This is a genomic window from Singulisphaera rosea, assembly GCF_054877945.1.
Map to the genome: position 1 here is coordinate 230,687 of NZ_JBTYIP020000011.1, position 57,671 is coordinate 288,357.

General features: G+C 64.3%; 40 protein-coding genes and 2 pseudogenes (2 of these 42 running past the window's edge). 20 read left to right on the plus strand and 22 right to left on the minus strand.

What is annotated here, in order from left to right; translation table 11 throughout:
• On the minus strand, window positions 1–525 hold the 5' portion of the coding sequence (locus ACYOEI_RS20020; RefSeq protein ID WP_462851331.1) for a hypothetical protein. Its footprint begins 6 nt before the window's first position; only the first 525 of its 531 coding nucleotides appear in the window; the start codon lies at window positions 523–525; its stop codon lies beyond the left edge, outside the window.
• A gap of 1,260 nt (window positions 526–1,785) precedes the next feature.
• Window positions 1,786–2,310 (minus strand): annotated as a pseudogene (locus ACYOEI_RS20025) (transposase); the annotation flags it as partial.
• Window positions 2,311–2,433: 123 nt separating this feature from the next.
• Between ACYOEI_RS20025 and ACYOEI_RS20030 the strand changes: the two are divergent.
• Window positions 2,434–3,588, plus strand: a complete 1,155-nt coding sequence (locus tag ACYOEI_RS20030; RefSeq protein ID WP_462851332.1) for an ISAs1 family transposase — start codon at window positions 2,434–2,436, stop codon at window positions 3,586–3,588.
• A gap of 9 nt (window positions 3,589–3,597) precedes the next feature.
• On the opposite strand, the pseudogene ACYOEI_RS20035 reads toward ACYOEI_RS20030, so the two are convergent.
• Window positions 3,598–4,269 (minus strand): annotated as a pseudogene (locus ACYOEI_RS20035) (ISH3 family transposase); the annotation flags it as partial.
• Window positions 4,270–4,417: 148 nt separating this feature from the next.
• Between ACYOEI_RS20035 and ACYOEI_RS20040 the strand changes: the two are divergent.
• The 3 genes from ACYOEI_RS20040 to ACYOEI_RS20050 all read left to right on the plus strand — a co-directional run bounded on the left by ACYOEI_RS20040 (window position 4,418) and on the right by ACYOEI_RS20050 (window position 7,453).
• Window positions 4,418–5,242 carry a TIGR02452 family protein gene (locus tag ACYOEI_RS20040; protein WP_462851333.1) on the plus strand — a complete coding sequence of 275 codons (825 nt, stop codon included), beginning with the start codon at window positions 4,418–4,420 and terminating at the stop codon, window positions 5,240–5,242.
• Window positions 5,243–5,618: 376 nt separating this feature from the next.
• Entirely contained in the window at window positions 5,619–6,242 is a 624-nt protein-coding gene (locus tag ACYOEI_RS20045) for a hypothetical protein (RefSeq protein ID WP_462851334.1), read from the plus strand.
• Window positions 6,243–6,541: 299 nt separating this feature from the next.
• Window positions 6,542–7,453 (plus strand): histone deacetylase family protein, encoded by a 912-nt coding sequence (locus ACYOEI_RS20050; RefSeq protein ID WP_462851335.1) that lies wholly within the window; start codon window positions 6,542–6,544, stop codon window positions 7,451–7,453.
• A gap of 37 nt (window positions 7,454–7,490) precedes the next feature.
• On the opposite strand, the gene ACYOEI_RS20055 is transcribed toward ACYOEI_RS20050, so the two are convergent.
• The 4 genes from ACYOEI_RS20055 to ACYOEI_RS20070 form a co-directional block, all read right to left on the minus strand.
• Window positions 7,491–8,432, minus strand: coding sequence for an aldo/keto reductase (locus ACYOEI_RS20055; RefSeq protein ID WP_462851336.1), 942 nt, complete (start codon window positions 8,430–8,432; stop codon window positions 7,491–7,493).
• 318 nt (window positions 8,433–8,750) lie between these two features.
• Window positions 8,751–9,332, minus strand: a complete 582-nt coding sequence (locus ACYOEI_RS20060; protein WP_462851337.1) for a thioredoxin family protein — start codon at window positions 9,330–9,332, stop codon at window positions 8,751–8,753.
• 403 nt (window positions 9,333–9,735) lie between these two features.
• Complete coding sequence (locus ACYOEI_RS20065; RefSeq protein WP_462851338.1) at window positions 9,736–10,479, minus strand: PEP-CTERM sorting domain-containing protein; 744 nt, start codon at window positions 10,477–10,479, stop codon at window positions 9,736–9,738.
• 894 nt (window positions 10,480–11,373) lie between these two features.
• Entirely contained in the window at window positions 11,374–13,851 is a 2,478-nt protein-coding gene (locus tag ACYOEI_RS20070; RefSeq protein ID WP_462851339.1) for an alpha-L-arabinofuranosidase C-terminal domain-containing protein, read from the minus strand.
• A gap of 514 nt (window positions 13,852–14,365) precedes the next feature.
• Between ACYOEI_RS20070 and ACYOEI_RS20075 the strand changes: the two genes are divergently transcribed.
• The 6 genes from ACYOEI_RS20075 (at window position 14,366) to ACYOEI_RS20100 (ending at window position 21,993) form a co-directional block, all read left to right on the plus strand.
• Window positions 14,366–14,851: a MarR family winged helix-turn-helix transcriptional regulator gene (locus tag ACYOEI_RS20075; protein WP_462851340.1), complete on the plus strand. Its 486-nt coding sequence runs from the start codon at window positions 14,366–14,368 to the stop codon at window positions 14,849–14,851.
• A 207-nt stretch (window positions 14,852–15,058) separates the two neighbouring features.
• Window positions 15,059–15,757, plus strand: a complete 699-nt coding sequence (locus ACYOEI_RS20080) for a pirin family protein (RefSeq protein WP_462851341.1) — start codon at window positions 15,059–15,061, stop codon at window positions 15,755–15,757.
• 374 nt (window positions 15,758–16,131) lie between these two features.
• Window positions 16,132–16,761: an NAD(P)H:quinone oxidoreductase gene (gene wrbA / locus ACYOEI_RS20085; RefSeq protein ID WP_462851342.1), complete on the plus strand. Its 630-nt coding sequence runs from the start codon at window positions 16,132–16,134 to the stop codon at window positions 16,759–16,761.
• A gap of 424 nt (window positions 16,762–17,185) precedes the next feature.
• The gene (locus tag ACYOEI_RS20090) at window positions 17,186–19,471 is read left to right on the plus strand and encodes an ATP-binding protein (protein WP_462851343.1); all 2,286 of its coding nucleotides are present in this window, start codon (window positions 17,186–17,188) and stop codon (window positions 19,469–19,471) included.
• A 2-nt stretch (window positions 19,472–19,473) separates the two neighbouring features.
• The gene (locus ACYOEI_RS20095) at window positions 19,474–19,926 is read left to right on the plus strand and encodes a response regulator (protein WP_462851344.1); all 453 of its coding nucleotides are present in this window, start codon (window positions 19,474–19,476) and stop codon (window positions 19,924–19,926) included.
• A gap of 30 nt (window positions 19,927–19,956) precedes the next feature.
• Entirely contained in the window at window positions 19,957–21,993 is a 2,037-nt protein-coding gene (locus ACYOEI_RS20100; RefSeq protein ID WP_462851345.1) for a hybrid sensor histidine kinase/response regulator, read from the plus strand.
• Window positions 21,994–22,038: 45 nt separating this feature from the next.
• Here ACYOEI_RS20100 and ACYOEI_RS20105 read toward each other — a convergent pair whose 3' ends face one another.
• Window positions 22,039–23,478 carry a hypothetical protein gene (locus ACYOEI_RS20105; protein WP_462851346.1) on the minus strand — a complete coding sequence of 480 codons (1,440 nt, stop codon included), beginning with the start codon at window positions 23,476–23,478 and terminating at the stop codon, window positions 22,039–22,041.
• Between the two features lie 444 nt (window positions 23,479–23,922).
• Here ACYOEI_RS20105 and ACYOEI_RS20110 point away from each other — a divergent pair, with 444 nt between their 5' ends.
• Together ACYOEI_RS20110 and ACYOEI_RS20115 are read left to right on the plus strand one after the other, a co-directional pair.
• Window positions 23,923–24,138 carry a hypothetical protein gene (locus ACYOEI_RS20110; RefSeq protein WP_462851347.1) on the plus strand — a complete coding sequence of 72 codons (216 nt, stop codon included), beginning with the start codon at window positions 23,923–23,925 and terminating at the stop codon, window positions 24,136–24,138.
• Window positions 24,139–24,396: 258 nt separating this feature from the next.
• Window positions 24,397–24,705: a hypothetical protein gene (locus tag ACYOEI_RS20115; RefSeq protein WP_462851348.1), complete on the plus strand. Its 309-nt coding sequence runs from the start codon at window positions 24,397–24,399 to the stop codon at window positions 24,703–24,705.
• Between the two features lie 394 nt (window positions 24,706–25,099).
• Here ACYOEI_RS20115 and ACYOEI_RS20120 read toward each other — a convergent pair whose 3' ends face one another.
• The 5 genes from ACYOEI_RS20120 to ACYOEI_RS20140 form a co-directional block, all read right to left on the minus strand.
• Complete coding sequence (locus ACYOEI_RS20120) at window positions 25,100–25,699, minus strand: DUF3137 domain-containing protein (RefSeq protein WP_462851349.1); 600 nt, start codon at window positions 25,697–25,699, stop codon at window positions 25,100–25,102.
• Window positions 25,700–25,815: 116 nt separating this feature from the next.
• On the minus strand, window positions 25,816–26,649 hold the full coding sequence (locus ACYOEI_RS20125; RefSeq protein ID WP_462851350.1) for an ankyrin repeat domain-containing protein: 834 nt from the start codon (window positions 26,647–26,649) through the stop codon (window positions 25,816–25,818).
• A 252-nt stretch (window positions 26,650–26,901) separates the two neighbouring features.
• The gene (locus tag ACYOEI_RS20130; RefSeq protein WP_462851351.1) at window positions 26,902–31,155 is read right to left on the minus strand and encodes a DUF7133 domain-containing protein; all 4,254 of its coding nucleotides are present in this window, start codon (window positions 31,153–31,155) and stop codon (window positions 26,902–26,904) included.
• A gap of 306 nt (window positions 31,156–31,461) precedes the next feature.
• A complete protein-coding gene (locus tag ACYOEI_RS20135; protein ID WP_462851352.1) occupies window positions 31,462–33,426 on the minus strand; it encodes a S9 family peptidase in 1,965 nt (654 codons plus the stop codon).
• 82 nt (window positions 33,427–33,508) lie between these two features.
• A complete protein-coding gene (locus tag ACYOEI_RS20140; protein WP_462851353.1) occupies window positions 33,509–34,882 on the minus strand; it encodes a reverse transcriptase family protein in 1,374 nt (457 codons plus the stop codon).
• A gap of 581 nt (window positions 34,883–35,463) precedes the next feature.
• On the opposite strand from ACYOEI_RS20140, the gene ACYOEI_RS20145 reads away from it, so the two are divergent.
• Window positions 35,464–36,576 (plus strand): HEAT repeat domain-containing protein, encoded by a 1,113-nt coding sequence (locus ACYOEI_RS20145; RefSeq protein ID WP_462851354.1) that lies wholly within the window; start codon window positions 35,464–35,466, stop codon window positions 36,574–36,576.
• A gap of 351 nt (window positions 36,577–36,927) precedes the next feature.
• Here the strand turns inward: ACYOEI_RS20145 and ACYOEI_RS20150 are convergent, their stop codons facing one another.
• Window positions 36,928–37,203, minus strand: coding sequence for a type II toxin-antitoxin system RelE family toxin (locus ACYOEI_RS20150; RefSeq protein WP_462851355.1), 276 nt, complete (start codon window positions 37,201–37,203; stop codon window positions 36,928–36,930).
• Window positions 37,200–37,445: a hypothetical protein gene (locus ACYOEI_RS20155; RefSeq protein ID WP_462851356.1), complete on the minus strand. Its 246-nt coding sequence runs from the start codon at window positions 37,443–37,445 to the stop codon at window positions 37,200–37,202. Before ACYOEI_RS20155 ends, ACYOEI_RS20150 begins: the two co-directional genes overlap by 4 nt.
• Before the next feature lie 864 nt (window positions 37,446–38,309).
• On the opposite strand from ACYOEI_RS20155, the gene ACYOEI_RS20160 reads away from it, so the two are divergent.
• The 5 genes from ACYOEI_RS20160 (at window position 38,310) to ACYOEI_RS20180 (ending at window position 46,199) form a co-directional block, all read left to right on the plus strand.
• Window positions 38,310–38,927 carry an RNA polymerase sigma factor gene (locus ACYOEI_RS20160; RefSeq protein ID WP_462851357.1) on the plus strand — a complete coding sequence of 206 codons (618 nt, stop codon included), beginning with the start codon at window positions 38,310–38,312 and terminating at the stop codon, window positions 38,925–38,927.
• Between the two features lie 50 nt (window positions 38,928–38,977).
• On the plus strand, window positions 38,978–42,715 hold the full coding sequence (locus ACYOEI_RS20165; RefSeq protein WP_462851358.1) for a protein kinase domain-containing protein: 3,738 nt from the start codon (window positions 38,978–38,980) through the stop codon (window positions 42,713–42,715).
• A gap of 212 nt (window positions 42,716–42,927) precedes the next feature.
• On the plus strand, window positions 42,928–43,941 hold the full coding sequence (locus ACYOEI_RS20170; RefSeq protein ID WP_462851359.1) for an aldo/keto reductase: 1,014 nt from the start codon (window positions 42,928–42,930) through the stop codon (window positions 43,939–43,941).
• Window positions 43,942–44,124: 183 nt separating this feature from the next.
• A complete protein-coding gene (ahr, locus tag ACYOEI_RS20175) occupies window positions 44,125–45,135 on the plus strand; it encodes an NADPH-dependent aldehyde reductase Ahr (RefSeq protein WP_462851361.1) in 1,011 nt (336 codons plus the stop codon).
• Between the two features lie 347 nt (window positions 45,136–45,482).
• Window positions 45,483–46,199 (plus strand): methyltransferase family protein, encoded by a 717-nt coding sequence (locus tag ACYOEI_RS20180; protein ID WP_462851362.1) that lies wholly within the window; start codon window positions 45,483–45,485, stop codon window positions 46,197–46,199.
• A gap of 61 nt (window positions 46,200–46,260) precedes the next feature.
• Here ACYOEI_RS20180 and ACYOEI_RS20185 read toward each other — a convergent pair whose 3' ends face one another.
• From ACYOEI_RS20185 to ACYOEI_RS20205, 5 genes are all read right to left on the minus strand, one after another.
• The gene (locus tag ACYOEI_RS20185; protein WP_462851363.1) at window positions 46,261–46,566 is read right to left on the minus strand and encodes a hypothetical protein; all 306 of its coding nucleotides are present in this window, start codon (window positions 46,564–46,566) and stop codon (window positions 46,261–46,263) included.
• 711 nt (window positions 46,567–47,277) lie between these two features.
• Window positions 47,278–49,134, minus strand: a complete 1,857-nt coding sequence (locus ACYOEI_RS20190) for a S9 family peptidase (protein WP_462851364.1) — start codon at window positions 49,132–49,134, stop codon at window positions 47,278–47,280.
• Window positions 49,135–49,445: 311 nt separating this feature from the next.
• On the minus strand, window positions 49,446–50,054 hold the full coding sequence (locus ACYOEI_RS20195) for a hypothetical protein (protein ID WP_462851365.1): 609 nt from the start codon (window positions 50,052–50,054) through the stop codon (window positions 49,446–49,448).
• A gap of 3 nt (window positions 50,055–50,057) precedes the next feature.
• Entirely contained in the window at window positions 50,058–50,609 is a 552-nt protein-coding gene (locus ACYOEI_RS20200) for an anti-sigma factor family protein (RefSeq protein ID WP_462851367.1), read from the minus strand.
• 3 nt (window positions 50,610–50,612) lie between these two features.
• Window positions 50,613–51,116, minus strand: coding sequence for an RNA polymerase sigma factor (locus ACYOEI_RS20205; protein ID WP_462851374.1), 504 nt, complete (start codon window positions 51,114–51,116; stop codon window positions 50,613–50,615).
• 532 nt (window positions 51,117–51,648) lie between these two features.
• On the opposite strand from ACYOEI_RS20205, the gene ACYOEI_RS20210 reads away from it, so the two are divergent.
• Entirely contained in the window at window positions 51,649–52,188 is a 540-nt protein-coding gene (locus tag ACYOEI_RS20210) for a transposase (protein WP_462851368.1), read from the plus strand.
• 34 nt (window positions 52,189–52,222) lie between these two features.
• Here the strand turns inward: ACYOEI_RS20210 and ACYOEI_RS20215 are convergent, their stop codons facing one another.
• Together ACYOEI_RS20215 and ACYOEI_RS20220 are read right to left on the minus strand one after the other, a co-directional pair.
• A complete protein-coding gene (locus tag ACYOEI_RS20215; RefSeq protein ID WP_462851369.1) occupies window positions 52,223–53,683 on the minus strand; it encodes a DUF1501 domain-containing protein in 1,461 nt (486 codons plus the stop codon).
• A 75-nt stretch (window positions 53,684–53,758) separates the two neighbouring features.
• The gene (locus ACYOEI_RS20220) at window positions 53,759–56,914 is read right to left on the minus strand and encodes a DUF1553 domain-containing protein (RefSeq protein WP_462851370.1); all 3,156 of its coding nucleotides are present in this window, start codon (window positions 56,912–56,914) and stop codon (window positions 53,759–53,761) included.
• Window positions 56,915–57,538: 624 nt separating this feature from the next.
• Here ACYOEI_RS20220 and ACYOEI_RS20225 point away from each other — a divergent pair.
• A protein-coding gene (locus ACYOEI_RS20225) for a PAS domain S-box protein (protein WP_462851371.1) crosses the window boundary here: on the plus strand, window positions 57,539–57,671 show its start. The gene runs 4,808 nt beyond the window's last position; 133 of the gene's 4,941 nt are visible here — the first part of the coding sequence; the start codon lies at window positions 57,539–57,541; its stop codon lies off the right edge, out of view.

Here is a 57,671-nt window from a genome sequence, read left to right on the forward strand (position 1 = left end):
TACCAGCCTGACATCCCGAGCCGAGCCGTCCCCCGATGACATCCTCGCATCCGACACCTGCCCCAAGCCAGTGGCCCTCGCGTCTTCGGCCGCAGCAACGCGGATCGCGAAACTTCTGATTTGACACGTCTCTTTACCTTCCGGCCACGTCAGGCACCGGAGCGATTGAGAGTCGGCCGAAAAAATGGGGGAGGACGCGACGCAACGCTCATAGAGGGTACGGCATTCCCCCGCGATGGCCGTGAACTCGCCCGTCTGGGTGTCGATCGCAACCGGGACGACTTTCAATCGCCAGTAGGACTGCGGGTCGCTGGGGTGGTTCTCCAGGTAGGTGAGGAGGAGTCGGCCGCTCGCGTCGGCCCCGATCACGGGGAAGCGTTCCCTGCCTAGGCCGTCGTCAGGCACGACAGGGCAGGTCAGGCGACCCGCAGCGATGACCTCTGTGGAATCCTGATCGAGCTCGAGCCACCAGATCTGCTCCCGTTCAAGCCGAGTGACTCCCTCAGCGGTCGACCTCGGGCACATGGAGACAAGGATTCGGCCCTTCAGGCGAATGTCGGTCGGCCAAGAGATATCGCCCCGGAGCATGCCATCGGCGCCGGCGACTTCACTTCGCCATCGAACGGTCGATGGTTGCAATTCACTCCGGCGGCCCGGTCGGCCTTCAAATTCCAGCCGCGAGAGCCGAGACCGGGAGTCGACGTAGAGGATGCGAGCCGAGTGGTCCGGGAACCAGCATGGTCGGCCAAGAACGACACCTTCGAGCGGCATCCGATCGAGGAGGTTGCCTTCGGGCATTGAGACTCGAACCAGGGCCGGATCGTCGGGCCCTAACGCGGGGAAGCCAGACAGGACACCAACCATCTGACTCCGACCGCGTTCGTCCTGCCAAGGAGATGCGCAGGCGTGATACAACTCCCTCACCACTCTTGAGGCCGACAGATCGATTTGTCCTGACTCCGGGTCGTAGACGACAGCCTTCGGCGACGAATGGAAAATTGTCTCCGGCCCGACGACGAACGGGGGCGTCCTCGGTGTTCGCACAGCGGGGGGCGGCGGATTGACTCGGTGCAGGACCACGGCGAGGGCGGTCGCCATCAACGCCGACTTCGCCAGAACCCCGCAAGCTCCACGCATGATCGAGACTATCCGGGTGCGAGGATAAGGGCTCCACCCCAAGCCAGGTGCCACCTGATCTCTCGCCCTCTGTGCATCGCGCATGACGTCGGACCTCGACTACATAGACGGAACTTCTCGACTGCGAGGGGGAGCTCTTTTACTTTTGTCAGACATCGCACGGTTGTCAAGGGGTTGTGGTCGAATACCGGCACCCATTACTGTTTCGGGGGGGGCCGATGTCATTCCAACTTTTTCGAGAGAGGTGAAATCTGGGCCCAGGAAGAAGGGGCGGCGTCGAGATGGGGCGGGGCCACAGCGAAAGTTGATCAATACGTATACATCAATAGAGAGATAAACTTATGGATTTGTAGCCTTGCGGCGATTCGCCTTAGAATCTGGTCAGGCCCGATTCGGCCTGCGATGGAGGGCTGTCACTTGCTCAAGATCTCACATCTCCTCGATACCGCCGGGACCGGACCTCGACCAGGCCCGTGAGCAAGTCGAGGCGACCATCGAGTCGCTGAAGGCTGTGCTGGACGGCCAGGAGGGAGACGTGGGGTCTGTTAGGCAGGTGATAGGAAGGCTCGAAAGGATTGTCGCCGAGATCGCTGCGGCTGCCCGACCTTTAGCCGGCATCAGTACTTCGGATGCTATGGCATTAGGATTCTATAGTGTAACTAGTGGCGGTGGTTGCCTTTCGATCGACACCTCTCTGACAAGCCCAAACATCTCGACCACCACATCCTGGAGCCACAGGAGCATCACCTCCAGCCTCAACCGCGACGGATTCAACCTCATCCCACCTCGACGCGGGCTCGACAATACCGCGTGGTGCAGCCACACCCACAAGTTGACCAGCAGGAAAGCGATCGCCACGTAGAGGAACCGCACCTCGAACCGTCGCGACGTCGTCCGGATCCGGGCCCGGTTCATCAGGCGATAGCTCGTCTCGATCCCGAAGCGCGTCCGATAGGTGTCCTTCACCCAGTCGAATCCCTTCGGCTTGAATCCCCAGAACGCATACGCCAACGCCTCGCGGCCCCTCTCGCCGCGCTCGCCGCGACGGTTCCGGCACTTGACGCAGATCTCCACCGTCGCCTTCCGCTTCCTGGCGTCGGTCATCGTGTACTCGGACCACCCGCTCCGCTTCCAGTACTTGAACACCCGCGAGCCGCTCGGCCCCAGGGGATGGTCCCACGGCCAGCGCGTACTTATACGCAGGTTTGGCGATCTGTAGGGCTTGCGCCCTCCCTCGGTCCTTGGATATCTTATCCCGGTGCGGTTCCCGCTACAGCTCCTCCCGGGATTTGAACCATGGCCGACCCCGTTCGCGTCTCCCTCGATGAGGTCATCGCACGCTTCGATCAACTCGACGACCCTCGCTCTACCATCAACTTGCGGCATCCCCTCTCCTCGGTCATCGTCATCGCCGTCTTGGCCATCCTCGCGGGCGCCGGAGGCCCTACGGCCATCGCCGGATGGGCCGCCCTCAAGGAGCCTTTCCTCTCGGGTCTTCTCTGTCTCCCCAATGGAATCCCGCGCAAGGACGTCTTCCGCCGCGTCCTGATGACCCTGGAGCCGGCCGCCTTCCAGGCCTGCTTCGTCGATTGGATCCGTTCCTTGCGCGACGAGGCGGTCGCCACGACCGGCGTCGAAGCCCCCGTCCTGGCGGTCGACGGCAAGACGCTACGGAGGAGTCATGATCGCTCCAAAGGGCTTGGGGCCTTGCATTCGGTCAGCATCTGGGCCAGTGAGTATGGCCTGTCGCTTGGCCAAGTCGCTTGCGACGAGAAGTCGAACGAGATCACGGCGATCCCGGAACTCCTCAGGCTGGTGGACATCAAGGGAGGGATCATCACGATCGACGCGATGGGGACCCAGAAGGCGATCGCGGCCCAGATCGTCGAGGCTCAGGCCGACTACGTCCTCGCGTTGAAGGGGAACCAGGAGACGTTGCATCAAGCGGTCATCGAGTATGTCGATGAACGACTCGAGGGCGACACGGCCAAGGCGCAGGAGCACGTGACGAAGGAGGTCGGCCACGGCCGTGAGGAGACGAGGACCTATTTGCAGCTCCCGGCCCCGAAGGAGCTCCCTGGGATCGAGTTGTGGAAGGGGCTGAAGTCGGTCGGGGTGGCGACGTCGCACGTCGTGAAGGACGGGAAGGAGTCGGTCGAGGTGCGATATTACATCAGCAGCCTGGAAGTGGATGTGAAACGGTTCGCATACGCGATCCGGAGCCATTGGAGCGTCGAAAACAGTTGCCATTGGTGCTTGGACATGACATTTCGTGAGGATGAGTCTCGGATCCGCGAGAAGAAACTGCGAGAGAACTTCGCGTGGCTGAATCGGTTCGTATTATCACTCCTCAAGCAACATCCCGGAAAACAGAGCATAGCGATGAAGCGGCGTTACTGCGGGTGGAGCGAAAAGTTCATGATGGAAGTCGTTACGCAATCAAGACGTTAGTATGCGCTGGCCCTGGGGATGGTCCGCCTTGCGGCCCCGGCCCACCATCGGCATCAAGAACGGATGACGTGAGGCCTGGAAGTAGCGGATCGCCTCGACGGAGAAGAATTCGCGGTCGAGGAGCAGGAACTTGACCTCGATCCCGGCCTTGCGCACCTGGGCGAGTCGCTCGCGGGCGACGTCGGCCAGGGCCTGGTCGCGGACGACGGCGGTGAGGGCCACCGTGTAGCGGAAACATTTGCGGACGACATAGGCGGTGGCATAGGCGTAGAAGGAGCTGGTCCCGCGCTTGGGCTTGCTGCGGTAGACTTCGGGGTCGGTCCGGGCCTCGGCCCCGTAGTAGGGGAGCAAGGTCATGTCGAGGGCGACGACCTGGGGTCGCCGTCGTAGGGACTTGGGGAGATGGCCGACCAAGGCGGCGTTGACCTGGCGCCTCAAGGCGGCGTAGGCGGGTAGGCTGGAGTAGAGGGCGGAGGCGACGGCATGTTCGTCGGGGGCGTCGCGGAGCCGTTGGCAGGTAGCGGAGAGTGAGGAGATGCGAACGGCGGCGGCGAAGAGGACGGCCAGTACGGTCGAACCTTGGACCTTGTCGGTGTCGCGGAGATGGAGATAGGGCTGGAAGGCCCCGACGGCGTAACGATAGACTTGGGTAGGGGTCAGGGAGTTGGTGGACTTGCGCATCGTACCCTCCGTGAGTGATGGGTTTAGCACAAGTCATTTTCATGGAGGAGCTTGAGTCTGTCACCCCCTGGCCCCCTTCAAGCCATCCGTATCCGAACTACTGAGTTTGGTTGATCGAGGTCACATGAGGCGATCGACACGGGCGGAAGTGGCCAGGGAAACGGTCGATATCGTCGAGCGGGGTTCCTACCGCTCCGCTTCTGGGCGAATCGTCGATATTGCGATTCCAATTCGCAACTGCCTCGAAGCGACGTCGTATTACCGACCCGAGGACCTTGAGCGGCTTCGAGGAGAGGTTTTGGACGATCCGGTCGTCGATCGTTCCACCGTCTTTGAGGTGGTCAACGAAACGACCCTTTCCGGCATCTCGCGTTTGCTCTCCCTTGGGCAAGGGCCTGTGGCTGCCCTGAATTTCGCTTCGGCGAAGAATCCCGGGGGTGGCTTTCTCAACGGGAGTCATGCACAAGAGGAGTCGCTGGCCCGAAGCTCGGCCTTGTACGCATCCCAGATGCGTTCCTGGGAGTTCTACGAGCATCATCGGGCCTCGTCGTCGCTGCTTTATTCCGATGCGATGATCCTTTCCCCGGGCTGCCCGATCTTCCGGGATGATGACGGAAAGCTGCTCGATGAGCCTCAGCTGGCAGCGTTCATCACGAGTGCGGCACCGAATGCCGGAGCGGCCGCCGATAACCGTCCGGCGGAATTGCCATCCATACCGGGCGTGTTCCGCAGGCGCTCGGAGTATGTGCTTGCCCTGGCGGCGTCTCGGGGCTACCGTCAATTAGTGCTGGGGGCTTGGGGGTGCGGCGTCTTCCGCAACGATCCCAACGTCGTGGCCGAGTCGTTCGCCTCTCACCTCTGTCACGGCCGTTGCTCGAGCCAATTCGATCGCATCGTCTTCTCGGTTCTGGACACAACACCATCCCAATCGACACTCGCGGCGTTCCGACGAGCGTTGAGTGGCGGCGAATAGCCCGATTGTAGTTGGTTACGGCATTTTGGGCCATTTCCCTGTGTAGCGTTGTTCTCCTGCTGCGGTTTCTCGGCCATGACGATCCTGCATCGACGAACAACCTGGGAGAGGGTGTGGCCCGCCCGGCGGTGATCATGTGGTGATGACCGCACCTTAATCAACACCCAGATCGGGTTTCACAATGCAAGCCATTCGAGGGCCGAGGAGAAAGCTTCTGGAATTTGCCTGCTCAGCCACAGCGACCTCGATCGTCCTGGGCTCAGCGGGTTGGCTGACGGGGATCAGGCAAGTGATGCATGGGGCACTCCTGGCCTAGGCCACCGTCGCCTTTTTCCCCTTCGTCCTGGTCGCCGCTGGACTCATGCTCGGAGTCGGAGTGACCGTGCTGGCCACAATCATGAGCGTCTGCTCGGGCGGGGATCCCGGATACTTCCCGGATATGGGGTCTGTGGTTGGGGGAGGTGCCTGGCTTGTTCCTAGGTACTACCGGTTCTGGGCACGTCGTCGTCATCCCGGCCTCTGGGGTGTTACCTTCGGCGGTCTCGCGGGGTGCTTGCTGCTCGGTGGGTTGATCATCTCACTCGTCCTACCCGGAGAGGCGACGACCGTTCGTACACTCGAGGAATCACGCAGGAGGATCGAGACCTATTACAAAAAGCAGGGGCACTATCCTGAGCCGGACGGGCAAAGGAGGCTTACCCAGGGCGCTTTCGGGGTCGGACAGGGCCTGCGGGACGAAGTCATTAGGGATGGATTTGGCCGACCGCTCCTTTATCGTGTCTCCGGCCGAGGCCGGTTGGCATCCTATTTCGTCAAGTCGCTCGGCTTTGATGGGAGGCAGGGGCGCGATGATCTCTGTATTGCGGGTCAAACACGCCTCATGAGATTGGCAGACGTGGCGGCAAACATTGCTCGGCGTGCAGTACCGAGGCGTGGGACGATCGAAGAGGCCGTCCTGAACGAGCTGAAAGGGATTCATTCGCTGGGCTGCAAGGAATGATTAGATGATTGATTGATCGCCCGTCCGTTGTCCTCCCGAGGATTGTCGCACCGAGGCGAGCGCGCCCGCCGAAGGGCCAGCCGCGGTTTTCGTCGTCGTGTGACACCGCGTCGACTCATCGGCGGATTGGAGCGTGGGACCTTGTCGGGCGGAGCAGAAAAGCTCGTAGTCGAACCCCGTCTCCCTACAATGATTGTGCGGGGAACCCGAGGTCAAGTCCATCGTAAGGGGCGTGACGACGCGAACAGACTCGGGGGTTATCGATCGAGGCCGATACGGCTGGAGTAGGGGGAGCGCTCTTGAGGGTCTTTTCGACGGACAAATACGTCTTGCCATTGCCAGACCGGCACACGTTCCCGATGGCCAAGTATGAGCGGCTCCGCCGCCGGGTTGAGGAGGAACGGTTGGTCTCGGAGGAGGACCTCGCGACTCCGCACGCGGCGAGTGACGCGGAACTGCTTCGCGTGCATGACGCGGACTATCTGCGGCGGGTCTGCGAGGGGACGCTGTCGGCCGCCGAAGTTCGGGAGATCGGGCTGCCCTGGTCGCCCCAACTGGTCGAGCGGTCGCGGAGGTCGTGCGGGGCGACGATCGATGCGTGTCGAAGGGCGTTCGACGAGGGGGTCTCGGTCAACCTCGCCGGGGGGACGCATCATGCGTTTCGGGATCATGGCGCGGGGTATTGCGTCTTCAATGACGCGGCGGTGGCCTCTCGGGCGATGCAGGCTGAGGGGAGGGTGGGGAGGGTCGTGATCGTGGATTGCGACGTCCACCAGGGGGACGGCACGGCGTCGATCTTCGCCGATGACTCGACCGTCTATACGTTCTCGATGCACGGGGCCCGGAATTATCCCCTGCGCAAGAAGAAGAGTGACCTCGACGTCGAGCTCGACGACGGCATCGGGGACCTCGAGTATCTCGAGGCCCTCAAGGGGGCGTTGCCGACCGTCCTGCGAGATGCCGAGGCCGGGCTGGCGATTTACCTCGCCGGGGCCGACCCGTTCGAGGGTGATCGGCTCGGACGCTTGCGGGTCAGCAAGGCGGCCCTCGCCGAACGGGATCGTTTCGTGCTCGACGCCTGCTTTGCGGCGGGGCTCCCCGTGGCGATCGCGATGGCCGGGGGATATGGCCGGGAGATCGACGACACCGTCGAGATCCACCTCCAGACGGTCCGCGAGGCCGTCCGCCACGCGTCGCGTCTGGGAGGGTGATGACCGCAGGATATCAACATCGGTGGGCGGTCGGTCGTCAACGTCCCCTGGCGATGAAGCCGGGCACTCCGGTCTCGACGACGGTGTTGAATCGACAGCGGGTCGTGATGCCCTCGGCGATCTCCTTCATGGCGTCTTCGGGGAGCGTGGAGATCTCGAAGTTCTCGCGGATGTGGCCGGAGCTCGTCGAGGTGGTGAGGACGGCCGTGCCGCGCTGGACGGCCCAGGAGAGGAGGACCTGCGCGGGGGTCTTCTTCACCAGGTAGGCGACGGCGTCGATCACGGGGTCGTCGAGGAGCCTCGGCTCGATGCCGTGGCCAAGAGGGGCGAAGGCCTGGAGCACGACGCCGGTCTTCTTGCAGTAGTTGACGAGGTCCCACTGCGGGAGGTAGGGGTGGGACTCGACGTGGAGGACGGCGGGCTTGATCCGAGCCTCCTCGTAGATCTCCTTGAATTCGCCGAGGCCGATGTCCGAGAGGCCGATCGCGCGACACTTGCCGGAGTCGACGAGGCTCTCCATCGCCCGCCAGGTCTCCATCAGTGTCACCTTCTTGTCGTAGACGAGCCGGCCGTGCTCGTCCCTGGGCTCGGGGTCGTCGCCGGGCTTGAAGGCGAAGGGGGTGTGGATCAGGTAGAGGTCGAGGTAGTCGAGCTGGAGCCGCTTGAGGCTCGCCTCGAACGCGGGCTTCACCCGCTCGTAGCGGTGGTTGTTGTTCCAGAGCTTCGAGACGACGAACACCTCGTCTCGCTTCACCAACTTCGAGCGGAAGACCTCGCGGAGCGTCTCGCCGACCTCGGCCTCGTTGCGGTAGCGCTCGGCGCAGTCGATGAGGCGGAACCCCACTTCCAACGCCCCCTTGATGGCCTTGCGGGTCTCGTGGGCCTCGGTGATCAGCGTTCCGATGCCGAGGGCCGGGAGGACGTTGATGCCGTCGTTGAGCGGGAACTTCGTGTAGCGGAGATAGTCGGATCGCGGCATGGTCGTGACCCCACGCTCATTGTGGACCAGATCCGTATGTCGACGCCGGGAGTGTGAAATGTTGAGGGCCTTACGGATCGACCGCAAGACAACTCATTGTCCCCTGACAGGTATTAAATCCAAAAGGTTCCCTGAATTCCAGGGTTCTGACACAAAACATTCAACGAAGCTTAATCGTATCAGGAATGCATTGGTTCGTGCGTGCCACCAATCGCGAGGCGAGAGGGAGCGGGTGCGGGTAGGGAGAGGTGCGGGGGGCCCACGGCGTCGTGGGCGTCGAGAGGCGGGAGGATCTCGCGACGAGGGCTGGGGCCGGGCTCAGCCGAAATAGCCGGGGGCGTTGCCGGGCTTCCACTTGATGTTGCAGCCGATGCTGGGCTTCTGTGCCGCGGAGACCGGGGTGCCCGTGAGCGCGGCGTCGAGGGCCGCGCGGAGGTCTCGGCCGGTGACAGGAGTTCCGTTGCCGGGACGGCTGTCGTCGAGCTGGCCGCGGTAGATCAGCGACCGTTCGCCGTCGAAGACGTAGAAGTCGGGCGTACACGCGGCCTCGTAGGCCTTGGCGACGTCCTGGGTCTCGTCGTAGAGGTACGGGAACACGTAGCCGATTTCCGCCTTCTCGCGTGCCATCAACTCAGGACCGTCGTCGGGGTGGGACGTGACGTCGTTCGAGCTGATCCCCACGAACGCGACGCCTTTCTCCGAGTATTCTCGGGCGAGCTGCGCCAGCTCATGGCGGACGTGCTTGACGTAGGGGCAGTGGTTGCAGAGGAAAATGACGCTGACGACGCGGGCGTCCTGATACAGATCGTCGAGGGTCCACGACTTGCCCTCGGTGTCGGGCAACTGGAAGTCCGGGGCCTTCGACCCGAGGGGGAGCATCGTGGAAGGGGTCAGCGCCATCGCAGGGTCTCCTAAGGAGGTCAGATCGGAGCGGCGAACCGTCGAAATTCTAGGGAGTCGACGGCCATTGTGCGAGACGCGAGCGCCGACGATCCCCGTGGCCTCCTCGGACGCTCTCCGGGATGACACACGTCGACGTTTCTCACGGACGTGCCGATGAGGTGATTCGCGACATGAGCACCAGGGCACCAACCGATAAAATATCGAATATGTGAGTGGACGAATTGTGTTTCCGCGGAGGCCCTTGCGCCTTGCTGCCTGTGTGGTTCATCTGGGAATCGACGGGGCGGGAATGGCAAATGGATCGAAGGGGAAGGCCCTGAAAAGGTCGCCTTCCTCCCCGATCCATGATTCGGTTGCTCGATATGCGAGGACGCGGGGGTCCTGTGCACTCGTGGTGCTTTTACACCGCGGCGAGAGGCTGTCGTTTCCGACGCACGCCGAACAGCGACATGCCCACCGCGCCAAGGCCGAGGAGGACCACCGAAGTCGGCTCCGGCACGGCGATCGCCGGCACCTTGTTGCTCCCTCCGCCCGTCAATCCCCGGAATCGGACCAGGAACCCGGGATCGGTGCAATCGGCGGTGCCGAGCATGGCGGCCTTGAACTGGGCCTCGGTGAACGCGTGCCCGGTGAAATCGTAGGTCAGAACGACATCTTTCGTTCCCGTCGCCGACCAGGCCACGCCCCCCGTGGGGCTACCACCACCGACCCAGCTACCTCCCAGGGCGGCGCCGAGATCCTGGTTCGAATACGGCGGCGCGGAAACGGGGCCCGTGAGCAGCGAGAAGTTGCTGTTCGTCGTCGTGTACGACCCGGAAATGTACGAGGCCTTGTCGGGAGTGCTGAACGCCAAACCCGTGATGTATCCGCCCGGCGAGCTCGACTTCGTGGTGTTGACCAGGTCGATGGTCAGTCGAGAATTTCCGTTGCCCAGAGCCGTGAGGCTCACGGTCGCCGTGAACGTGGTCTTGTACGGCTCCGTATTCGGGTTCGACAGGTCGCTGGTCAGCGTGAACGCGGCTTTCGCCGCCGGGCCCGAGGCAACCAGGCCGAAGAAGAGGAAGAGTCCCAAACCCTGCTTGAAACGCCTCTGCAAGGAAAGGGGGGGAGGGGTGGATGCCTTCGTCGTCTCGGATGCGAACATTTTTTCCCTTGTGTTGTTTGGCTTCGGGCTCGCGACTTCGCGATGTCCCAGTCATTGTCGGGGCGGGCGTCTTCGAAGAAATTCGGAATGAGATGTGAATTTCTTTTCTGCCGTCACCCGACACACAAAATCCTATTGTAGAGCTAAGCTTTAGCCAGGTGCCGGTGGCATGTCAATCTTTCGCGTGTGTTGTGGAGAAATCGCAACACGGATCACCAGCTCGCGAAAGCCCTTATTTTCAAGCGTTTCTCGGGTGGACGATCGATGATGGAGAGGCGGAAATGACAAGTGCGAATGGCCAAGGTTTTGGTGGTTATAGCATAAACGGTGGCATTGTGTAATTAGAAGGCTAAATATTAGGGATAATAGGCGCAGATTTGACTAAAACGTCAATTTTAGGGACGATTTTTCATTATAATGCCGGTCTTGAGGTCGAAGTTTTTCGGACCTCACATCGTCGCCCAGGGGTGAAGTTTTAGGATCGGAAGTCGCAATCGATAAGTTGTGTTCTTGTTTGGTGGGTTTTGGGTCAGGCGGACGAATCGGTTTGCGTTCATCCATGGCTGCGTGTGGGTAATGGGATGGCAAGGGGATGGCTCGAGGGGCGAAATCGGGGCTGGAAGTGGCGGGCCAAAGGTAGCACCGGTTGTTCCAACCGATGCTACCAGGATTTCGCAGGAGGGGGACCACGCAGCCAATTCGTGCGACAGTACCGATCTCGCCCCTCGTGCCCGAGGGGATACTTGACGGAGGTTGGAGTCGGCCCGGTTGCTTCCGTCGAGGACGGTAGGAATGTCGCCTACCCTTGAATCGAGGTTCGGAGCCAGGGATACGCGATGTTGAGGGCGTCAAAGCCCCGGCTTTGAAAGGAAAGCCGGGTCTCGAATCGCACACTCACTCGAAGCGCAAGACGGTGAACGAGTGGGGCGGGAACGTGTAGCGGGCGGCTCCGTCGCCCGAGGACCGCGTCCACTCGCCCCGGCGGGTCTGGATCTGCGTGGGGGCTTCGGCGGTGTTCGAGCCGTCGAGGGGGCCGGTGAGTTCCTCGAGGGCGGCCGAGGGCTTGGAGGGGGTAAAGCCCTCGAGTTCGATCTGGGTCGTATGGGGCTCGGCGGAGACGTTGGTGACCTGGAGGACGAGCAACTTGCCGTCGGCGTCCCTGGTGGCGGTGACGTCCAGGTCGCCGTTAACGCCGGTGACGGAGGCGTCCACGACGCGGGCCTGGGCGTTCCTCGAGATCATCTGCGTTACATAAGCGGGAGGCTGGAGCCAGGCTTTCGCCGGGTTCAGGAAGACCAGACCCTGATCCCAGCCATTGTCGTTCTGCCCGTCGGGCTGGAGGGCGTTCGCCGCGCAGACGATGCGGACCCGATGGCCCATCCGCATCAGGCCGTTGATGGTCTCGCCGTGCGCCACGGCCCGCCGGACGGAGTGGTTCGTGGCGTTCTCTTCGAGGATGTAGATCTGGAACGAGGCGCCGGGGCTGATCGCCTTGAGGGCCGCTTCGAACGTGGCCAGGGCCTCGAGGTGGTCGCGTGCGTCGCGCGGATTGTGGTTCCAGATGTGGACGTCGAACCCGACCTCGCGGCCATGCGCCTTGGCGAGGTCGAGGATCTTCTTGTGGGCGGCGAGGGTCTTGATGCGCGGGGCGCCCTCGAACTTATAGGGGTCGGTGATCGGCCGCTTGTACTCGAAGTCGCCGACGACGAGGATGACGTTCGGATCCTTGGCCCAGATCGCCTCGGCGAGCGGCTTGAACCTGGTCCAGTAGGCCTCGTCCACCGATTCTTCGTTGCCGAGCTCGATGTACTTCAGCCCGTAAGGCGCCGGGTGGCCGTCCTCGGCACGTCGACGGCCCCAGGGGCTGTCGGCCGGGCCGTTGGCGTATTCGACGAAGTCGGCCAGGTCCTGCGGGGTTTCGCCCGTGTTCAGGTCGACGACGGGGAGGATCCCCGCCGCTTCGCAGAAGCCGAGGAACTCGAAGATCCCCCAGCCGTTGGAGGACTTGGGGTACCAGAACCCCTTGTACGGCGGCCGACGGTCGCGAGGGCCGATCGTGTTCTTCCAGCGATACTCGTCGGCGTTGGCCATGAGCCCGCCCATGCGCATCACGGTCACCCCGGCGTCGACGATCGCGTCGGCGACGTCCTTGCGGACCGGGAGGCCCTTGAACCGGCCCCAGGGGCCCGCCTGCAACGAGGCATAACCGAGGACTACCGAGCCGGGCTTGTCGAGCGTGATGGCGAGGCGGCCGCCGACGACCCCTTCGGTAGTGTTCAGTGTGACGTCGTAGGGCTTCCAGTCCGCGCCGTCGACGTCGACGAAGGCTTCGCCGAAGGTCTTCGAGCCGTCGCCGCTCTCGGCCGCGACGCGGACCCGCGCCGGCCGCTCCGCCCGCATCCAGAATCGACCCTCGTAGGGCTTCCCGGCGAAGAACGCCAGGCCCCAACGGTTCAGGCCCTGGTTCTCCACGCCGATTGCGCCTTCACCTCGTTCGAAAGTGACCCGCTGGCTTTGGGCTCCGAGGTAGGGGCGATCGGTCTCGAGTGAGCACTTGCCGGTCGCCGAGCCCCGTCGCACGACCCGCCACATCCCGCTGACCCCGCCGGCGCCGAGCGGATCTTCGGATCGGAACGCGAGGCGTTCGGTCTGGTCCTCCCGCCGGATCGTCAGCCCGCGGTATTGGGTCTCCTTCTGCCACGTACGCAGGCCGACGGAGCCGCTGCGGAGCGGGTGCTCGTGATCCTCGAACGTAAGGACGGGCTTTCCGTCGACGCGAACTTCCAGGCTAGTGTCCGCGAACCGCACCGCGAGCTCGATCCAACGGTTCACGGGGACGTCGCAGGGGACTTCGCGGATCGGTTCCCAGTTGCCGCGATGCCGGCCGACCACGAGCAACCGTCGGCCTGCGTCGAGCGAGATCTCGTAGCCATGGAAGCGGTCGGCCCCGACCTCGGGCTTGCTGACCTTCACGATCAGCCCTGCCAGGCCGGGGCTCGCGTCCGGGAAGTGGACCTGCACCGAGGCCTCGCCCTTGTTGAGCGGCGGGCCGTTGGCGACGAGCTTGGGGCCTTCTCCGGCCGCTCCTCTGAGAATGTCCCCCTCGACGGTCCAGGTTCCGCCGTAGGAGGCGAAGCCGTCGACCGAAGTCTTGGGGGCCTCCTGGAAGGTCTCCCCGAAAATCATCTGGCTGTCGATGCCGCCGTACATTTCATGGTTCACGTCCTCGATGCAGAGCCCCGTCATGTGTCGCGAAAGCTCGGGGCCGGGCACGTCGGCCCGCACGCGGATCCTTGCGTCTTCCCCGACCGCGCCGGCGGCGCACCAGAGCGTCGAGGCCAGCGTGAGGAGGGCAATCCCAGGTTGATTCATGGCAAGCTCGGCTCCATGGATTCCTTTGGCTCGGCAGGCTGCGCCGACGCGGACCATCATAGATCGGGCCGAGGCTCGAGTCTGCCCGGTAGGTCGAGAGGATAAAAGGCGTACGGGGCAGGAGTGCCCCGCCCACCGGGGGATGATGGGAGCGGGGCAGGAGTCCCCCGCACGCTCATAAGGCGGAGCCTATTCCTCCGATAGAGTGGATGGTTGCGTCGCGGAGAGATCCCTGGTTACAGCGGTGTCTCTGCGACGCAACCATCTTAATCACTCTGGTTTTCGGGCCAATTTCCCGCCCTCCGGTACGCCTTGCCGCTAACGAATTAATGGGCTTTTTGTAAGTACCAGCGGTCAGGAAATTTGCGACGACAACCATATCAGGCGGGGCACTCCTGCCCCGCTCTTTCTTCTTTCCTGATCCGGCAGGGATCGCTTGACATGCCATTAGTTGACGTGTAAACTATCGGTGTGTCGATTGAGCTGTGACGCAACGCCGGGAGGTGGCCTGTTCATGTCGGGAGGGCGATTGCAGGAAGAGTTGAAGAAGAAGAAGCCGTTCGACTCTCTCGAGCAGGAGGCGATGCTCAACCTGTTCCGGACGTCCGACCGGCTTCAGATCTGCTTCTCTCGCCTCTTCCGCGAGTTCGGGCTCACCTCGTCGCAGTACAACGTGTTGCGGATCCTCCGGGGGGAGGGGCAGCCGTTGCCGATCCTCGAGGTGGCGACCCGGCTGCTCGCGGCCGTCCCGGGGATCACGGGCCTGATCGACCGATTGGAGTCGCTCGAGTTGGTGTGTCGGGAACGCTCCAAGGAGGATCGCCGCGTCATCTACGTGGCGATCACCCCCAAGGCCCTCGACCTGCTCGGCCGACTCGATCGTCCGGTCGAGGCGCTGCATCTCACGCTCGTCGGGCACATGAGCTCGGCCGAGCTCCAGCAACTCTCCCGCTTGCTCGAAAAGGCCCGACAGTCGGCCCAGGCCAAGGGCGGGGGATGAGCGGTGCCCGAAACCCGGTTTTTTCTTAAAAACCGGGTTTCTGTGCCAGGAGACGGCGCGATCCCGAAAAGGGGACGTCGGCATTGACCGCGTCAGAAACCCAGTTTTTAAGGAAAAACCGGGTTTCGGGGCAGACTTTGGCCTGCCTTTTCTTTAACTGTATTAGTTGATACGTCAACAAAATCTCTGTCAACAATAGAGGCAACGATGATCCGGATTCGCAAGTCGTCCGAGCGCGGCCATTTCGACCACGGCTGGCTGAACACGTACCACACCTTCTCGTTCGGGCGTTATCAAGATTCTCGGGCGATGGGCTTCCGGTCCCTCCGCGTCATCAATGAGGACTGGGTCCAGCCGAACCAGGGGTTCGGGACGCATCCGCACGAGGACATGGAGATCGTGACCTACGTCCTCGAAGGGGGCCTGGCCCACAAGGACAGCCTGGGGACCGGGAGCGTGATCCGGCCGGGCGAGTTGCAGAGGATGACCGCCGGCACGGGGATCACGCACAGCGAGTTCAACGCGTCGTCGACCGATCCGGTGCATCTGTACCAGATCTGGTTGTTCCCCGAGCGTGAAGGGCTGGAGCCGAGCTATGAGCAGAAGGAATTCCCCGAGGGCGAGCGCCACAACCGGTTGCGGCTGGTCGCTTCGCCGGACGGGAGCGACGGGTCGCTCACGATCCGGCAGGACGCCCGGCTCTATCTCTCCACGCTCGACGAAGGGCACGAGGTCGCTCATGCGATCGAGCCCGGTCGTCATGCCTGGCTCCAGGTTTTGAGGGGGCGGCTCGACCTGAACGGGCTGGCGCTCGAGGCGGGGGACGGGGCCGCGGTCAGCGACGAACTCGCGCTCTCGATCCGGGCATCGGAGGCGTCCGAGGCGCTGCTGTTCGACCTCGCCTGACCGGGAGTCGACGGGCCCGGCCCTTCCTCGAACCTCTCGAGGGCGGGCCGGGCCGGGTCGCCTTCGGGAGACTCGACCGAACTTCAGACTCTGCTCGCTGATCCCCTCCGGGCCCGAGACGGAAGAAGGCTTCACCACGAAGGAAACAAAGGATATCCATAAGCATGTCCGAAGAGGATTCGGGCTCTCGAGCTCCTCCTCATAATGTGTCCTTTGTGTCTTCGTGGTTAAATCATCGCGCGGTGAGAGTCCGGTGGGGATCCGCGAGGAGTGTCGAACTTCACGCCCGGGGCTTGTCCTCGGGGGCCGGCTTGGCCACGCTATTCGGGGCGAGGCCGGTCGTGGCATTTCCCGTTCCTCCGGGGCCGAACGTCATGAAGGTTCAAGTCGTTTTCTACAGCATGTATAGCCATATCTATCAAATGGCCGAAGCGATCGCCGAGGGGGCGAGGCAGGTCGACGGGGCCGAGGTTGCGCTCTACCAGGTCCCCGAGCTCGTCCCCGACGAGGCGTTGGAGCGGACCGGGGCGAAGGCGGCTCGTGCCCGGTTTGCACATGTCCCCGTGATCGAGCCCGACCAGCTCGCCGAGGCCGACGCGATCCTCTTCGGGACGCCGACGCGCTTTGGCAATATGTGTGCACAAATGAGACAATTTTTAGACCGCACGACCAAGCTCTGGCTCTCCGGGGCGTTGGTCGGCAAGGTCGGGAGCGTCTTCGCGAGCACCGCGAGCCAGCACGGCGGTCAGGAGACGACGATCACGAGCTTCCACACGACGCTCCTTCACCAAGGGATGATCATCGTGGGCGTCCCGTACTCGGAGCCACGACTCGTCGCCATGGACCAGGTCACGGGGGGGACGCCCTACGGGGCGACGACGCTCGCGGGGGCCGACGGAAGCCGACGTCCCAGCGAGAACGAGCTGGCGATCGCCCGGTTCCAGGGCCGGCACGTCGCCGAGATCACCTCACGCCTCGTCAGCGGCGCGGCGGCGAGGCGCTAAACTCGGGGGACGGTTCGCCACGAAAACGCGAAGAGATTCGGGCGAAAGCCCGGAGGGTGACCGACCCTTCGGGATTCGCCCCTTTGTGCCTTGCTGCCTCCGTGGTGGAAGATTCGTCCGGTGATTTATGAATTGCATGGGCATGACGTTTGCGTGTTCCCATTTCATGGCGGGAGTGTCCGATCCGGGCCGCTCGCCGAGGCTGTGAGACGGACGTGCGGGGATCCTCCAAGGCCGGGGACGATCCTCGAGCTGTCCGACGGCGTGCCGGATTTCCTCCGCGAGGATCGGAGGTCGGGCGCCCTGGTCGTTCCGTCGGCGGGGGACGTCGCGCGCAATCAAGTGAGAAAGCATTGCTGTGCGCGACTCCCTCTTGTTAGCCTTGGCCGCAGGTATCTCGCACCGAGGAGACGCGCTTGGGGCCATGGCACGAACGGCGACCATCCGACACGAAGATCTCGACCTGAATTCTTGCGATCGCGAGCCGATCCACCACCCCGGGAGTATTCAGCCTTTCGGGCTTCTGATGGTCCTCGACTCGCTCGGGGCCGTCCTCCAGGTGAGCGAGAATCTCCGCGAGGAACTCGGCAAAGATCCGGAATCGGTCCTGGGACAGCCCCTCGACGAGGTCTTTGGCGCGGGCCCCGGGACCCAGCTTCGGGGCTGGCTGGCGCACCCCTCCCTCGACCACGAGCCGCTCTATCTCGGGGCGGTCGACCTCGGGAAACCGGGGCAAACCCGGACGTTTGGGGCCATCGCGCACCGCAATGACGGCGTGATGATCCTCGAGCTCGAGGAGATGAGCTCGCTCGAGCCGATGACGTTCCCGAACCTCTACCCGTTGATCCGGACCTCCGTCGCGAGCATGGAAGCGGCCGCGACCATCGAGGACCTTGGCCAGCTCGCGGTCGATGAAGTCCAGCGGATCACGGGCTTCGAGCGCGTCCTGATCTATCGGTTCGACGAGGACGGGAACGGGACCGTGATCGCCGAGAAGCGGGACGGCGAGGCCCTCCCCTCGTATCTGAACCATCGCTTCCCCGCCACGGACATCCCCAAGCAGGCCCGTGAGCTCTACAAGCGGAATCGCCTTCGCTTGATCGTCGATGCGGACTACACGCCCGTCCCGCTGATCCCGACGAACAACCCGAAGACGCGCCGGCCGTTGGACTTGACGTTCTCGGGATTGAGGAGCGTCTCGCAGGTCCACGTCGAGTACATGCGGAACATGAAGACCGCGGCGTCGATGTCGATCTCGATCCTCCGCGACGGGCAGTTGTGGGGGCTGATCTCGTGCCACCACAGCACGCCCCGGATGGTCTCGTTCGAGATCCGCACGGCCTGCGACTTCCTCGGCCAGGTCCTCTCGCTGCAGATGGCCGCCAAGCTGCACAACGCCGAATATGAGTATCGGATCAAGCTCAAATCGACCCAGACGAAGCTGCTGGAGCTGATGGCCAACGAGGACGACTTTGTCACCGGCCTCGCCAAGCACTCGGCAACGTTGCTCGAGCTGACCTCGGCGGAAGGGGCGGCGATCGTCTTCGCGGGGAAGTGTACCCGGCTTGGCCTCACGCCGGAGGAGCCGGACGTCTTGCGGCTCGTCAACTGGTTGTCGTCGGAAGCCGCACGACGCGACGTCTACAGCACCGAATCGCTCCCGGGGGTGATTTCGGGCTCCGAGGCCTACAAGGACAAGGCGAGCGGGGTCCTGGCGATCTCGATCTCGAAGTTGCACCGCAGCTATCTCCTCTGGTTCCGGCCCGAGGTCCTCACGACCGTGGAGTGGGGGGGAGACCCCCGCAGGGCCCACGAAGAGATGGGGGGGCGGATCCATCCGAGGAAGAGCTTCGCGGACTGGCGCGAGATCGTCCGGCTCCACTGCCTCCCTTGGCGACAGAGCGAGCTCGACACGGCGACCGAGTTCCGCAACGCGGTCGTCGGCATCGTGCTCCGCAAGGCGGAAGAGCTCGCGGAGCTCAATGCCGAGCTGAAGCGGAGCAACCGAGAGCTCGAGGCGTTCTCGTACTCGGTCTCGCACGACCTTCGGGCCCCGTTCCGCCACATCCTGGGCTACTCCGAGCTCCTGCTCGAAGAGGATCAGTTGAGCGAGACGGGCCGGCGATTCGTGGGCACGATCATCGAATCGGCCCAGTACGCGGGGATCCTGGTCGACAACCTCCTCGCGTTCTCGCACATGGGTCGGACGGCGATCCACCCCGTGGCCTGTGACATGGGCCAACTGGTCGAGGAGGCGAGGCGGGATGTGATGTCCGAGGCGGTTGGGCGGGACGTCCGCTGGACGATCGGCGAGCTACCGTGGGTCTATTGCGACCCGATCATGACGCGCCTGGCCGTGCGGAACCTCCTGTCCAACGCGCTGAAGTTCACGAGGGGTCGCGACGAGGCCGTGGTGGAGGTCGGCAGCGAGCCCCGCGACGGGGAGACCCTCTTCTACGTGAAGGACAACGGGACCGGCTTCGACATGAAATATGTTGATAAATTGTTCGGAGTCTTCCAGAGACTCCACCGCATGGAGGAATACGAAGGGACGGGGATCGGATTGGCGAACGTGCGCCGGATCGTCGAACGCCACGGCGGGCGGGCCTGGGCTGAAGGGATGTTGGACGTGGGTGCGACCTTCTTCTTCACACTCCCCGACGCGGCCACGTCGGACCGAGACGACTTCTCGCAAGTGGCCGAGGAGTGACGATGCTCAAACCCATCCTGCTCGTGGAGGACAATCCGAGAGACCTCGAGCTCACGCTCGTCGCGCTGGCGAGGACCCACCTCGCCAATGAAGTCATCACCATCCGCGACGGTGCCGAGGCGTTGGATTACCTGTATTGTCAAGGGGCGTACGAGGGGCGAGCTCGGGGCAACCCGGCCGTGATCCTCCTGGACCTGAAGCTGCCCAAGGTCGACGGTTTGCAAGTCCTCGAGAAGATCAAGGGCGACCCCAACTTACAGGCCGTCCCCGTGGTGATGCTCACCTCATCACGCGAGGAGAAGGACCTGCTGCGGAGTTACAAGCTGGGGGTGAACGCCTACGTGGTCAAGCCGGTCGGCTTCAAAGAATTCCTGGATGGGATCCAGGAGTTGGGGATCTTCTGGGCCGTGCTCAATGAACCCCCTCCCGGCAGCGCCAAGCCGAAACGGGGTTGAGGGAACGCCTCCGTGACAAGGGAATGGACGATGTCAGCCATCCGGATCCTCCTGCTTGAAGATAGCCTCCTCGACGCCGACCTCGCGCGGGCCCGGCTGACCAAGGGGGGGATCGAACACGAGATCGTCCGGGTCGAGACCCGCGAGGCCTTCGTCGCGGAGTTGGAGACCAAGGCGTACGACGTCATCCTCGCCGACTACTCCTTGCCCTCGTTCGACGGCCTCACGGCGCTGGAGCTGGCGCACGAGCGCTGGCCGCTCATCCCGTTCGTGTTCGTCTCCGGCGGCCTCGGGGAAGATGTGGCCATCGAGTCCCTCAAGCGTGGGGCGACCGACTATGTCCTCAAACAGAGGCTCGACCGACTCGCGCCCGCCGTCTCGCGGGCGATCGCCGAGGCCCGGGAGCGGACCGAGCGGCGTCGGGCCGAGCAGGCGTTGCGTGAGAGCGAAGAACGCCACCGGCTGATCCTTGAGAGCGTGCACGACTACGCCATCATCACGATCGACCTCGACGGCCGCGTCTCCGGTTGGAACAAGGGGGCGGAGCGAGTCCTCGGCTATCGCGAGGCGGAGATCCTCGGGAGGCCCGGCGACCTGATCTTCACGCCCGAGGACCTCGGTGCGGGCCTCCCCGAGCGGGAGATCGCCCAGGCCTCGTCCGAAGGTCGGGCCGAAGGCGAGCGCTGGCATGTCCGCAAAGGGGGCGAGCGGTTCTGGGGCAGTGGGGTCGTCCGCCCGCTCCTGGATGAAGCAGGCAAGCTCAGAGGGTTCGTCAAGGTCATGCACGACATGACCGAGCGGAAGCGCTCCGAGGAGGCGCTCCGGGAGGCCGATCGTCGCAAGGACGACTTCCTGGCGATGCTCGCCCACGAGCTCAGGAATCCCCTCTCCGCCATCAACAACGCGATCCAGCTCGCGCGACGTTCGGGGAAGACCGAGCATCTCGAATGGGCCAAGGACGTGATCGGCCAGCAGGTCGGCCACCTCACTCGACTGATCGACGACCTCCTGGATATCTCCCGGATCACCCGGGGGAAGATCCAGCTCAGGAAGGATCTCCGAGAGCTCGCGCCGATCGTCCGGGGTGCCGTGGAATCCGCCCGGCCTTCGATCGAGGCCCGCGGCCACCAACTCTCGGTTTCGATCGGGGAGACCCCGTTTCGCATCGACGCCGACGCGACTCGTCTGGAGCAGGTCCTGGTGAATCTGCTCACGAACGCGGCGAAGTATACGCAGGATGGCGGGCGGATCGCGCTCGAAGCCCAGCCCGAAGGCACGGACGTCGTGATCAAGATCCGAGACAACGGCGAGGGGATCACCCCCGAGATGCTCCTCAAGATCTTCGAGCCGTTCATCCAGGTTGAACAGACGCTCGACCGTTCGCAAGGCGGCCTCGGGATCGGCCTCACCCTGGCCCGGACCTTGACCGAGATGCACGGCGGGTCGCTGACCGCGACGAGCGAGGGCCCCGGGCTCGGGAGCGAATTCGTCGTCCGTCTCCCGCTCATCGAGGCCGAGGTCCCCATCGCCGAGGAGGGTGCCTCGCCGAAGTCCGAGGTGGTCGCGCAGGGACCCCGCGTGCTCGTCGTCGACGACAATGTGGAGTCGGCCCAGGGGCTCGCAAGCCTTCTCACGATGTTCGGGCACGACGTCCACATCGCCTTCGAAGGGCTGGAGGCCATCGACGCGGCTCGCCAGCATTTACCCCAGACCGTCCTCCTCGACATCGGGCTTCCCAAGCTGGACGGGTACCAGGTCGCCCGATTGATCCGCGCCGAAAACCGGCTCAAGGATGTGCTGCTCGTCGCGGTCACGGGATACGGGCAGGAGGAGGATCGCCTGCGCTCGGCCGAAGCCGGCTTCGATTATCATCTGGTCAAACCGGTCGACTTCGACGTGTTGCTCGAGCTCATCTCGCGATCTCGATCCTCGACGAAGACGCATTCGCGTAAGGTCGACGACCACACGCTCGCCGCCACCCCGGGCGATTCGGGACAAGTCCGCCGCGGCGACGAGGGTCTAACGGAAGCGCCCTCGAAGTCTTCTTCCTCGAGTCCGCAGGACTGAACACGGGCCGCGCGGGGCACGCATGCGGAGGCACGGGGTCGGGGCTCAGGCGCTCCCGGAGACGGCCTTCAGGTCGGCCCGCTGGGCTTCGTACGTCACCGAGTAGGCGAGCACCCGAGGGTCGGCGGGGATCTGCCAGGTCTCGCAGGCCTGTCGGTAGATCGAGGGCCACCAGTTCTCGTGCCGGGTGAGTCCCTGCTCGAGGACCGATGACCAGTTGCTCACGATCTTGGACCAGCACTGGTCGCCGTAGTCGATCGCCTGCTTGCGGTCGTCGAATCTCGGGAGGTACCAGCGTCGCCCGAGCGCGGCGTGGAGGACCTCATCGGCCCAATCGAAGTCCTGGATCGTTGCCATCAGCGGGTCGCCGGAGCGGACGCCCACCTCCCACTCGAATCGCTTGCCGGTCTTCGCCATCAACCCTTGCTCGATGTAGTAGAGGACGGCGTGGCGCTCGATCGGGGTGCATTCGGTGTTGAGACGGAGCGACCAGTTGTGGGTGATCCTCGCCTGGGTCCAGTCGACCCCGAGCGCGACGAAGCCGACCTCGCCCATCATCGCGTGCCGCGCCTCGTCCCAGAGCTGCCGGCTCATGTCGCGGTAGTATTCCCAGGGCTCCCCCTTCGTCTCGGCGATGATGCTCGCCATCATCTCCGGGACGTCGATCTCCCGGAGCCGCTTGTAGAGCATCATCAGCGTCTTGGGACGGTCCGCAAAGCCGGGGTCGTACAGGAAGGCCTCGGGATTGACCCCCTGGTTGTACAGGTCCTGGAACCGCTCGTCGCGCTTCGGGATCGGGTCGTAGACGTAGGGGGTCGCCGAGTATCGACGCTCGACGGGCTGTCCCGAAGGCGTCGATGCGCCGTCGATCCCTCCGGCGGCATTGAAACCGTTGTCCAGCAGCGTGAGCCACGACTGCATCCGAGCCCGTTCCTCGTCGTCGACCAGGCAGGCGAGGCATTTGCGGCCGAACTCGATCATGTCCGCGAGCTCGAGCCGGGCGAACCGACAGACCCGGACCGAGGGGGCGTCGGTGAGCGGGTTGGTTTCCAAGTGGTATCGCGCGAGGGCCTGGTCGAGCGAGGGCATCGCCTTCTCATAAAGGCCGACGAGCAGCTCACCCGTCGTCGGGGCCTTCAGGATCTCGTCGAAGACGACTGCGAGCGAAGGCTCGGGGACGACCTCGAGTCCGAGCGGCGGCTCGCGCATCTCGCCGATCCGACCGCGAAGGGCCGCGACGTGTTCCGAGCAGAGATACGCGTGGTGGGAGAACCCGGTCTTCAACTCGTAAATCGGCTCGGCGGTGATCCGCGCGGTCAGGATTTCATGGAGCCGACGGAGGGCGTAATGGAACCGCTTGAGTCTCGAGACGCAGTCCTCGACACCAAGCCCGGGACGAGCCGCCTCGGCGACCGTCGCCAGGCCGGCCAGACTTGGCAAGCCGCGATACGTCTGATAGTCCGCTGCGTTCCGCGACGCCGCCATCGTTCCGTTCTCCTTGATGGATCCGACCGGGGCCCCACCCGGCGAAGGAATTACCCCCCCTGATTATACTCGAGCCTCGGCCCGATATCGCCTCGGGCTTGGCCAACATGACCAGCCAGTCGAGCTAGACGGAAGAAGGTTTCACCACAAAGGCACAAAGGACACAAAGAACCATCGAAAGCAGGTCCGAAGAGGATTGGTTCTCTCTGGCCCCTCTTCTTTGTGTCCTTTGTGCCTTTGTGGTGAAATCCTCACGCGGTGAGAGTCTGGTGGGGATCAGCCAGGAGTGTCGGAGAAAACGAGGACATCGCCCGGCCCTCAGGGTTGCACCGCTCGAAAATGCGGGGAGTCTGGACGATCGCAGGGACAGTTGCTACTAATGGCGGGTGCTGTCACGTCGCCAATCGGCACGATGCCACACGTCACACTAGAAGGATACTTCACATGACGGCTCCCTTCCATCGAGTGCGAACCGACAGGCAAGACTCCCCTTCCAAGCCGGCGCCCATGTTCTGCATCGTCGGCGAGACCGTCTGCCGGGTCCGGATCTGGACCGATGCCGAGTGGGAACTTCTGGATATCGCCGATCGCCCGACCGTGGTCGAGCAAGTCCCGGGGCTCGGCTGGGTGGGTGCGGTCCTCAGTCGCGACGTAAATTAGGCGCACCTCCTCTCCATCCCCTCTTCGAATCCTTTCCCCTATCCTCCTAATTCGCCCGGATTGAACGCCGGCAGCAGAATTTGGAGAATCCGCCCAGCTTATAAATTTCCCTTGCTTTGCAAGGCGGGGTCGATCCATAATCGGACCTGGTTTGGGTTCATTGTGGGTGTTGTAGGGGCAATAGGAAAGCTGGCTTCTGATGGCAGGAGGCTTTTCGAAGGGCTTGCCGCGGTGCTGCGGCTACAGAGGAGAACCGTGATGTCCGAGAGGCTGAGTTCGCTCCCGCCCGACCCTCCCGCCGCGGAACTCGCCTCGAGTCCCGTGGAGAATTCGACCTCGACCGACCCGCTCCCGAATCCTCCTTCCGTCGAGGATGGGCGCCAGGCCGAGGCCTCGGGGCAGTCGGATGAGCTCCGGGAATTCGTCCAGGCGATCCGCGACTATCGCGAGGAGAGCGGCCGGATGTTCCCGACCTGGAGTGAGGTCTTGGAGGTCCTCCTCAGCCTCGGATATGAGAAGTCCGAGGAAGTGGTCGAGGTTAAGGAGCCGAAGACTCCCGAGTCTTGAAAGCCCAACAAGAGCGCGGATTTGGTCCACCGCTTCAAAAAACGCTGTGGCTTCGATCGAGCAGGGCTTCGCTCTTGATTTGATCTCCCCTCCGCCCGCGACCTTTCTTGATCCATTTCTTAATTAATTAATTATTGCAGGCCTCGAAGCGCGAGACTCGGATCTTCGTGGATCGTCCGTCGAGCGTACGCGCGCTCAGCGAAGGCCGGAGCGGATTACCCTCAAGTCTCGCCCTTCACTCGGCCCTCCCGAACGATTTCATACAAGCCCGAAGCGCAAGCGAGTGAATCCGATTGCAGAAATGAGAAAAGATTCACTCGCTTGCGCTTCGGGCTTGTATTGAGGGGCGGCGCCACGAAGTGAGGATCTTGGCTTCCCCCCGAATTCGAGGTTCTCAGAGGAAGACACCCGGGTCTTGCTTGTCGGCCGACCCGATCCGACAGAGGCGTTCGAGGATGGCGGCGAAGAGGCGAAAGAGCGCCTCGAGGCGATGCCTGTCCTTGATCACGCCGACGACATGGAAGCAGAGCTCGTCGACGTCGGGGGGGAACTTCGGGCCGAACCACCCTTCGCTGTCCTTGACCTCGAGGTGGATCGTCGGCTGGGCGTCGACGAGGGCGCGGAGGCCGGGCTCGGCGAACAGCTCCTGGACGCGGCTTTCGCTGTTCCCTTTGATGATGAATGCGTCGTCGAACTCCATGTCGCCGACGTCGATATCTTGCATCCCCAGCAGCTTGCCGAGCTCGCTGAAGAGCCCTTTGCGATAGATCGTGAAGCGGAAGCCCTCGGGGCTTACATACGGCGCACGCATCCGGGTGAAGGTCGTGTGGGAGTGTTGGGTCGAGACCGTGTAGGTGTCGAGCGTGATGATCCAGGGGCCGACGCGGACCTGCACCAGGCTCCCTTTCCAGAAGCCTCCGTCGACGAACTCCGCGCCGATCTGCTCGCTGAGCTCTCGCCACGCCTCGTCTTTGGAAATCCCGAAGAGGCCCATCGCTTTGGTCTCGCGTGAGTTTCGATGTCTCTGCGGTGATTCGTCCGCGAGGCCGAAGGATTTTGGCCTCGGCCGGATTCTCGGGAAATCGCGGGACCGATGCAAACGCAGACGAATCAGTCCCGAGCCTGGCGATCTTGTTGGAGGTATCCGGCGAGGTCGCTGTGGCCATCGAACGCGGCCCAATCCTCGGGCCATTTGCCGATCTTGGCGTCGCGGACGTTCGGGTCGGCTCCCCTTTCCAGGAGTACGTCGACCATCTCCCGACGCCCTCGAATCGCGGCGTAGTGGAGGGCCGTCCCGGCGTAATCAAAGCCGGCGGGGATGAGGTTGATCGGGGCTCCACGGTCGAGCAGGTCGGTCGCCGCGTCGGTCCGGCCCCAGGCCGAGGCGTAGACCAGGGCGTTCCCGAGGATCTGTTGCGGGTCGCGCCGGGTTGCTTCCGGGATCGGCCGGCTCTCGAACGGCGAGGCGACCTCGCCGGCGGCCGGCGTGAGTGCGCCCGAAGTGTCGAAGCATCGCGCAATCCATGCCTTGTCGCCGAGTCCCGCGGCGGTACGCAGGTTGTTGATTCGGGCCCCGCGTTCGAGGAGCAGCGCGACGGCGTCCTCGTGTCCCCAATAGAGAGCTTCCTCGAGGGGGGACCACCGACTGTTCCCTTCGATCTGTGCGCCTCGGTCGAGCAAGGCGACGATCGCCCGCCGGTTGTCGATCCCGCTCGCCGCGATCAACGGGCCGGTCAACTCGGCGCCGTGGTCGGCCAGGAGGTCGATGAGGGATTCCAGGGAATCCACCGTCGGCATCGTGAGCACGAGGCATTGAAGGAGCGTCGGGTGGCTGTATCCCGACCGGGCCGTTGCCAACCCGGGATCTTGGCCCAGGCGTTTCCGCAGGCCCTCGACGTCGCCGGATTCAACGAGGGTTTGCGCCGCGTGGAAACGCTCATCCATTGGGCACCATGACGAAGGCCTCCATCGCCGGAGGGCGATCCGGCCTTGCCCTCCTTCGTATGGGGGGGGAACGCATCACACAAGGAAAGAGAAAAATCAACAGATGACACAGATTGTCGCGGATAGATTATTCAATAAATTAGCGATTTTTATTGAATTTCCAATCTGTGTCCATCTGTGTCATGTGTTGATGAATTCTCCGATCCCCTGGCCGATCCGTCGCGGATTGTATCCCAATGTCGGGTCGCTGCCCTAATTCGCCTTGAGCGACTCGAGGTAGCTCAGGAGCGAGGCGAGCTCGGGGATGGACAGCGGGTCGGCCAGGCCGTTGGGCATGACGGAGGCCTCGGTCTTGCCGCGTTCATCGATCTCCTTCTTGGGGAGGACGGTCACGGCGCCGGTGGAGTTTCGCAGCTCGACCTCGTCGCCCGACTCGCGGACGACGAAGCCTTCGACGGTCTGGCCGGACGTCGTGGCGAACTTCTGGGTCTCGAAGCCTTGCGAGATCTTCGCGCTCGGTTTCAGGATCGACTCGGTGAGCTCGGCGCGATTGTAACGGGCCGAGATCCCGAGCAAGGAAGGGCCCTTGGGGGCCTCGCCGGGCGTCACGGTGTGGCAGGCGATACACCCCTGGCGCTGGAAGAGGGAGGCCCCGAGGGTATGGTCGCCCTTGACGCCCTGGACCTTGGAGACGACCTGGTCGTAGGGGAGCCGGGCGATCGCGTCCTTGGCATTCGTCTGCGACACCAGGTTCAACTCGCGGGCCGCGACCTCGGCGGCGTGGCGGACCTCGGGCGAAGCGTCGCCGAGGTGCGCCCGGACCTGGAGGGCGTATGATGGGTTACGCGTCCTGGCGACCGCTCGAAGCAAACGGGAGAGCAGGGCGGGGTCATCCCAGGCACGATCGATCGTCTCGCGGAGCTCGGGCCGGGCGGAGGCGGGCAGGCGGGGGCTTGTCTCGGCGCGGAGCAGGACCGCGAAGCCCAGGGCGCTTCGGTCCGGCGACGGGTCGGCGGCGAGCTTGAGGAACGGGCCGGGAGCCTTCGCCTGGCGACCGTCGGAGAGGAAGTCGTTCAAGACGCCCAGGCTCTCCGCACTCGGGGCCTCTTGCGCGTGGATCGTCGCAAAAACGGGGATCGCGGCGTCGAGGACGCCCGGCTGGTCGACGTGACGCAGCAGGCCGCGAAGCGACTTCGCGCGGAGGGCCGGCTCCGACTTCTCGGAAGTGGCGACCGAACCGAGGAATCGGACGGACTCGGGCGTGAGCGAGGCACGGCTCGCGACCATGTCGACCGCGACCGAACGCAGGGCGGGGTCGCCGGCCGAGAGCGCCATGGCCCGGGTCGTCGACTCCTTGAAGTCGATGCCGTGCTTGATCAGCTCGACCAGGAGCCAGCGGGCGGTCGAGTCGTCGGAGTTGGCCAGGGCGGCTCGCAGCGTGCGCCCGATCGTCTCGGTCTCGTCCCAGGCGATGGGCTGGTAGTAAGGGCCCGTCGTATCAGGCCGGGTCGTCCACCATTTTCCGTCCCAGTCGGCTTCGCGATAGTAGAGCCGGCACAGGGCCTTGAGGGACGCCCGCCTTGCGTCATCGCCCTTCGAGTTGAGCTTGCCAATCAGGCCTTCGACCGTGTGCGAGTCGTGCAACCGTTGGAGGACGCGCACGGCCCCCGGGATGAGCTTGGGAGTGCTCGGGTCGATCGCTTTGAGGCAAGGGTCGATCGCCTGGAACGCAACCAGAACGTTGATCGCCGCGTGGGCGACGAGCGGGTCGTCGTCGACGGAAAGCGGCACGATGGCCGTCGCGGAATCTCCTCGGCCGAGCCGCCCGAGGCCGACAACAGCCTGGAGGCGGACGCGAGGGTTGGGGTCGCGCAAGGCGTCCTCGAACGGGGTCGACGCGAGTGACGCGTGGTCACCCGGACGTTCGGCGAGGGCGCGGAGGGCGAACTCGCGGAGGTCGTCGCGGTGGGCCAGGCGGAGCAGGGCGTTGTCGGCGTCGCGTTGCAGGAGTCCAAGAGTGAAGACGGCCGCGACCCGCGCTGGCAAGGGACGTTCGGATCCGGCGAGCGTCTCGAGACCCTGGGCGAACGCGGGCTTGGGACCTCGCTTGAGGATCTCGCGCTGGGCCGCGAGCCGGAGGACCTGGCCGGGGGCGGAGAGCGATTCGAGGAGCGCGGCGTCGGTCGCCTTCGCGAGGTCGGGGAAGGGGGCCGAAGTCCCGGCGGGGGGCGTGACGCGGATCACGTAGCCGACGTCGGGCTTGTCATAGGTATATCCGCCCCCTCGCCAACTGGAGACATAAAGACGCGAGCGGCCGTCGATGTCCATGTCGGTCGGCCGGGGCATCTCGAGGAAGGCCTCCTGCTTGGCCGAGAACCCCGCCCCCTTGGGCTCCAGGGGGTGTCGGAAGACGGCGTTGCGGCCCCACTCGCAGGTGTAGAGGGTGTCGTCATAACCCTTCGGGTAGGCCGGGTCCTGGAGGTAGAGCGAGCCGGTGGGAGAGCCGCCGCCGTAGTCGGCCAGCGGGCGTACCGTCTCGTCGGCGAAGCGGGTGAAGAGCGACGGGTAGCCGTACTGGCCGGTCGGGATGATCTGGCTGAGCCGGACGTCCCAGCCGCCGCCGTCGTTGGTGTTGTCGCGGGTAAAAATGTTCATGGACGGGTCGATGGCGACGTCGTAGATGTTGCGCTGGCCTCGGGAGTAGATCTCCAGGCCGGTGCCGTCGGTCCGGACCCGGACGACCCCGCCCCCTCGGAACTGGAGCGGGCCGCCGTCCTTTCCTTGGGCCTTGAGAAAACCGTAGTCGCCGACGGCCACATAGATCCATCCGTCGATCCCGAGCCGGATCCCGTTCGTCGTGTGGTCGGCGCCCCGGAACTTGAGGTCGAAGCCGATCCCCTTGACCAGGTCTTCCGAACGGTCGGCGACGCCGTCGCCGTTGTCGTCGTGATAGGCGGTGAGGTCGGGGGGATGGAGCACGTAGAGCGTTTTTCCATCGACGATCAGCCCGCGCGGACTGTCCATCGTGGCGAAGACGTTGAAGCGGTCGGCCTTGCCGTCGCCGTCATCGTCGAGGCAACGGACGACCCGACCCCGCCCCCCTTTGGCGTCGATCGAGCCGTTCTCGTCGATCCCGACGTAGACCTCGCCGTTCGGTGTGGTCGCCAGACAGGTCGGGTAGCGGACGTCCGGAGGCGCGGCGAAGACGGAGACCTGGAACCCCTCGGGCGCCGAGACTCCGCGGAGGATCCCCCGCTCGCCCGCGGATCGGTTCGGGGTCGATGGCAAGGACGCGGCGACGAGTTTGGTGCCGAAGACTTCGACCTCGAAGGCGCTCGCCCAGTGCCCGGACTCGAGCCCGGTCGCGGTCAGGCGGACGTAGCGGATCCCTTTGCCGAGGAAACGATGGGCGCGCTCCTGGTCGCGTGCGTCGGTCCCTGTTTGGTCCGAGAGGAGCGACCAGGTTTTGCCGTCGGCCGAACCTTCCACCTTGTAGCGATAGCCGACGTCGCCGGCTTCCCAGGTGATCCGACAGCCGGTGAGGTCCTCGGGCTTGCCCAGGTCGACCTGCCACCAGTGCCCGACGTTCGCGTCGGCGGGGCACCACCGCGAATCGAGGTCGCCGTCATTTGCGGCATCGGGACCTCGGGCGTTGTTCTCGGTCGACGAGGCCGTCGCCGGCTTCCCGAGCGCGAGGTTTTCCGGGACGAGGCCTGCGGGCTTTGCCTCGGCCGCCTTCAGGTGCTGGGCGTCGAGCTTGCCGACCGCCCAGAGCAGTCCTCGCGTGATGTAGTTCAGGAAGACCGGGTCCGACATCTCCTCGTTGTGGTGCCCGACCGTCGTGCCGAAGACCCGGGTATTATTGCCGTAGGCGTTGGTCCAGATGCAGACCTCGTCCTTGTTCGTATCCCGGCTCCGGGCGTGGGCGAGCGGCGTGGCGGTGTCCCAGACCTTGCTGATCAGGTAGAGCTCGCCGTTCGCCGTCTGCCACGAGTCGCCGAAGCCCGCCATGATCGGGTTGTCCTTGGCGAGGTTCACGACCTTGAAGGGATAGGTCGCGCCGTGGCGGTGCGAGGTGACGCCGAGGAACTTGAACCACTCGTCGGTCTTGTCGCGATAGCCGTGCATCGCGCAGTGGATCACGACGGCGGGCGTCCCTTCCTTGTGGGGCTTGAGGATCCGCTGCGTCCAGGCGGGGTCGGGGATATCGGAGAAGCATTCGTTATGGACGACGATGTCGTACCCCTTGGCCCAGTCGGGGTTCTCATACACCGGCAGCTTGGTGTTCGTCGTCGTGCCGCCTTGCTGGACGATCGTCCAAACGACCGGCGCCCGCGCGGAGATCCCTTCCGAGAGGATCGTCTTCTGCTTGGTGTAGTCGTGGCAACAGCCGCCCGTGATCAGCAGGGCACGGATCGGCTTGACCGGTTCGTCGGCCGAGACTCGAGTCACCGGGACGACCGCGAGGCCCGGCAAGAGGAACAGTAGTCGGATGGCTCTCGGCATTTGGACGAACTCCCTCGTCTGGACCGATCTTGGCAACGCTCGCAAGATCGCACGAAGACCCCTTCGCCAAGGTACACACGTGGCCGATGAGATGCCACCCGGGCGTCGCGAGCCACGGGTAGTTTGGTCATGCGCTCAGCACGGAGTCGATCACGCCCGAGTTGCACTCCCCCCCACGGGGCATCCGGACGGTTTTTTCCAAGCCCGAAGCGCAAGCGAGTGAATTTCTCCGTGTGAAATCGAAAGAGATTCACTCGCTTGCGCTTCGGGCTTGTAATGATGAAATGCAACTCGAAAGTCAATCGCTCATCGAGACCCCTTGGATTCCTCGCCGAGCAGGAACTCGCGGAGGAACAGGACCTCGACGGCCTGGAGGTAATCCATGTTGACCTTCTTGGCGAACCCGTGACCCTCGTTCTTGCCGACGAGATACCAGACGGGCTTTCCCCCCTGCCGGACTCGGGTGACGATTTGCTGCGACTCGCTGGCGGGGACGCGCGGGTCGTTCTGCCCCTGGGCGACGAGCAGCGGCACGCCGATCTTGGCCGCGTTCGTCAACGGCGAGATCGCCTCGAGGATCTTGCGAATCTCGGGGTCGCGTTCGTCGCCGTACTCGGCGCGACGGAGGTCGCGGCGATATCCCTGGGTATTTTGCAGGAACGAGACGAAGTTCGAGATGCCGACGATGTCGATGCCCGCCTTGAGCCGGTCGCTGTAGTGGGTCAACGACGCTAATGTCATGTACCCTCCGTACGACCCGCCGATCACCGCGACTCGCGTTGCATCAAGGTTCGGCTGGGTCGCGATCCAATCGAGAAGGGCCCCGATGTCCTTGACCGAGTCTTCGCGCAGGCGGCCGTTATCAAGCTTCAGGTACGACTTCCCATACCCCGACGACCCCCGCACGTTCGGATAGATCAAGGCGATCCCGAGCTCGTCGATCAGTTGGTTGGCACGGCCGAGGAAGGCGGGGCGGTATTGTCCCTCGGGCCCGCCGTGGATATTGATCAGGACCGGGCGAGGGCCCGAGAACTTCGCGCCGGGGCGGTAGACGAACGCCGGGATCTTGCGGCCGTCGAATGTCGGGTACCGGATCAACTCGGGCTCGGCGAAGGTTTCGGGGTCGAGGCCGCCGGTTTCGCTCTGCGTCCAGCGGGCCAGGGTCTTGCTGGCCAGGTCGTAGGAATAGACGTCGGATGTGGAACGGGCCGAGGTCAGGTGGAAGGCGAACTCGTTCGCCCCCCGACGGAACTTCAGCCCCCCGATCTGCCCGGGCGGGAGTTGCGGGGCGGGACGCTCGCGGCCCTGGGTGTCGAGGATGTGGAGCCGAGAGACGCCGTCTTCGTTCGCGACCACGACGATCGTCTGCCCGTCGTCGGAGAGTTCGAAGGCGTCGATATCCCACGGGATCGACGCCGAGATCACGCCGAGCTCTTTCGTCTCGAGGTCATAGCGGACGAGGCGGCGGAACTCGGACTCTCGGTCGGTCGTGCCGTAGAGCGCCTTGCCGTCCTTCGACCAGCGGACGTCGGAGTAGGCGACCGTCTCCTCGCCGGCGGAAGGGCGATCGGTGAGCCTGTCGACCTTCCCGGTCGCCACGTCGATGACGTGGATGTAGCTCTCGTTGATCGAGATCGACTCGATGGCCACGACGTGTTTGTCGTCCGGCGACCAGTCGGAGATCGTCCAGTTCCCCGAGACCTCCTTGATCCGGCGGGGAGAGGTCGGGTCCGTCGCGGACATGACGTACAGGTCCATATCCTTGCCGTTCCGCGCGTTGCTGCTCCAGCCGAGGAAGTTCCCCGTGTTCGACCACCCGGACAGGACGTGTCTCGAGCGGCCGTCGCTGATCCGAGTCGCATGGCCGGTCTTGGCGTCCTGGAGGAAGAGCTGGTAATTCTCGGCCCCTCCCTCGTCAGCCTCGTAGACGAACGAGTCGTGCCCCGGCCGAGGAGATGCCCCCAGGACCCGGTCATCGAGGAAGGTCAACTGGGTCCGCGCCCCGCCGGGGAAGGCGACCCGATGGACCTGGTTCGTATCCGCGAACCGGGTCAGGATCAGGATCTCGCGGCGGTCGGCGGTCCACCCCTGGAAGGCTGCCGACCGGCTGTTCTGGTATCGCGCCAGAGTTTTCGCGAGCGTGCGAGGAACCCCGGGGACCCCATCGGCCCCGATCGACTCGGGGACGACGACGGACTCGGAGGCGTCCTGGGCATTGGCCCCAGGGGCCACAATCGCGACGGCCAACCAGGCGAGGGCGAGGTTCCGCATGATATCCTCGAGCGTTGATGGGAAGGAGCCGGAGCCCACGGATCATCCCCGACCCGACTCGGCCTGGCAAGCCCCGGGATCGTCACCACGCGATGCGGTCGAACACCGAGCGGAGCTTTCGGCCACGCTCGGGATTGAGCGACGCCACGTGAGCGATCCGCCCGGCCAGGTGGGCGCGGAAGTCGTCGCGGCCGTCTCGGTTCTGCCCCTCGGGACCATGCGTCGCGCAGTTGTGGAGGATCGCCTTCAGGCGGTCGAAGTCGTCGCGCGCCACGTTCGGGCGCTCGTTCAGCACGACCCCGGCCACGCGCTGGCGGACCCCCTGACGCATAATCCGCGTCTTATGGGCGTTGACTTTGAATCCCTCCTCGATCGCAACTGCGAAGGCATGAACATGAAATCGCGCGATCGACTTCGCGAAATCGGTGTCCCCGGAGAAGGCCAGGTCGTCGGCATATCGCGTGTACTCGGCCCCCGCAGCGGCCGAGAGCCCGGCGAGGCGGTCATCGAGTCGGTAGGCGCAGAGGTTCGCGAGGGCGGGCGACGTCGGTGCCCCCTGGGGCAAGTGCCGACCCCAGTAGAGCCGTCGTATCCGCCAGAATTCGGCGCCTTCCGCCGGGCCGTCGGAGAGCCGCCACACGTCCGCCGGGACGCCGCTGGTGCAGAGCCCGGCCAGGGTGACCGCCACGGCCTCGGGGTATCCCGCCGTGAGGAAGATCCCCGTCACCCACGCCATCGAGATCGTCGGGAAGAAGTCCTTGAGGTCGAGCTTCAGAACGATCGGCCGGCCGACGTGGGGCGCGACGTACGACCGGATCGAACGGCCCCGGCGGAACCCGTGCACGGCCTCATGCGGCGGGATTCCTTCGAGGATCTCGTCCAGGACCTGGCGCTGGAGTGCCTTCAGCCGAGGCCGAGGCGCCTCGATCAATCGTCCCGACCCGGTCGCTTTCGCGACCCAGTGATAGTCGTAATGCCGGAGTGGCCCCGGCTTCGCCTTCCGGCACCGCGACCCGAGGTCCGCGAACCAGTCGAGCTCGGCGGGAGTGAGCCCCAGCCGCTCGGCCAGCGCGGACGTCGTCGTGATCGAGGGGATATCCCACGAGCTCGGTGTCCCGGGGGCCGGGAACATCCGCGGGGGGAGCCATTTCAACTGGCGAGAATCGATCGATTCGCGCTGGCAAGCCCGTCGGAAACCCGGGTCGTTAAGAAGGAACGCCGCGACCCGATTGGCCGGGAGGCGGGTCTTTTGCCCGAACTCCGCGTTGATCCGTCGTGCCAGCGGACGAAGCCAACGCCAACGACGTCCCAGGGCCGAGGCCCCGCGGTCGACGAGCTCATCGACCTCCCAGGACCCTCCCACGAAGGCCTCGGCCAGACAGAATGCCACGCTGTTGGTATACGTGATCGACAGCGGCGGGAACTCCAACCAGTCTCGTCCGGCGTGAAGGGTCATACGCGAAGCGTATTCGCCTTCACGCGCCGCGATGCGTGTCTTACCGTCTCCCCCGGGGTAGCCCCGGAGAGGCCGGACCGAGCGTCCGAAGACGACCAGGCCAACCCGCTTGGAGCCCCGCCGCTGTCGCCAACCTTAGTGGGTTGATGTACTCCTGTCAAGGTGGACTGCGGGCGCCAATCCTTACGTTTTCGAGGAGTCACACCAGTTGGAAAAACCGGTAACAGGCCGAGAAAAGGGGGCGCAACGCATTTATTCGGCGAACTTCGGTCGGCCGAGTGAGCTATACGTCGACTCAAGCTTGGGCTTACGTCCTCCTCGAACACCACACCCCTCGCCGCTGGATAGTGCCCAGGCTACGCCGAAACGTTTCCGTTGCGGGTCGATCAAGTGCAGCGTGATTCAATTCGTTACATCCCCATTTCACGCCGATCTTTTGTTTAGCGACGATCATGGATCTTGGGCCTCAGAATGGCAAATCCATCGGAGGACGGTCTTAAGAACGCATGTCCTCGCACGAAGATAGTTCACGAGGGATCTCTTTGCACTCCAGGTTTTGATGAATGGAGATCGACCAACCTATGCGACGGTTCCGCCTTCGCCTCCGCACGCTCCTGGGACTTGTGGTGCTGGTCGCACTTGCCTTGGTCGGGCACAGGATCTATCTCGATGGCCCCGACGCGCATTGGCTCCTTCTGAAACTCAGATACGGCAACCTCGACGCGCGACGATCGGCAGTGGTCCAGATCCGGCAATCGGAGAGCCGGGCATGGTATCACGACGTCATCGCCCCCATCGTTTCAGGTCCCTTAAACCCGCAGACCTTCGAGGGGCAGCGATACCACCGACGGCGTAGCGCGGCACTCTTGATTCCCGCTCTCGCCGATGCGATGAAAGACCCCGACGCGGCCTGCCGTGCCGATGCCTTGAGGGCCCTCGCCTTACTGGTGACGCTCCACGGGTCGGAGCCCCAGAAGCGACTGGCCCAACACCAGATTCTCGCGGCGACTCATGACCGGGAGTATTCGGTGAGGACAGCGGCCGTGGGCTCGTTGATCGGCCTCGCGGTTCGGGACTCCGACGCCGTTCTCAAAGCGCTGCGATCGGCGTTGGCTGACCCATCCCTCCTTGTCCGGCAGGCCGCAACCCAAGAACTGGGAATGCTCGGGGTGGACGTCCCGGCGACCCAACGCGAGGTTGCATCGATACTCATGCCGCTCCTGGCAAGCCGGGAAGACTCTCGCGTCCGGGTCAAGGCGGTCTGGGGGATGACTTATTTCGGTGCCGACAGCCGTCGCCGTCCTCCCGGCGCCGGCCCGGATGTCGTCCCCGCCCTCGTCGCAGCCCTACGTGACCCGGACGTCGACGTACGCCGAACGGCGGCTATCGTTCTCGGCTCCACGACGGCCGATGCCCGCGGCCGAAAGATATCACGCTGGGAGCTGAGGAAGAGAGCGATCATCCCTGCGATGAATGCGTCAATCTCCGACGAGGACAAAGCGATGCGAGAGGAGGCCGCTCTGGCCCTCTTCGCCTTCGGACAACGAGACTCCGTCGTCCTCGAACTGATCGAACAAGCGGCCAGTAATCCCGCTCGTTCTCAGAAGTCCAGATTCGACTCAGTGTTGGAAGAGTGGGAGAACGAAGAAGAAGATCCTGGCCAGAAGCCTGCTGATGGTGATGAAATGCCGTAGCGACGCAACAGTCGTATCGTCGAAGGACGCGACGAATCGCATCGGCATGATTCGGTCGCCCACAGGAGCGAAATATCGAATCCAGCTTGGGCATACAGCCTCCTCGGGCGTCCCGACCCCTCGTCGAGATTGGCCGCAGGCCACCCAGAAGCATCGCCGTCGTTGCTCGATCAAGAACAACGCGATCCCATTCGATTCGTCCCCATTTCTTACCGAATTCTCATCGGATCATTCTTCTGGTGTTCCTTGATCAATTGACTTGGCTACCGTATTTAAATGAAAATATTGTTGTTTATTATATTGATATATTAAGTGTATTCAGGTTAAAGTGGGTGATTTAACATTACGTAATCAGATCCCTCGGTACACATCTCGCCTGTGCCCGATCTTCACGACTTTGATGATGAGCTGGGTGTCCATTACCTCGTAGATGACGCGGTAATCACCGATCCTGACACGGAAGTGTCCTGCAACCCCTGTGATTCGCTCGGAGCCTTGCGGGTGGGGATTGGCCGCAAGCAATTCGATTTTTGTGAAAATGCGTTGACGGATTTCGTTTGGTAAAGCTTCGAGGTATTTGATCGCTGGCTTCGCGAACTCGATACGAAAGGGGAGGCCTGCGCTCATGGATCGATTCCCAGGATCCTTCGGGCCTCATCCAGAGAGACGGTCCCGTTGGCCTCGATATCTCGGTTCGCAGCCTCGATGTCTCGAAGATCCTCCTCGTGTTCCAGGAGGTCGAAGATCGGGGAACCCAGGAGATGCTCGAGGTCAGAGGTCTCGACGTAGACTTCGGGCTGACCCGCGAACTGAGCGCGGAATGACCCTTTCTCGGTGCGGACGATCGTAAGCGTCAGCGGGAATTCCATCGGCCGGCCTCCTTCGTGCTGTGGCGGAGACTTTGGAAGACCTGATCGTCAAGCAGACTCATGAAACACGATATCGATGATGACAGTCACAAGAACGTTGTCGTGCTTGGCCCGAAGTCTTCAAGCCAGTCCATCTAGGGCTTCTGGCGCTTTTGGATACCGCGTTCGATCGAGGCCCTTTTAAAGAGGTTGCTTTGGGTCTTGGCATGGCGATTCCCTACCGAAGTCGTCCGTCACGCTTATCCTAAGACGACGGAAGGCTCTTAGTCAAACCGAGACAATTCTGGAAACCCACCGTTCATCCAAAAATCCCAAACGCTTGCCGGATGGTGCGCGAGGAACATGACATCGGGGTGGCCGGGTCGGATCGCAACGACACCCCGGATTTCTCGACGTCCCGCGGTTCGGGGCGTCGCTGCGCTCCGACCCGGCCACCCACTCCCTTTCACGATCTTCGCTCAAGAGAGAGCACTAACTGTCGAGCGCTAGGCAAAAAGCGGGTTTCTGCGAGAGTTGGCGAGGAGATTCCGCGATAGGTTGGCAGTGTTGACCGTGTCAGAGACCCGGTTTTAAGAAGAAAACAGGTTTCAAGACGGGCACTTAGCGAACGAAACCCTCGTCATCAACTTCCCGAGGCCGATGGTCGCCCTGTCATCATAGCTAAATAACAAATGCTTAAATATTATGTGATCGATTGAAATCTTGCGTCTTTGGGTGTCGTGACTCGAGTGTCGTCGGCGCATCCGGACGTGGCGATCCACGATCGTTTGGCTTAGAATCTTCCGGCCGAATGACACTCGCTGTCGCCTCAACAGAGAGATCTCTCCGAACGCTGGCCACACCTGATCGATGCGGAGTACGAACATGTCCGAAGCGAACACCACTGCTGTGGTCCAGCAATACCTGGGAGAGTTGAACGGTGACGCCCCTGCCGAGCCGATCATCCGGATTTTGCTCGATCGGGCCGTGATCCGACTGGAGCGACTCTGCGGGACGTTTCTGCATCGCGACTACCCGCGGTTGACGCGCCCGCCGCTCAACCTCCGAACGGAGGAACTGCTCGGCGCGGTGGTGGAGCGGCTGCTCAAGGCCCTGCGGCAGGCCCGCCCCAAGACCGTCCGGGAATTCTTCGCGCTGGCGGGTCAGCACATGCGGTGGGAGTTGAATGACATGGCCCGACGCTTAGATACTCAGGCGGCGGCCGTGGAACTCCGGGAGGGGCTGATTCCTTCGCCGGCCAGCAGCGGCTCCGGCTTGTCGTCGGATGGCCGTCGCATGCTCGAGGCGATCGACGGCTTGCCGGAGGACGAGCGGGAGGCGTTCGACCTGGTGCGCATCCAGGGGCTCACCTACGACGAGGCCGCGGAGATCCTGGGCGTCGCCCCCAGGACCGTCCGGCGGCGGTTGGACCGGGGGCTTAGGATGCTGACCGAGCGGCTCTGCGACCTCGGTCCGTCGTCTCCGCCAACCGCCTCGCCCTGAGGCCCGTCCGGCCACGTCGGGACCGGGCCATGACCGCGTGAGAGGCTGCCATGCCCGACGACCCTCGCGTCCAAGAACTGCTCGACGAGCTCCTCGACCTGGACGCTACCCCGGAGGAGGTCTGCCGCGAGTGCCCGGAACTGCTGCCCGTCGTCCGCGAGCGTTGGCAGCAGATCTGCCGGGCCCGCGACGAGCTCGATGCGTTGCTCCCGGTCTCGACGCACAGCAACTCCGAGACGACGTCGCCGGAGGAACCGGGCCTGCCGCAAATCCCGGGCTACGAGGTCGAGGCGATTCTCGGCCGCGGCGGCATGGGCGTCGTCTTCCGGGCACGTCACCTGCGCCTGGGCCGCCTCGTCGCCCTCAAGATGACGCTGGCGGGCTCCTACGCCGGCCTTCGCGAGCGGGAAAGGTTCCGGCGCGAGGCCGAGGCGGTCGCCTCTCTGCGGCACGCCAACATCGTGCAGGTCTACGACGTCGGCGACTGGGAAGGCCGGCCCTACTTCACGATGGAGCTGATCGACGGCGGGACCCTGGCCCAGAGGCTGGCCGGCGTGCCGCAACCGGCCCGAGAGGCCGCCTCATTGCTGGCGACCCTGGCCGAGGCCGTGGACGCGGCGCATCAGGGCGGGATCATCCACCGCGACCTCAAGCCCGCGAACATCCTGTTCACGCCCGAAGGAACGCCCAAGGTCACGGATTTCGGGCTCGCCCGACGCCTCGAAGGGGGCGCGGGGCTCACCGTGAGCGGCGCCCCGCTCGGCACGCCGAGCTATATGGGCCCCGAGCAAGCCCTGGGTGCGTCGGGGGCGGTCGGGCCGGCCGTGGACGTCTACGCGCTGGGGGCGATCCTGTATGAGCTGCTGACCGGCCGCCCGCCGTTTCGGGGCGCGACGGTCCTGGACACGCTCGAGCAGGTCAAGTCGACCGAGCCGGTGGCGCCTTCGCGTTTGGTCCCCGGCATGCCTCGTGACGTCGAGACGATTGCGCTCAAGTGCCTCCAGAAGGACCCGGCCCGGCGCTACGCTTCGGCCGGGGACCTGGCCGAGGACCTTCGGCGGTTCCTCGACGGCCGGCCGATCATCGCCCGGCCCGTGCCGTTCTGGAAGCGGTTCATCAAGTGGGCTCGGCGCCGACCGGCGATCGCGGCACTCATCTCGGCGGTGCTGCTGCTCCTGACGTCGTTGCTGGTTGGCGGGGTCTGGTCCTACGCTGAGATCAATCGGTCGCTCACGAGGGCCGAGTCCTTGAGGCAGGCCGAGACGAAGGCGAAGTCGCTCGCCCTCGAGCAGACCAGGATCGCCAAACAGCGTGCCGAGGACCTGGCCTGGGAGGATTACATCAACCGGGTCGACCGCGCCTATCGCGAGGTGCAGGACGACAACGTCGCCCTTGCCGAGGACCTGCTCCACGGCTGCCCGGTCGAGCGTCGCGGATGGGAATGGCACTACGTCAAGCGGCTTTGCCACCCCGAACGGTTTTCGCTGGAGGCGCCCGCCGGCAGCCTCGGCACGATCGCCTGCAGCCCCGATGGGCGAGTGATCGCCACCGGCTCGGGCGGGCAATTCTTCAGGGGCAAGGGAGGCTCCACGGTCGAGCTCTGGGACCGGGAGACCGGTCGACGACGTCCGACCCTCCACCGCACCGAGAACGTGGTGTGGGGCCTGGCGTTCAGCCCCAACGGGGCCTCACTCGCCTTGGGCGGGACGAACCCTCAAGTCGAGGTCCGAGACGCGCAGACCGGCGCCGTGCGTTGGTCCAAGCACGAGCCGACTCTGCCCCAGGCCATGAGCATCGCGTTCAGCCCCGACGGGGAGACGCTCGCCGTGGGATTCGGCCAGTACAGCCAGGAGAAAGCCTTTCAGGTCAAGGTCTACGAGGTGGAGACCGGTCGGGAGACCGCCGGGTTCCTCGGCCCGGGGGGCGGTGTCAACGACCTGGCCTTCCACCCCGACGGACGCCACTTGGCGGTCGCCGGCGCGGAGGTGGTCGAGGTCTGGGACGTCGGGGCTTCGAAGAAGGTCCGCGAGCTCCGGGGGCACTCGAAATGGGTCTACGGCGTCGCGTATAGCCCCGACGGGAAATGGCTGGCCACCGGCGGCTGGGACCGCACGATCAAGCTCAGGGACGCTGCCACCGGCGAGGAGAAGCTGACGATCTTCGCCCATGACGGGTTCGTCCTCGACCTGGCCTTCAGCCCCGACGGCCGCGAGCTGGCCTCGACGAGCGAGGACCGGAGCGTCCGGCTCTGGGAGGTCCCGAGCGGTCGCCCGCTCGGCGTGCTCCACGGCCACTCCGACTTCGTGCAGGCGGTCGCCTTCACCCCCGACGGCCGCTCGCTGGCCTCCGGCGGCATGGAGGGCACGATGAAGGTCTGGGACCGTCGGGGCAGCTTCCCGGTGGTCTTCGACGGCCACACGGGCTGGGTGGGCCGCCTCTGGTATCGCCGAGACGGGCGCCGCGTGGTCACCGCTCCGATGACACACCAGGTCGCGGGCGAGACCACCAAGGGCTGGGACCCGAGCACCGGCGAGCCGGATCCCTCGTTGACCGGTATCGACCCCGACAAGCTCGGGGACGAATACCTCCCGCCCACCGTGTTCCCCGAGGACTACGGCCCGCCTCGAGGGGTGAAGAGCCCCGATGGGAGCTTGTTCGTCCGGGTCTGGACCGGGGCCGTCGAACGTCCGATGGCCGATCGCAGCAAGGATTACGCGAAGAACTCGGTCGAGGTCCTCGACGCGAAGAGCGGGCATGTGCTCCACACGCTGATCGGCCACACCGCGGAAGTGCGCGGGCTCGCCTTCAGCCCCGACGGCCGGCGGATCGCCACCTCGAGCTGGGACCGGACCATCAAGCTTTGGGACCGGGACACCGGCCGCGAGGTCTTTACCCTTCGAGGCCACACCGCTGGGCTGCTGGTCGTGGCGTTCAGCCCCGACGGCCGCCGGATTGTTTCCGGCGGCATCGACTTGACCGCCCGCGTCTGGGATGCCACCCCGCTGCCGGCCGACGTCCTCCAGGCACAGGACGCGCGTTATCAGCGGAAGCGCAAGGCGCTCGCGGAGCTGGCCAAGGTCGTCGAAGCCGCCGAGCATGCCGAGAACCTGGCCAAGAGCGGCCAGTGGGAACTCGCCGCCGACGCCTATGGAAAGTTCATCGACCAGGAGCCGGACAACTTCGTGCTCCGGCTGACCCGGATCCGGGCCCTTTTGGCGGCTGAAGACGTCGAGGGAGCTCGGCGGTCCTGCGAAGAATTGCTCAAGCGATCCGCCAACGCAACCTTGTCCGCCTCGTGGACGACCAACCTCGCCTTCAGCAACAACGTCGTCTGGTGCTACGCGTTGACCCCCGACGCGGTCGCCGACCCGGGAGTCCCGGTGCGCCTGGCCGAGGCCGCCCTGAAGCTCACGGCCGTCACGGAGAGAGAGGGGTGCGACCGGCTCAGAATCCTTGGCGCGACGCTCTACCGCGCGGGGCGGTTCGCGGAGGCCATCCGCACCCTCGAAGAAAATCATCGAGCCCGCGGCGACGGTGGCGATCCCCAGGGATCCGGCTTCTTGGCCATGGCCCATCACCGCCTGGGGCATCACGCCGAGGCCAGGCGATGGCTCGACACGCTGGCAGCCTACCAACCCAAAGAAGCCGCCGAGCTCTCGTGGGACGACGTGGAGGTCCGCATCCTCCGTCGCGAGGCCGAGACGCTAATCCTGGGCGGATCCCCCGCGGCTCATTCGCCTGCCACGACAAGGGCGCTGAACGGCCTTCCGAAAACCAAGCCGGAGTGATTCTCGTGAATCAAAATATGTGAAAAATGAAGTTAGCCGCGTTCATGCTCTGGCCGCGCCGAATGACGCGTCTACAAAGACTGGAAACGTGTTGTCATCCCCCAACGCTTAGAAGATGCGAGGGAGCCGTGGTCGGCAGGGTTTCAGCGACCGTGTCGACCGACTCCCACTGTCGACTGCCCGGTTCGTGCGCCAGGAACCTCGGAGGCAACATGAGCATCAGAGAGACGTTGATCGGCGGCCCCCTGGGCTTTGGCGCCGCGCCCCTGGGCAACATGTTCCGCAACATCCCGGACGAGGAAGCGGTGGCGACGGTCGAGGCCGCCTGGCAGCAAGGCGTTCGCTACTTCGACACGGCTCCCTTCTACGGCGCCGGCCTGTCCGAGATCCGGCTCGGAAAGGCCCTGGCGAAACATGATCGAGACCAGTATGTCCTCAGCTCCAAAGTCGGCCGATTGATCCTCGACGAGGTCGAGATGGGCCGTCGCGACTTCGGCGAGAAGTCGAGACTCTTCGAGCACGGCCGGCCCAATCGCGTCGTCTACGACTATTCGGCGGACGGCACCCTTCGCTCGATCGAGGCCAGCCGGGAACGGCTCGGCGTCGACCGCCTGGACTTCGTCTGGATCCACGACATCTCGAGGGACTTCCACGGCGACGAGTGGCTCGGTTATTTCGAGGCCGCTCGCAAAGGGGCGTTTCGGACGCTCGACCGACTGCGAGAGCAAGGCGTCATCAAAGGGTGGGGCCTGGGGGTGAACCATGTCGAACCCTGCGAGCTGGCGTTGGACATGGACGAAGCCCGGCCGGATGGGTTCCTCCTGGCCGGACGCTACACGCTGCTCGACCACGAGCGGGCCTTGCAGCGCCTGATGCCGGCCGCGGCGGCGAAGAAGGTCGGGATGGTCATCGGAGGCCCTTATAGCTCGGGAGTCCTGGCCGGCGGCACCCACTTCGAGTATCAGCCCGCGCCGCCGGAGATCCTCGCCAAGGTCGAGCGCATCAACGCCGTCGCCGCCCGCCATGGAGTCCCCATCAAGGCCGCCGCCCTGCAGTTCTCGCTCGCCCACCCCGCCTCGGCCGCCGTCATCCCGGGCGCCAGCCGTCCCGGACGCATCGCCGAAGACCATGCCGCGCTCGCGGCCGTCATCCCCGACGATTTCTGGCGCGAGCTGCGCGACCAACGGCTCGTCTCCCCGGACGCGCCGCTGCCGATCGATCGGTAGCGAATCTTCACGGCCGCTCGAGTCGCCGAGCGGCCGTCGTCAGGACGAGAAACCGCCCTCGCAGGGTTGGGCCGGGGACGTTGCGCCTCGACCCCGAGCCCGACCGTCCTTCGTCACCGCCCTCTCGGAGGACGATCGTGAAGCGTTTTCCGAATCAATATCCCCTCAATTGAGAGGACTCCAATGGCAATGATTGACGCGTGGGTCGCGACGAGCGCCAGGAGCAAACTGGTCCGACAGCAGGTCGAGCTCGGCCCTCTCGGGCCGGAAGAGGTGGAGGTTCAGGTCGAGCACTGCGGCCTATGCCATTCCGATATCTCGATACTCAACGACGACTGGGGGTTCTCGCGGTTCCCGGCCGTGTTGGGGCACGAGGCCGTCGGCCGGGTGGTCGAAGTCGGATCGGCGGCCAAGGGGCTGAAGGTCGGGCAACGCGTCGGGATCGGCTGGACGGCCGCCAGTTGCATGTACTGCCGGGAGTGCATGTCCGGCCAACACAACCTGTGCCAGAAGGCGACATTCACGATCGTCGGGCATCACGGCGCGTTCGCCAGCCGCGTCCGCTCCCACTGGGCCTGGGCCATCCCGCTCCCGGACAAGCTCGACGTCGCCGAGTCCGGCCCGCTCCTGTGCGGAGGGATGACGGTATTCAACCCCCTGGTGACTCACGCCAAGCCGACCAGCCGCGTGGGCATCGTGGGGATCGGCGGGCTGGGCCACATGGCCGTCAAGTTCGCCACCGCCTTCGGGTGCGACGTGACGGCGTTCACCTCGAGCGAGAGCAAGTTCGACGAAGCTCGAGGGTTCGGCGCGACTCACGTGGCGTCGACCCGCAATCCGGATTCGATCAAGAAGCTTGCCGGGACGTTGGACCTGCTGCTGGTCACCGTGAATGTCCCGCTCGACTGGGACGCCCTCGTCGCCACCCTGTCGCCGAACGGCCGCCTGCACGTCGTCGGCCTCGTCCTCGAGCCGATACCGATTCAGATCGTCCCGTTCATCATGGGGCAGCTCAGCCTGTCCGGCTCGCCGACCGGCTCGCCCGTCGGCACCGGGACCATGCTCGATTTCGCGGCGAGGAACAACATCACCCCCCAGACCGAGCATTTCCCGATGAGCCGCATCAACGAAGCGTTCGATCGCCTCGCCGCGGGCAAGGCCCGATACCGCATCGTGCTCGACGCGGACTTCTGAGTACGGGTTGAGGGTGATGACGATCGGATCGCCCGAACCGGATCGTGTGTTATCAACCGACGATTCCTCTGGGGTGAGGGGCATGAGGATGCCGTCCATGATGTGTGCGCAGGTTTGAGACGGAGGCATAACGTCTTGGCTTAGCCTGCTTCGGCCTACCACAAGGTCGAAGTGTGGTCTCAAGCCCCATGCCTGCGGATTCCTCGTCCCCCAGACCCCTTGCTGTAAGGTTGACCTCGAATCTTCGCCCCTGCCTTCCGCTCGAGAAGAATCCGACCCATTCCATGACGTCCCGTTGACTGGCCTCACTTGCCCCGGACCGGGGCAAACCCCCTCGGAGGTTGAGCATGAACGACACCCGTGTCACGACAGAATCTCGCGGTCCGATCCAGGCCGTCTCGCCCCCCATCGTCGGCGCCTCCGCGACCAGACAAGGGACCACCGGCCTCCGCGTCGGCGCGATCATCGACCTTCACAAGGCCCTGGTCATCCCCATCGTCGCGGCCATGATGTCGTACTACCGCAATGGTTCGACGGACGCCTTCGTGTATCTCGGCATGCACGGCAGCTACTCGCTGCTGTGGCTGATCAAGCAGCAGACCTATCGCGACGTACGGTTCGACCGGCGGGTAAACCCCCCGTTCGGACTTCTCTTCATCTTCTTGCCGCTCGCCGGCTACTACGTCGCCCCGTATCTCCTCATCAGCCGGCACATCAGCGCGCCACCCGCACTGATCGGGCTGGCCGTGTTCGTGTTCACGTTCGGGGTCTTCCTGCATTTCGTCAGCGATGCGCAGAAGTATTACACGCTCCAACTTCGCAAGGGGCTGATCCGCGATGGCCTCTACAGCCGGATGCGGAACCCCAACTATCTCGGCGAGATCCTGATCTATCTCGCCTACGCGACCCTGTCGATGCACTGGCTGCCGTTCCTCATCATCGCGGGATGGGTGTTCGGCTTCTTCGCGAGCAACATGCTGGCAAAGGACCGATCGCTGGCGCGCCACCCCGGATTCGAGGACTACAGGAAGTCGAGTGGCCTGCTATTCCCCAAGGTGTTCTGAACCGAACCAGTCGAGCCGGCGGCCCGCCGCACGCGAGGTCGCCGGCGCCATCCATGGCGTGTCATGGCAACACCCAGAGTAGGATCGTCCGGAGGCCAACGACGAACACCGGGACCGCGCACGCGATTGCCAGGCCGATCACCAGGCCGCCGGGATCACGGCGTGCTTTCCGACGATCGGCGAGGACGGCCGGTACGGATTCGATCTCGATGTGTCCGACCCCAGCGGCAGGCGATCCGATGATTTCCCGGATGCCACTCTCCGCGACGATCAAGTCTCGGAGACGGGCGAATTCCTCTTCGCCGCAAGACAGCAAGAGCTGGTCGCGCCGCGGCTCGAAGTGGATTTCGATGCCGATGTCGTTCATGGAAGGTGAAGCCGCTCGTCGCCTACGGTGCGGACGGCGAGCCTCCTGCCTTACGGAAGTGCGCCGCGATCCCCATCATCCGCTCGGAACCTTGCGGGTGGGGATTTGCCGCGAGTGATCCGATTTTTGTGAAAATACGTTGACGGATTTCGTTCGGCAACGAGTCGAGGTATTTGATCGCCGGCTTCGCAAACTCGATGCGATGAGGGATGCCCGTGGTCATGGAGCGATTCCCAGGATCCTTCGGGCCTCATCCAGGGAGTCGGTCCCATCGGCCTCGATATCTGGGTTCGCGGCCTCGATGTCCCGAACATCCTCCTCGTGTCCCGGGAGGTCGAAGATCGGGGAACCCAGGAGGTGCTCGAGGTCGGAGGTCTCGACGTAGACTTCGGATCGATCACGACAGTCCGCGGGACGTTGTCGTGCTTGGCCCGGAGGACATCAAGCCAATCCAACCGGGATTTTGGGGCGCGTATCGATATCGCGTTCGGCTGAGGCTTCTTGGGCGAAGCCGCGTATTGGCCTCGGCATTGCGATGACCCTTCGAGGTTGTCCCACCCCTTTATCCTCGACGTCAGAATCTTCTCGGTCAAACTGAGAATATTCTGAAAATCCGCCTTCGGTCGATCACAGGTTCGTTACGTCCCATTTCATGTCGCGGTCGAGGAAGCGACCGGCCGAAGGCGCGAGCCTCACGCCGCAGGAGTTCTGTCAGGGCTTGTGAGGTAGTAAAAAAGTTTGCATGAAATTGACCGTGACGTAGAACGCGAAATCGGCGTTCTTCTTCTTGCGAAAGCCATGGCCTTCGTCCTTCGCAAGGAGATACCAGACAGGCGTGCCCCTCTCCTGCAACGCCTTGACGATCTGCTCTGCCTCGCTCTGAGGGACGCGAGGATCGTTCGCACCCTGGACGACGAGGAGCGGCTTTCGGATCCGACCGACGTTGGTGAGCGGGGCGATCCGCGTCAGGAACGTGCGCATCTCCGGGTCGCGTTCGTCGCCGTATTCCACGCGGCGCAGGTCGCGGCGGAAGGCGGCGGTGTTCTCCAGGAACGTCACGAAGTTGGACGCGCCCGACCCGTCGATGGAGCAGCGAATGCGATCACTATAGTATGTGGAAACAGCCAAGGCCATGTGCCCGCCGTAGCTGCCTCCCATGACCATGACGCGATCAGGGTCGAGATCGGGCCGGGTTGCGATCCAGTCAAGGAGTGTGCCAACGTCTTTATACGCGTCCTCGCGTCGGAAGCCGTTGTCGAGCAGCAAGAACGACTTGCCGTAGCCGGAGGAGCCGCGGATGTTCGGATAAAGCGTCGCCACGCCCAGCTCGTTCGCGAAGTAGCCGTTGCGAGCCCCGAAAGCCGGCCTGGCCTGACTCTCCGGCCCACCATGAATGTCGATCACGACGGGCCGCTTGCCCGTAAAATTCTTCGGGGGGGTATAAAGGAATCCCGACATTTCCCGGCCGTCAAAGCTGTTCCAGCGAATGAGCTCGGCACTCGGGAATTTCGTGGTGTCGATCCCACCGGTTTCGCTCGAGGTCCAACGTTCCAATTGGCCCGAGGTGATGTCGAGCGAATAGACGTCCGTGTCCGAATGGGCGTCGCTCATGTTGAAGCCGATTTCACGGCTGTCCTTACGCCAACGGATTTGGCTGATGATGCCGAGGGGCAATTTCGGGGCGGCCACTTCCTTGCCGGAATTCGTGTCGAGCAGCCGAAGAACGCTGATGCCCGCTTCGTTCGTGGTGAATGCGAGCATTTTGCCGTCCCCGGACAGGCGGAACTCTTCGACGTCCCAGGGGATGTGCGACGTCAGAAACGTGGTTTGTTTGGTGGCCCGGTCGATGTAGGCGAGCCGTTGGAATTCCGAGTCCTTGTCGGTCGCCACGTACACGCCCGTGCCGTCGCCGGTGAACTGGCCGCCCGAATAATAGATGAGGTCGTCCTTCGCGTGCGGTGTGAGGGCGGTCTTTGCGCCGGTCGTGGTGTCGATGAGCCAAAGGAAGCTCTGGTTCGCGGAGATTTCTTCGATCGCAAGCAGGGAGAGGTCGTCGTGCGACCAGTCGAGAACGACCCAATAGCCCCCTTGGTTGGCGGAGAGAATTCGTCTCCCTTGCGGTTCGAGCGGGTTGACGACGTGGAAGTCCATGTCCTTGCCGTTGCGCCTCGTGGAGCTATAGGCCAGGCGGTCGCCGGCGTTCGACCAGACGGCAATTTGATTCCGAGACTCGCCGTCCGTTAGGAGGGTAACGGACCCGTTGGCGAGCTCGTAGCGGAAATACTGGGAATTCTCGTCGCCGCCTCGATCCTTGGAGAAGACGAAATAGTCCCCGCTCGTCGGCTGGAATTTGCCGGCGCCGACGTTATCGGGGAAGAACGTGAGTTGCGTGCGAGCGCCACCGGGAAAGCGGACCAGATGCGTTTGGGACGTGTCGCCGAAACGCGTGAGGATGAGCATTTCGCGGCGTGTGGGATGCCAACTCCCGAACGTGGCCGAACGGAAGTGTGCGTACCGTCCCGCTGATTCCGCGACGGTCGCCGGGATCGGCGGTATCCCGTTCGTCACCAGATTGTCGTCAGGCCGGATCGCTTGCCCCTTCGCAGAGGGACTCGATCCGACGGCCGCTAACAAGAGTCCAAGTGTAAACGATCGAATCATGCGTGATCCCTTTCTGATTCGGAAGTGGGAACGCGTTTGCCCCTCCCTGCCGGCGCCGGCAGGGGCCGAGGGGGAACTGACGGCAAGGCAGAGAATGAGGCTGCGGCGGGGGATGGCCGACGTGCGGTTGACGCGATTTTGGCGGGGTAGGAGTCCGGTCGACTCGCTGCGCTTGACGCGGCGCAAAAGGGGTAATTTTAAAATTCGAACAAATATTTTTATTTAGTGTATTTCGCCCGTGCCGTTTCGCTCTCCCCTAGTAAACTTTGGAACCGCTTCTCGAGGAGTTTGGCGTGGGATGATTCCATGCGCTCGACGTTGGCCTTCAGCCGCTTAACCTGTTCTTCGGCGACGATGCATTCGAGCTTCTGCTGCGCGATTTCCGCGTCGAGTTGTTCGCGCACGCCGGCCCGCAACTGTCGTTTCAATTCTTCTCGGTCCAACCCGGCCTCTGGTGCGCAGGCGAGTTTCGCGGCCAACAGCACGACGCGTGACTTGGCCTTCCAGACAGCGAGACCCGCTGAGTATCTGCGACGGTCCCTCCGCTTAAGTTCGTCAAGGGACCGGCTGATCGGGTAAAGTTCGCGGATGGCCTGGTCGTACTCGGCCGGACGCATCGTTCTTAGCTGCGAGAGGAGCTCGAACAGCTCGTGATGGTTGTCGTTGATGAATTCCAACGTCGCCGCTTTGTGCTTCTCCGGGATCTCGGCCGGCTTGGACGGCGGGGGTTGCTTCCGGCCGTTCGCTTGGACCGAGCCGGTCTGGCCCCGAAGGTCGCCCGCGCACGCGATCAGTAGTACCGTGAGGATGGCCGCCCGTTGTCTCACCGCTCAATTCTCCTGTTGTTCGAAACGATGCTCGGGTGAGGCTGTCCCGAGCGATACCGCTTCAAGCAGCCATTGCGGGAGAAGCGCTTCTGACACCGGGCCGTCATTGGCCGAGTCCGAAGCGAGATCCGGCCCGGCCGGATTGTCACGGATGGATCGCACCTCATCGCTCGACGCCGTCGCGTTCTCCGCCGTCTGCCTCAATCCCGACCAAACCAGGGCGATCGGTGTTTTGGGGCGATCCACCCGGAAACGGGAGACTGCCCAGGGCAAGCCCGCTGAGAACAACAAGCCCGCCGCAATCCCGGCGGCCCAGTACCATCTCGAATGTCGTTGAAGGGAAGAGTCAGGGTTCGGGGGCCTATTGGCCGACGGCTTCATCGGTGGCAAAGACCGGACGGCCAATTTCAGCTCCACGACCCGAGCCACAGCCTCGCGCGCCGCTTGATCACTGTCGAGTCGACGCTCGAACTCCTCCGCTTGCTCCGCGCCGAGTTCGCCCGTCACGTATTGGAACGCGACCCAATCGAGCACGGGGCGTGATCCCTTCGCCATCGCTCAGTCTCCCGGCGTGAGGGCGCGCCGAAGGCGAACCAAGGCCAGCCGCATCCGCGTTTGCACGGTTCCCAGCGGCAGTCCGAACTCTCTCGCGATCACCGCGAACGACTTCTCCTGGTAGATCCGCGCCCAAACGACCTGCTGCTGTTCGACCGGCAATTCGCCGAAAACTTGACGGACCCCCTCGATGGTCTCGCTCAGGATCAGCCGCGCGTCGGGATCTTCGCTGGCATCCGCCGCCATCCCCGCCTGTTTTTGGTGCGCACGATCCTGGACGCGTTGTCTTCGTCGCACCGCGAGGGCTTCATGGTACGCGACGCGAAACAGCCAACCTTTCATGGTGTCGACACATGCGGTATGCCCAATCTCGACGGCTTTGACGAACGTGGCTTGCATGATGTCGTCGGTCAACGCCGGGTCACGCACAACTCCCGAAACGAATCGCCTGAGCTCGGCTTCGTGAGCAAGGAAGAGTGTTTCCGCCGGAGTGGCCACGATAGTCATCGCTCGCTGCACCGCGGCCCCACCCAACTCCTGGGTGTTCGGCACGTTGTTGGCTCTGGCCGGAGGCAAATTCTCGCCCCCCTCCTGCTTCTACGATGCGCGAGGGGTCGGAATTAATCTCCGCCGGACCAGAAAATTGGCGATTCTGGAAACAGGACCTCCCGCAATTCGAGCGGCAGCGAGTGAATCTCCCTCGATTTCCTGAGGCAGGATTCACTCGCTGGCGCATCAGGCTTATAGGAGGTCGCTCGGGGAAGCCATGGAGAGGAGTGCAACCCGAGTGCGATGCACTCTAGCCAGCGTCGGCGTCCGGCTCGTCGCGGACCAGGGGAGCACCAGGGCTCGTGGCGTTAAGGGGCGTCAGGGGGCTCAAGTGATCACTCTTACGACGTCTTGGGGGCTGGACCTTGAGGTCGCCCAGGTCTTTCGTTTCGCCGGGGGCAACCACCACGTCCTTACAGCGGGTCACATACGCTCGGCGCACGATTTGAAAGGCGGTTGTTCGGGAAGTGACCCATGCAGCCCCTGTCGAATGTTCTACGCAAACGCATCCTCGAGGCCGTCGACAATCGCGAGGGCTCTCGCAGGCAACTCGCCTCAGTTCAAGGTCAACACCGCGACCATCACCAAATTGCTCCAACTCCGGCGCCAGACCGGCTCGATCGATCCCCGGCCCCATGCCGGTGGAGTCGCCCCCACCCTTGATGGCGACGGCCTCCAACGACTCCGCAAGCTCGTCGAGGAGAGTCCCGATGCCACGCTCGAATCGTTGCGGCAGCGGAAGGGGATCACCGGCAGCCGGATGATCATCTGCCGGGCCCTGCAAAAGCTCGGCCTGCCGATGAAGAAGAAGTCGCCCCACGCCTCCGAACGGGATGCACCCGGGGTCCAGCAGGATCGAAGCGAGTTCGCCGAGGACGTTGAGCCGAGACGCCTTGTTTTCGTGGACGAGACCGGCGTCACCACAGCGATGACGCCTGCCTACGGCCGAGCTCCCGGAGGCCGTGGAACGACGCGTCCACGGCCCCGGACTTTGCCTTCGCCACATCGTCAGCGATGGCTCCCATCATGACACATCCTCATGAGATGAGCTCAAAAACATCGGCTCAGGCGAGGAGGCCTTTGACCACACGCGCCGGCTCGACGCCGGTCAGCTTCTGGTCGAGGCCCTGGTAGCGGTAGGTGAAGCGCTCGTGGTCGAAGCCGAGGAGGTTGAGGACGGTGGCGTGGAAGTCGTGGACGTGGACGGGGTCCTTGGTGATGTTGTAGGAGAAGTCGTCGGTCTCGCCGTAGACGGTGCCCGGCCTCGCGCCGCCGCCGGCCATCCACATGGTGTAACAGCGCGGGTGGTGGTCGCGTCCGTAGTTGTCCTTGCTCAGGCCGCCCTGGGAGTAGATCGTCCGGCCGAACTCGCCACCCCAGATGACGAGGGTCTCGTCGAGGAGGCCGCGGAGCTTGAGGTCCTGGATCAGGCCCCAGCAGGGCTGGTCGACGTCCCGGCACTGGTCGGGGAGGCGGCCGGCGACGTTGCCGTGGGTGTCCCAGTTGTTGTGGTAGACCTGGACGAAGCGGACGCCGCGCTCGACCATGCGCCGGGCCAGGAGTGCGGTGTGGGCGAAGCTGCCGGGCTTATGGATGTCGGGGCCGTAGAGCTCGGCGGTTGATTTGGGCTCGCGCGAGAGGTCGGTGAGCTCGGGGACGCTCGCCTGCATCCGGAAGGCCAGCTCGTATTGCTGGATCCGGGTGTGCGTCTCGGGGTCGCCGACGGTCCGGTAGGTCATCTCGTTGAGTGACTTGAGCCCGTCGAGCGTGCGGCGGCGGACCTCGGCCGGGACGCCTTTGGGGTTGTTGATATAAAGGATCGGGTCGCCGCCGGAGCGGAACGAGACGCCGGCGTGCTCGCCGGGGAGGTAGCCAGACGACCACAGTCGCGCGGAGATCGCCTGGACCTGTTCGGTGTTGCTCGGCTTGGCGACGAGGACCACGAACGTCGGCAGGTCGGCGTTCTCGGAGCCGAGGCCGTACGAGACCCAGGAGCCGAGGCAAGGCCGGCCGGTGACCTGGTTGCCGGTCTGCATGTAGGTGATGGCCGGCTCGTGGTTGATGGCGTCGGTGTTCATGCTCCGGATGAAGCACATGTCGTCGACCATGCTGGCCGTCTTCGGGAGGAGCTCACTGACCCACATCCCGCTCTGGCCATGCTGGGCGAACTTGTACTTCGAAGGCGCGATCGGGAACCGCTTCTGACCCGACGTCATCGTCGTGAGCCGCTGGCCCATCCGGACCGAGTCGGGGAGGTCCTTGTCGAACCATTCCCCCATCTTCGGCTTGTAGTCATAGAGGTCGAGCTGCGAAGGGCCGCCGACCATGTGCAGGTAGATGACGTGCTTGGCCTTCGCGGGGAAATGTGGCGAGAGGGGGGCCTCGGCGGTGCCTCCGGCCAGGGCCGACCCCGCCATCTTGTCGCCCAAGAGTGAGGAGAGGGCGGCCCAGCCCACGGCGTTTGCCCCTCGGCTGAAGAACTGTCGGCGCGTCTCGTTGCGGACCCAATCCTGGTACAGGCTCATCGTCGCATGTCTCCACGTAAACGCCGGCGAACTCGAGCGGGGCCGGTCTCGCCCCGCGAGAATGGCGTGTGATATTTATTTGTTGAGGGCTTCATCGAGGTTCATGAGCTCGTTGGCGAGCATCGTCCAGGCCGCCAGGGTGGGCGGGTCGAGCGCCGGGTCGGGCTTCGACTCTCCTTCGCTGAGGAGGGCCTTGGCGTCCTCGGGGTGGGCTCGGTAGAAGCTCAGGAGGTCGTCCCGAGACGATCGGACGACCTCGGCCTCCTGCTCGCTGAGGGGGCGGGCCAGGAGCCGACGGACCATGAAGTCGAGGCCCTTCGCAGGGTCGTCGCCCGCGTGCTTGAGCGAGGCCTGCGCCAGGCCCCGGGCCGCCTCGATGAACTGCGGGTCGTTGAGGGTGACGAGAGCCTGGAGGGGCGTGTTGGTCCGCTCTCGGCGGACGGTGCAGGACTCCCGGCTCGGGGCGTTGAAGATGTCCATGGAGGCCGGGGGCGCGCTCCGCTTCCAGAAGGTGTAGAGGCTGCGCCGATAGAGGCTCTCGCCCGAGTCGTGGCGATAGTCGCGAGTGTTGCTGCCGGGCATCGCGACGGCCTCCCAGACGCCGTCGGGCTGGTAGGGCTTCACGCTCGCCCCGCCGAGCTTCTCGACGAGGAGGCCGCTGGAGGCGAGGGCGTAGTCGCGGACCATCTCGGCGTCCATGCGGAACCTCGGCCCTCGGGACAGGAGGCGGTTGCCGGGGTCTTTCGCGAGGGCCTCCGGGCTGCAATAGGCCGACTGCCGGTACGCGGCCGAGGTCACCAGGAGCTTGAAGAACCGCTTCACGTCCCAGCCGGATTCACGGAAGTCGACCGCCAGCCAGTCAAGCAATTCTTGATCCGAAGGGAGCTCGCCGGTGATCCCGAAGTCGCCCGCGGTCCGGACGATCCCGGTGCCGAAGACTTCCTGCCAGAATCGGTTGACGTTCACCCGGGCGGTGAGGGGATGCTCGGGGCGGAGGAGCCACTGCGCGAAGCCGAGGCGAGTCTTGGGGTAGTCGGCGGGCATCGGGGGGAGGGCGGCGGGCGTGCCGGGGGTGACCTTGTCGCGGCGCTTGTCGTAGTCGCCCCGGAAGAGGACGAAGGCGACCGGCTCTTCGGGCCGCTCCTGCATGACGTGGGCGATAGTCGAGCGAGACTTGATCGCCGCCTGTTCCTCCTCAAGCCCGACGCGCTTCGCGGTCAGCTCGACGAACGGCTTGTCGAGCGCGGGGAGCCACCAGGCGAAGAGCTCGTCGGCCTCGGCGGCGGTCCGCTCCCCTGGGGGTTTGGCGGCCAGCCAGGCCGCGCGGGTGGCCCTGGCGAGCCGGTCGGCGTCGATCGCGGAGAGGGCCCGGTCGTAGACGCGGAGGTCTTGGATCCGGAGGTCGTCGACCCTCGAGCCGGTGTCGCGCTGGGCGAGCTTGAGCGGGACTGAGGTCTCGATCGTCCCCTTGAGCGCGTCCGGCTGCGCGACCTTCTCGCGGGCCTGGCCGTTGACGTAGATGGTAACGCCGGCCGCTTTCTTGGAGCCGTCGTAGGCGATGAGGATGTGGTTCCACTCGTCGACCTTGATCGGGTCTTTCGTGAGGACCTTGATGGCGTCCTCGGGCCACTTGTGGACGAGGTGGGCGCCGACGCGGCCGTTCTCGATCCAGAGGTCCCAGCCTCGATAGTCGTGCTGGTCGTCCATTCGGGCGATGAGAGAGCCGACGGCCTCTGCCTTGGGCACCTTGACCCAGGCGCCGTAGGAGAAAGGGTGGTCCTTGTCGAAATCACCCGGGCCGGCGAACGAGGCCACGCTCCCGGCCTTGGCCTTGTAGGCCTCGGCGGCGACGTGGCCCGGCTCCCAGGCGGCGGACGCGAGGGGGATCGTCGCGGCTTTGCCGTCGACCTTGGCGAGGGAGCTCTCGCCGGTCCCCTCGCTCAGCGAAGCGTGGATTTTCAGGCCGTCGCCCGGGATCATCGCCGAGATCGTGCTCGGCGCCGCCCCGGCGAGCCAGCGATTGAACTCCTCGCGGCCCTCCTTCGTGCGGGCGTCGAGCTTACCCCGGATATCCGCGAGCTCACCTTCGACGGCTAGCGCCCGGGCGCGGTCCTGGACCTGCGGGACGGGCACGACCGGGGGCGTGTCCTTGATGTTGCCGTCCATCGCCCGCTGTGTGGTGTTGTTGAAGAACGCGGCGAGCGAGTAGAACTCTTTCTGGCTCAGCGGGTCGAACTTGTGGTCGTGGCAGACCGCGCAGCCGGCCGTAAGCCCGAGGAAGACCTGGGAGGTCGTCTCGGTGCGGTCTCGGGTGTAGAGGACGAGGTATTCTTCGTCGATCGCGCCCCCTTCGCTGCTCGTGATGTTGCACCGATTGAAGGCCGAGGCAACCCGCTGCTCGAGCGTCGGGTTGGGCAGGAGGTCGCCGGCGAGCTGTTCGATGGTGAACCGGTCGAAGGGTTTGTTCTCGTTGAAGGCGTTGATGACCCAGTCGCGATACGCCCAGTTCTCGCGGTAGTTGTCGATGTGGATGCCGTGGGTGTCGGCATATCGGGCCGCATCGAGCCAGTATCGGCCGCGGTGCTCGCCCCAACGCGACGAGCTCAGGAGCTTGTCGACGTAGGTCTCGTAGGCGTTGGCGGAGGTGTCGGCGACGAAGGCCTCGACGTCGGCCGGGGCAGGGGGGAGGCCGTTGAGGTCCAGGCTCAGGCGACGGGCCAGGGTCCGACGATCGGCCTCGGGGGCGGGCTTCAAGCCGGCGGCCTCGAGCTTCGCCAGGACGAACTGATCGATCGGGGTCTTGATCCAGGCCTGGTTGTTCACCGCGGGGGGATTCGGGCGTTTCGGGGCGACGAGCGACCAGTGGGGCTGATACTCGGCGCCCGAAGCGATCCAGCGTCGCAGGATGTCCTTCTGGGCCTCGGTCAGCTCCTTCTTCGCCGAAGGAGGGGGCATGATCTCTTCGGGATCGTTCGACACGACCCGCTGGACGAGCTCGCTGTCCTCGAGGTTGCCCGCAACGATCGCCCCGGCCTCGATCGCCGCCTCGCGCCGGTCGAGACGCAGGTTCGCCTTGCGACTGGCACTATCGGGGCCGTGGCATTGGAAGCAGGCTTCCGAAAGGATCGGCCGGATGTCTCGATTGTATTCGATCGGCTGATCCCCGCGCACTGCCGGGGGCAGGAGCACGGTCAGGATTGCCGGTAGGATCCAGGTCGTCATTCGACGCATCGCGGATTGACCCTCTCGTCGAGACGGTGGGAAGGTTTCGGTGAGACCTCGCACGCTCGTCGCGATCACGCGAGGGGAGGAGGTTTGGGCAAGCGGGTGGGATGTCTTCAGGCTCGATTCTACCCGCCCACACTTTGGATAGGAATACGTCGAGGAGCCCCGGATGGTGCGTGTCTTCATCGTGGAGGGCCGGTCCGGACGGATACGCTCGGGAAGTCTTCCCAATGACATGACCCATGAAGGCGTCGTCGAGAGTAGGGGTAGTCGGAGTTGGATTGCCCAGAATGCCAGGAATTAATGATCTCGACGAGGGGGCGGAGCAGGATTCGAAGCCTCTGCGGGCGTTCGTTGACACGATCGGAAACCGGTTCTAGACTTCGAATGGGTTCGGTAGACGGCTCCGTTCGCCGCATCGGCTGCGCCGCCGATCATTGCCGAACCATCACGTTCACGTAAGTCGCAGGCGGGCCGTTGGTCCGCGTTCGCCCCTCTTCGGAATTCCAGTCCGCGGTCGCAATTTTGAAACTGGAGCGGAGCCCGAGTCCCTCGCCCCCCCTTTGGGAAGGACACGTCGGCGACGCACCGACTCAATCGAGGCCACGAAGGTACGGGGATGAGTCGGCCATGGCAGCTCGCGAGACCATCCTCCTTTTCCTTCAAGTCGTTCCCCATGTCGAGGCCCCGCAGGAACTGGCGGCGATGGTCGCGGACTGGTCGGGCCGGGGGCATATCCTCGGTCGTTCGCTGATCTGGTTGG

Coding starts and splice junctions, on each gene's coding strand:
- ACYOEI_RS20180 (WP_462851362.1), top strand. CDS start 45,483: ATGAACGACACCCGTGTCACGACAGAATCTCGCGGTCCGATCCAGGCC.
- ACYOEI_RS20060 (WP_462851337.1), bottom strand. CDS start 9,332: ATGGCGCTGACCCCTTCCACGATGCTCCCCCTCGGGTCGAAGGCCCCG.
- ACYOEI_RS20105 (WP_462851346.1), bottom strand. CDS start 23,478: ATGGCGGCGTCGCGGAACGCAGCGGACTATCAGACGTATCGCGGCTTG.
- ACYOEI_RS20120 (WP_462851349.1), bottom strand. CDS start 25,699: ATGGGCCTCTTCGGGATTTCCAAAGACGAGGCGTGGCGAGAGCTCAGC.
- ACYOEI_RS20220 (WP_462851370.1), bottom strand. CDS start 56,914: ATGCGTCGAATGACGACCTGGATCCTACCGGCAATCCTGACCGTGCTC.
- ACYOEI_RS20115 (WP_462851348.1), top strand. CDS start 24,397: ATGTCCGAGAGGCTGAGTTCGCTCCCGCCCGACCCTCCCGCCGCGGAA.
- ACYOEI_RS20065 (WP_462851338.1), bottom strand. CDS start 10,479: ATGTTCGCATCCGAGACGACGAAGGCATCCACCCCTCCCCCCCTTTCC.
- ACYOEI_RS20090 (WP_462851343.1), top strand. CDS start 17,186: ATGGCACGAACGGCGACCATCCGACACGAAGATCTCGACCTGAATTCT.
- ACYOEI_RS20070 (WP_462851339.1), bottom strand. CDS start 13,851: ATGAATCAACCTGGGATTGCCCTCCTCACGCTGGCCTCGACGCTCTGG.
- ACYOEI_RS20055 (WP_462851336.1), bottom strand. CDS start 8,432: ATGCCGCGATCCGACTATCTCCGCTACACGAAGTTCCCGCTCAACGAC.
- ACYOEI_RS20160 (WP_462851357.1), top strand. CDS start 38,310: ATGTCCGAAGCGAACACCACTGCTGTGGTCCAGCAATACCTGGGAGAG.
- wrbA (WP_462851342.1), top strand. CDS start 16,132: ATGAAGGTTCAAGTCGTTTTCTACAGCATGTATAGCCATATCTATCAA.
- ACYOEI_RS20135 (WP_462851352.1), bottom strand. CDS start 33,426: ATGCGGAACCTCGCCCTCGCCTGGTTGGCCGTCGCGATTGTGGCCCCT.
- ACYOEI_RS20110 (WP_462851347.1), top strand. CDS start 23,923: ATGACGGCTCCCTTCCATCGAGTGCGAACCGACAGGCAAGACTCCCCT.
- ACYOEI_RS20170 (WP_462851359.1), top strand. CDS start 42,928: ATGAGCATCAGAGAGACGTTGATCGGCGGCCCCCTGGGCTTTGGCGCC.
- ACYOEI_RS20140 (WP_462851353.1), bottom strand. CDS start 34,882: ATGACCCTTCACGCCGGACGAGACTGGTTGGAGTTCCCGCCGCTGTCG.
- ACYOEI_RS20155 (WP_462851356.1), bottom strand. CDS start 37,445: ATGGAATTCCCGCTGACGCTTACGATCGTCCGCACCGAGAAAGGGTCA.
- ACYOEI_RS20200 (WP_462851367.1), bottom strand. CDS start 50,609: ATGGCGAAGGGATCACGCCCCGTGCTCGATTGGGTCGCGTTCCAATAC.
- ACYOEI_RS20165 (WP_462851358.1), top strand. CDS start 38,978: ATGCCCGACGACCCTCGCGTCCAAGAACTGCTCGACGAGCTCCTCGAC.
- ACYOEI_RS20205 (WP_462851374.1), bottom strand. CDS start 51,116: ATGACTATCGTGGCCACTCCGGCGGAAACACTCTTCCTTGCTCACGAA.
- ACYOEI_RS20080 (WP_462851341.1), top strand. CDS start 15,059: ATGATCCGGATTCGCAAGTCGTCCGAGCGCGGCCATTTCGACCACGGC.
- ACYOEI_RS20075 (WP_462851340.1), top strand. CDS start 14,366: ATGTCGGGAGGGCGATTGCAGGAAGAGTTGAAGAAGAAGAAGCCGTTC.
- ACYOEI_RS20185 (WP_462851363.1), bottom strand. CDS start 46,566: ATGAACGACATCGGCATCGAAATCCACTTCGAGCCGCGGCGCGACCAG.
- ACYOEI_RS20150 (WP_462851355.1), bottom strand. CDS start 37,203: ATGAGCGCAGGCCTCCCCTTTCGTATCGAGTTCGCGAAGCCAGCGATC.
- ACYOEI_RS20210 (WP_462851368.1), top strand. CDS start 51,649: ATGTTCTACGCAAACGCATCCTCGAGGCCGTCGACAATCGCGAGGGCT.
- ahr (WP_462851361.1), top strand. CDS start 44,125: ATGGCAATGATTGACGCGTGGGTCGCGACGAGCGCCAGGAGCAAACTG.
- ACYOEI_RS20030 (WP_462851332.1), top strand. CDS start 2,434: ATGGCCGACCCCGTTCGCGTCTCCCTCGATGAGGTCATCGCACGCTTC.
- ACYOEI_RS20095 (WP_462851344.1), top strand. CDS start 19,474: ATGCTCAAACCCATCCTGCTCGTGGAGGACAATCCGAGAGACCTCGAG.
- ACYOEI_RS20145 (WP_462851354.1), top strand. CDS start 35,464: ATGCGACGGTTCCGCCTTCGCCTCCGCACGCTCCTGGGACTTGTGGTG.
- ACYOEI_RS20130 (WP_462851351.1), bottom strand. CDS start 31,155: ATGCCGAGAGCCATCCGACTACTGTTCCTCTTGCCGGGCCTCGCGGTC.
- ACYOEI_RS20125 (WP_462851350.1), bottom strand. CDS start 26,649: ATGGATGAGCGTTTCCACGCGGCGCAAACCCTCGTTGAATCCGGCGAC.
- ACYOEI_RS20100 (WP_462851345.1), top strand. CDS start 19,957: ATGTCAGCCATCCGGATCCTCCTGCTTGAAGATAGCCTCCTCGACGCC.
- ACYOEI_RS20215 (WP_462851369.1), bottom strand. CDS start 53,683: ATGAGCCTGTACCAGGATTGGGTCCGCAACGAGACGCGCCGACAGTTC.